We start from the raw sequence: 57,437 nt of genomic DNA, 5'->3' as shown, positions 1-57,437 counted from the left end.
AAGTACACCTCGGTCACCGCCGAGTTCTATGAACTGGGCATGGGCGACCCGTACGTGATCTCGGCCGCCCACGGCGACGGCACGCTCGATCTCGTCAACGAGGCGATCGACCAGGCGCTGCAGGCGCGTCCCGAGGAAGAGGAAGAGCTGGCGCCGGCCGACCACGGCGTCAAGATCGCGCTGGTGGGCCGCCCCAACGTGGGCAAGTCCACGCTGATCAACACGCTGGTCGGCGAGCAGCGCGTGATCGCCTTCGACATGCCGGGCACCACGCGCGATTCGATCGAAGTGCCGTTCGAGAAGGGCGGCCGCCACTACACGCTGATCGACACCGCCGGCATCCGCCGCCGCGGCAAGGTGTTCGAGGCGATCGAGAAGTTCTCGGTCGTCAAGACCCTGCAATCGGTCTCGGAAGCCAACGTGGTCGTGCTGATGCTCGACGCCCAGCAGGACATCTCGGAGCAGGACGCGCACATCGCCGGCTTCATCCTGGAAACCGGCCGCGCGCTGGTGATCGCGGTGAACAAGTGGGACGGCCTGACCAGCGACCAGCGCGACCAGGTCAAGAACGACATGGACCGCAAGCTCGACTTCCTGGGCTTCGCCGAGACCAAGTTCATCTCGGCGCTGAAGGGCACCGGCATCAACCACCTGATGAAGTCGATCGACACGGCCTACGCCGCGGCCACCGCCAAGCTGTCGACGCCGCGCCTGACGCGCGCGCTGCAGGAAGCGGTCGAGAAGCAGGAGCCCAAGCGCAAGGGCGGCACCCGTCCGAAAATGCGCTATGCCCACCAGGGCGGCCAGAATCCGCCGATCATCGTCATCCACGGCAATGCGCTCGACGGCGTCACCGAGCCGTACAAGCGCTACCTGGAAAAGCACTTCCGCGACACCTTCAACCTGGTCGGCACGCCGCTGCGGATCGAGCTGCGCAGCGGGAAGAATCCCTTCGCCAAGGACGAGTAGGGTGGACGGGTTCCCCGTCCACGCGTCCAGGCGGCGCACGCCGGTCGCGCAAGTGCCATCCACGCGCAGGCTGACCGCGCAATGGCCGCGCATGCGCCGCCTGGACGCGTGGACGGCAACGCCGTCCACCCTGCGTACCCGAAATCGCGGGTCGGTTTAAGCCAAACCTAACCATAGCAGTACGACAAAAAACACCAAAACAGGTTACAGTAGCCTGCGGCCGACATTCACAACGTGAGAATGTTGGCGCACCCACTTGAAAACCGGCATCCCGCCACAATTTTTATACGACAACAACATCACGGAGCTGTTATGAGCAACAAAGGGCAATTGTTACAAGACCCATTCCTGAACGCCTTGCGCAAGGAACACGTACCCGTCTCGATCTATCTGGTCAACGGGATCAAGCTCCAGGGACACATCGAGTCCTTCGACCAGTACGTAGTCCTGCTGCGTAACACGGTCACCCAGATGGTCTACAAGCACGCTATCTCCACCGTCGTCCCGGCACGCGCCGTCAACCTCAACCTTGAGCAAGACGCCGAGTGAGGTCGATGGCTGACGCCTCCGTCATGCGCGCGGCATTGGTCGGTATCGACTTCGGCACTGGCGACTTCAAGGCCAGCCTGGAAGAACTGGCGCTGCTGGCGCGCTCCGCGGGAGCGACGCCGGCCGCCACCATCACCGCCAAGCGCAACAGTCCCGATCCCGCCTATTTCGTCGGCAGCGGCAAGGCCGACGAGATCGCCCAGGCATGCCTGGCCGACAAGATCGACATCGTCATCTTCAACCACGCCCTGTCGCCCGCCCAGCAGCGCAACCTCGAGCGCCGCCTGGGCGTGCGCGTGGTCGACCGCACCAGCCTGATCCTCGACATCTTCGCCCAGCGCGCCCAGAGCCACGAGGGCAAGCTGCAGGTCGAACTGGCCCAGCTGCAGCACCTGGCCACCCGCCTGATCCGCGGCTGGACCCACCTGGAGCGCCAGAAGGGCGGTATCGGCCTGCGCGGTCCCGGCGAAACCCAGCTCGAGACCGACCGCCGCCTGATCGGCGAGCGCGTCAAGATGCTGCGCGCGCGCCTGTCCAAGCTGCGCAAGCAGCACGAGACCCAGCGCCGCTCGCGCGGCCGCAACAAGACTTTCTCCGTATCGCTGGTCGGCTACACCAACGCCGGCAAGTCGACGCTGTTCAATACGCTCACCAAGGCCGGCGTCTACGTGGCGAACCAGCTGTTCGCGACGCTCGACACCACCTCGCGCCGGGTCTACCTGGGCGAGGAGGTCGGCAACGTGGTCGTGTCCGATACCGTCGGTTTCGTGCGCGAACTGCCGCACCAGCTGGTGGCCGCGTTCCGCGCCACGCTCGAGGAAACCATCCACGCCGACCTGCTGCTGCACGTCGTCGACGGCGCCTCGCCGGTGCGCATGGAGCAGATCGAGCAGGTCAACGAGGTGCTGCGCGAGATCGGCGCCGACCACGTGCCGCAGATCCTGGTCTGGAACAAGATCGACGCGGCCGGCCTGGAGCCGGGCGTGGAACGTGATGAATATGGCAAGATCAGCCGCGTCTTCATCAGCGCCCATACCGGCGCCGGACTCGACCTGCTGCGCGACGCCATCGTCGAGGCGGCCAGCGCCGGCCCCGCGCCCGCGGACGAACCGGAGTTCGACCCGCGCGGCCTCGACATCGCGCTCGATGCGCCTCCCGGCCAGGCCGCCCATCCGGCGATCCAGCCGGGTGACGAGATGTCCGCACTATCCCGACCACACTAGCCTATGCTCGTATCCCTGATCAGACGTCTTGGCGCCGGGCTGTCGTCCGGCCGGCGCCGGGTTTCCCCGGGCACGCCCCCGCGTACCCGGCTTTCCGTGCTCGCGGCCGGCGTCAAGCTGTCGCTGAACGACCCGCGCTGGGGCCACAAGCCCGAGGGCGAGCGCAAGGCCCAGGAAGGCCGCCGCCCGAACAACCAGAACAACAACGACGGCCCGCCCGACCTCGACCAGCTGTGGCGCGACTTCAACCAGCGCCTGAACCGCCTGCTCGGCAACAAGCGCGGCAATGGCGGCGGCGACGGCTTCCGTCCCGATGCGCGCGGCGCCGGCCTGACCGTGACCGTGGTGGGCGCCATCGCCGCCCTGATCTGGCTCGCCAGCGGCGCCTTCATCGTGCAGGAAGGGCAGGTCGGCATCGTCACCACCTTCGGCAAGCTGTCGCACACGACGCAGCCCGGTTTCAACTGGCGCTGGCCGGCCCCGTTCCAGGCCCACGAGACCGTCAACGTCGCCCAGGTGCAGACCACCGAGATCGGCTACCGCGCCAACGTGCGCAACAAGCAGCCGAACGAGGCGCTGATGCTGACCGCCGACGAGAACCTCGTCGACGTCCAGTTCTCCGTGCAGTACAAGATCACCAACCCGGTCGCCTGGGTGTTCAACAACCGCGACCAGGTCGAGACCGTGCGCGACGCCGCCGAGACGGTGGTGCGCGAACTGGTCGGCAAGGCGAAGATGGACGCCGTGCTGGCCGAGGGCCGCGAACCGCTGGCCGCCGAGGCGCGCCGCGGCATCCAGCAGATCGCCAACAGCTACGGCCTGGGCGCCGAGATCGTCGGCGTGACCATGCAGTCGGTGCAGCCGCCCGACCAGGTGGCGCCGGCCTTCGACGAGATCGCCAAGGCGCAGGAAGAGCGCGCCCGCGTGCGCGCCGAGGCGCAGGCCTATGCCGACGACATCATCCCGAAGGCGAAGACCCGCGCCGCCGACATGCTCGAAGGCGCCGAGTCCTACCGCGCCGAGGTCGAGAACCGCGCCACCGGCGTGGCCGCGCGCTTCGACCGGATCCTGGCCGAGTACGCCAAGGCGCCGCAGGTCACGCGCGACCGCATGTACATGGACACGATGCAGCAGATCTATTCCAGCACCAGCAAGATCCTGATCGACGCCAAGACCGGCACCAACCAGCTCTACCTGCCGCTCGACAAGATGCTGTCGCAGTCGACCGCCAACGAGGCGGCGATCGGCAGCAAGTCCGGTCCGGTGATGGCGCAGCCGCAGGGCCAGCAGCAGGCGGCACAGCAGGCGCAACCGGCGCAGCAGGGGCAGCCGACCGCGGCGGCCCAGCCGGCGCCACAACAGCAGCCGCAGCCGCAGCAGGCGCAACCGCAGCAGGAGGCCGCGCCGGCCCAGCCGCAGCACCGCGACCTGCGCAGCCGCGAGCATTCGCGCGAACGGGAGAGCCGCTGATGAGCCGTGTGATAACGAGTCTGGTCGCGCTGGTCGTGGCCGTGGTGCTGGCGTCCTCGTCGATGTTCGTGGTCGACCAGCACCGCTACGCCGTCGTCTACGCGATGGGCGAACTGCGCGAGACGATCAAGGAGCCGGGCCTGTACTTCAAGCTGCCGGCGCCGCTGCAGAACGTGGTCTGGCTCGACAAGCGCCTGCAGACGCTGGACACCCCGGACGGCGAGCGCTACGCGACCGCCGAGAAGAAGGAATTGCTGGTCGACGCCTTCGTCAAGTGGAAGATCGTCGATCCGCGCCGCTACCTGGTCGAGACCAATGCCGGCGCCGAGCGTGCCGGCGCCGAGCGCGGCGGCGAGAAGATGACGCAGATCGTGCGCACCGCGCTGGCGGCGGAAACCGCCACCCGCAGCGTGGCCGACGTGGTGTCGGGCCAGCGCGGCGCGCTGGGCGCGGCGGTGCGCGAGCGCGTGGCCAAGGAAGCGCGCGTGCTGGGCGTGGAAGTCGTCGACGTGCGCCTCAAGCGCATCGACTTCCCGGACCAGGTGAGCGCGGCGGTGATCGAACGCATGAAGGCCGAGCGCATGCGCGTGGCCAATGAGGTGCGCGCGGGCGCCGCGGCCGAGGGCCAGCAGATCCGCGGCGATGCCGAACGCCAGCGCGCGACCATCCTGGCCGAGGCGCAGCGCGACGCCGAGACCATCCGCGGCGACGGCGACGCGAAGGCGTCGCAGATCTACGCGGCCTCGTTCGGCAAGAACCCCGAGTTCTACCGCTTCTATCGCTCGATGGAAGCGTACAAGGCCACCTTCAAGGGCAAGAGCGACATCCTGGTGCTGGATGCGAACTCCGAGTTCTTCAAGTATTTCAAGGGGCCGGGCGCCGGGAAATGACCGGTGTGGCGCGCGGGGGCGGAGTCCGGTGTCGCTTTTCAAGGACTCTGCCCCGGTTTTCGCCGCAAACCTGTCCTGTTCCCGTGCATCCGTTGTCGCTATTTCCCCAATTTCCCGTGGGACATCGACAACGTTATCATTCGCTCCAGACATCTTGACTGCCAACCGAGCCCGGTTTTCGGTTAAAATCGTCGATTCGGCGCAAGGAACGCGTGCAAAGCCGCGCTCGATGTTGCCCGACATTTAATAACTCCCTATCGCTTTGCCCATGCCTACCTGGCTTCTGCCCGAGAATATCGCCGACGTCTTGCCGTCCGAAGCGCGCAAGATCGAAGAGCTGCGCCGCCTCATGCTCGACACGTTCCGTACCTATGGCTACGAACTTGTGATGCCGCCCATGCTCGAATACGTCGACTCGCTGCTGGCCGGGGCGGGGCAGGATACCGACAGCAAGACCTTCAAGCTGGTCGACTCGATGAGCGGCCGCCTGCTCGGCCTGCGCGCCGACATGACCACCCAGGTCGCCCGCATCGACGCCCACCTGCTCAACCGCGACACGGTGACGCGCCTGTGCTATTGCGGCAGCGTGCTGCACACGCAGCCGTCCGGCCTGCACGCCACCCGCGAGCCGCTGCAGATCGGCGCCGAGATCTACGGCCATGCCGGCCTCGAGGCCGACGCCGAGATCCAGGAACTGGCGCTCGCCTCGCTGCGCCTGGCCGGCTTCGACGAGCCGCGCCTGGACCTGTCCCACGTCGGCGTGCTGCGCGCGCTGCTGGACGACGACCTGCTGGCCAAGCGCGACGAGCAGCTGCTGTACGGGCTGCTGCGCTCGAAGGACATCCCGGGCCTGGAGGAAGCCACGCGCGACTACGCGCCGGCCACCCGCGACGCCCTGCTGGCGCTGCCGAACCTGTACGGCGACATCGAGGTGCTGGCCTGGGCCAAGGAATTGCTGCCGGCAATGCCCGGCATCACGCGCGCGCTGGCCGAACTCGCCGCGCTGGCGGCGTCGGCCATCGGCCGCGCGAAGATCGCGATCGACCTGGCCGACCTGCGCGGCTACCAGTACGAGAGCGGCGCGATGTTCGCGCTGTACGTGCCGGGCCTGCCGAACGCGGTGGCGCGCGGCGGGCGCTACGACCACGTCGGCGAAGCCTTCGGCCGCGCGCGTCCGGCGACCGGCTTCTCGCTCGACCTGCGCGAACTGGCGCGGCTGCTGCCGGTCGCCGAGCGCAAGCACTCCATTCGTGCGCCGTGGGGCAACACGCCCGAACTGCGCGAGAAAATCGCCGAATTGCGCAAGGCCGGCGAAGTGGTGATCCAGTCCATGCCGGGTCACGACAATGTACAGGATGAGTTCGAGTGCGACCGCGTGCTCGTCCTCGAACAAGGAAATTGGATTCTCAAAAACTTAGGTTAAGTGATGTCAAATACTGCTAAGAACGTCGTTGTCATCGGCACCCAATGGGGCGATGAGGGCAAGGGTAAGATCGTCGACTGGCTGACCGACCACGCCGCCGGCGTGGTGCGTTTCCAGGGCGGCCACAACGCCGGCCACACGCTGGTCATCAAGGGCCAGAAAACCGCGCTGCAACTGATCCCGTCGGGCATCATGCGCGAAGGCGTGGCCTGCTACATCGGCAACGGCGTCGTCGTCTCGGTGCCGGACGTGATGCGCGAGATCGACAAGCTGCAGGCCGCCGGCGTCGAAGTCGCCTCGCGCCTGAAGATCTCCGAGGCCTGCCCGGTCATCCTGCCGTACCACGTCGCCATCGACAAGGCCCGCGAAGCCAAGCGCGGCGAGAACAAGATCGGCACGACCGGCAAGGGCATCGGCCCGGCCTACGAAGACAAGGTCGCGCGCCGCGCGATCCGCATCGCCGACATGCTCAACGAGACCCGCTTCGCCGAGAAGCTGCGCGAGAACCTGGACTACCACAACTTCGTGCTGACCGGCTACCTGGGCGCCGAAGCGATCGACTTCCAGCAGACCTTCGACGACGCGATGGCCCTGGTCCCGCGCCTGCGTCCGATGGTCGGCGACGTCTCCTCGAGCCTGTACGCCGCGCACAAGGCCGGCGGCAACCTGCTGTTCGAAGGCGCGCAGGGCTCGCTGCTCGACGTCGACCACGGCACCTACCCGTTCGTCACCTCGTCGAACTGCGTGGCCGGCAATGCCGCCGCCGGTTCGGGCGTCGGTCCGGGCATGCTGCACTACATCATGGGCATCACCAAGGCCTACACCACCCGCGTGGGTTCGGGCCCGTTCCCGTCGGAACTGCCGACCGACGCCGGCGTGGGCGAGCACCTGTCGCGCGTGGGCCACGAGTTCGGCACCGTGACGGGCCGCGCCCGCCGCTGCGGCTGGTTCGACGCCGCGCTGCTGCGCCGCTCGGTGCAGATCAACGGCGTGTCGGGCATGTGCCTGACCAAGCTGGACGTGCTGGACGGCATCGAGTCGCTCAAGCTCTGCACCGGCTACCAGATCGACGGCCGCGCCGTGGACATCTTCCCGGTCGGCGCCGAGGAAGCGGCGGCCTGCGTGCCGGTGTACGAGGAAATGCCGGGCTGGAAGGAAAGCACCGTCGGCGCCAAGTCGATGGACGAGCTGCCGGCCAACGCCCGCGCCTACATCAAGCGCATCGAAGAACTGGTCGGCATCCCGGTGGACATGGTGTCGACCGGCCCGGACCGCGAAGAAACCATCGTGCTGCGCCATCCGTTCGCGGCATAAGAGAACAAGAGGGATTACTGAACGATGAATACTCCTGCATCGACCGACAAGGACCTGTGGGTTTCCTGGGATGACTACAATCGCCTGGTCGAGCGCCTGGCGCTGAAGGTCTACGAATCGAACTGGAAGTTCGACATGGTGCTGTGCCTGGCGCGCGGCGGCGTGCGTCCGGGCGACGTCATCTCGCGCATCTTCGACGTGCCGCTGGCGATCCTGTCGACCAGCTCCTACCGCGAGGAAGCGGGCACCAAGCAGGGCAACCTGGACATCGCCAAGTACATGACGATGACCAAGGGTCCGCTGGCCGGCCGCATCCTGCTGGTCGACGACCTGGCCGATTCCGGCGTCACGCTGGCCAAGGTGCGCGAGCACCTGCAGGCGAACTACCCGGACGTCACCGAAGTGCGCTCGGCCGTCATCTGGGTCAAGGGCACCTCGTCGTTCGTGCCGGACTACCACATGGACGACCTGCCGCACAACCCGTGGATCCACCAGCCGTTCGAGGACTACGACGGCCTGCGTCCGCACCAGCTGTCGGCTTGGCTGAAGAAGTTCGAGCAGAAGTGAGCGCGCGGCCCGCGGGCCGCCCGATGAAAAATGGCGCCGCGAGGCGCCATTTTTTTTGCTTGCGGGCGCGGCGTCCCGCGCGGGACGACCGGCCCGGGTTACTTGGCTTGCGCCTGCAGGTAGCGCACCACCGCCTTGAGCGCCGCCTCGTCCTCGATCCCCGAGAACGGCATGCGGTTGCCCGGCACGGCCTGCTGGGGATCGCGCAGGAACGCGGTCAGGCTGGCCTCGTCCCAGACGATGTTGCTGCGCTTGAGCGGGCCGGAATAGCGGAAGCCCTCGACGGTGCCGGCCTTGCGGCCGACGATGGCGTGCAGCGACGGGCCGGTGCCGTTGTCGCCTTCCTTGAACGAATGGCAGGCGGCGCAGGTCTCGAAGGTCTTGCGGCCGACCTCGTCGGCGGGTTGCGCGTGGGCGGTACCGGCCGCGAGGGCCAGCGCGAGAACGAACTTATGCATCGATGAGTTTTCCAGGGTGCTTGACGTAGGTGGTCTTGATGGCGTCGGCCGCCATGTAGGCGATGGCGCCGACGGGACCGGTCGGGTTGTAGGCCGAGTTGTGCGGGAACAGCGAGGCGCCCATGATGAACAGGTTGTCGACGTCCCACACCTGGCCGTACTTGTTGGTCACCGAGTTGCCCGGGTTGGTGCCCATGATGGTGCCGCCGGTGTTGTGGGTGCTCTGGTAGACCGTGGCGTTCCACGATTCGCGCGCGCTGGCCTTGTTCAGCCGTGTCGGGCGCATGGCCTCGGCGATCCGGTTGATGACCTCGGCCGAATGCGCGGACAGCTTCTTCTCGTTGTCCTTGTAGTCGAAGGTCATGCGCATCAGCGGCGCGCCGAGGCGGTTGCGGTAGGTCGGGTCCAGGTCGAGGTAGTTGCCGCGGTTCGGCATCACGCTGCCGGCGGCCACGATGTTCATCGTGCGGTCGTACCACTTGGCCGTCTCTTCCTTCCACTTGCTGCCCCAGCCCGGCGTGCCGGCCGGCACCGGATGCCACTGGATCGGGCGGCCGCCGTACATCGCGGTGCCGATGATCGAGCCGCCGACGAAGCCGAACGGCGCGCGGTCGAACTGCCAGTTGGCGTGGAAGTCGTCGATCAGCATGCTGCTGCCGCCGGTCGCCATGTAGGGGTGGAACTGCTGGTCCTCGAAGAACAGCAGGGCGCCGGCGCCGGTCTGGTAACAGTAGTTCTTGCCGATCAGGCCCTTGCCGCTGGCCGGGTCGTAGGGCTGGCCGATGCCCGAGGTCAGCATCAGGTGCACGTTGTTCAGGCCGAACGCGCACAGCACCACGATGCGGCCCGGCTGGAACGCTTCCTCGCCGGTGATGGTATCGGTGTAGGTGACGCCGGTGGCTTTCCTGCCGGACGCGTCGCGCTCGATCTTCGTGACCCAGGCATTGGTGCGCAGCGTGAAGGTCGGCTGGCGCAGCGCGGCCGGGATCACCGTCATGTGGGCGCCGCCCTTGGCGTTGGCCTCGCAGCCGAAGCGCTCGCAATGGCCGCAGTACTGGCACTCGCCGAACTTGGCGCCGTCCGGGTTGGTGTAGGCGCGCGAGGCGCAGGCGGTCGGGCGCGGGAACGGGTGGTAGCCGAGACCCTTCGCCGTGGCCGCGAACAGGTCGCCGGCGTGGCCGTTGTCGATCGGCGGCAGCGGGTAGTCGCCGCTGCGCGGCGCCTCGAACGGATTGCCCCCCGCGACCCGCTTGCCCTTCAGGTTGCCGGCCTGGCCGGAAATGCCCGCGGTCTTCTCGAACTTGTCGTAGTACTTTTCCAGTTCCGCATAGGTGACGCCCCAGTCCTGGATCGTCATGTCGGCCGGGATGTAGCCCTTGCCGTAGCGCTGCTCGTAGCGCGAGCGGATCTGGAAATCGTCGTCGGTCCAGCGCCAGGTGTGGCCGTTCCAGTGGGTGCTGGCGCCGCCCACGCCGGTGCCGACCAGGTAGGAACCCAGGCGGCGGTAGGGCAGGGCGGTCTGCTTGCCGTCGTTGCGGATCGTCTCGGTATGGTCGACGGGATTGACCATCATCGAGAAACGCTGGCCCACCGCCAGTTCGTCGCGCATGCGCGGCACGGTGAAATCGTCGGCCGCGTTCTGCGGGCCGCCGCGCTCCAGGCACACCACGGTCATGCCGGCCTCGGCGAATTCCTTGGCCAGGATGCCGCCGGTCCAGCCGGCGCCGACCAGCACCACATCCACTTCCTTCATTGTCTTCATGGTTCGCTTTCGTCAGCTGAGGTCGGCAATGCCGAGGGGAGCAGGCCGGTACGGCTTGTTGCGGAATTTCACGATATTGAGCTTGTTGGTCGTGTTCACGCCCGGGTAGCCGATCAGCTTCCAGCCCATCTTGTCGCGGTTGCCGCCGTAGATCGGGTCGGCGAACATGCCTTCGTAGAACATCTGCAGCAACTGCGCGAAATACGTCTTCGCCGGCACGCCGTTCGGCAATGCGATCTTGCCGGCCTGCAGGTCCTTCAGCACCTGTTCGCGGGTGTCGGCCGGCAGGGCGTCGAAGCTTTTCTGGTAGGTCGCCTGCAGGTAGGCGGCCACGCCCTCGGTGCCGGCGCGAAACAGCGCGGCGGGCGTCATGCCGAGCTGGTAGCCCTGGTTGGCGCTGCCCTGGCGGAACGGGCCCTGCAGGTAGAGCCGGTCGCCCTGGCCCCAGTTGCCGCCGAGCGCACGGTCGAAATACGTGTTGAGGCCCAGGTCGACGCCGTTGGGGCCGAGGCCGTCGGCCGGGCACATGTGGTTGACGAGGGCTTCGACGAAGACCTGTTCGGCGGGACGCAGCCAGGTGTAGCCGGCGGGCGGGGCATCGGGCGCCGCCGCCGGCACGGCTGGCACCGGCGGCGTGGCGGGCGCGGGCTGGGCGCGAGCGGCGAGCGGTACGGCGGCGGCGGCCCCGGCCAGGGACTTCAGCAGGAAATCCCGCCGCGGGCCGGATTGGGTGGAATCGGTCATGTGCTTTCCATGTCGTGGATTGAAGGAATGTGCGGCCTCGGCGTGCGCCGTCCGTCTCGTTATTTAATTCCCTAATGAAACTTTCTTCCAGGAATTATATCTGCGATTTATGTGGGTGGCATGACGGTGTTGTATTAAGGACGCAATCGACAAAGTTAATTTGCCTACGGGAAACATCAAACTATACTGCTGCAATTACGCAAAATCAGAATTTCCATTCGGTACCCCGGAGTCATCATCGTGTTCATGAAGAATTTCAATATCGGCAAGAAAATCGGCCTGGTTTTTTTGCTCATCCTGCTGTTCGCCATCGTCATTACGGGCATCGGTTTGTTCCAGCTAAATAAAATGACCCATTCGACGCGGGAATTGATGAGCGTTCCGCTCGCCAAGGAACGGCTCGTCTCGGACTGGTATCGCACGATCTACGGCGGCTCGCGCCGCACGCTGGCGATCGCGAAAAGCAGCGACAACGGCCTGGTCCAGTTCTTCGCCGAGGACTCGGCCAAGGGCTCGAAGGAGGCGGGCGAACTGCTCAAGCAGGTCGGCACGCTGCTGACGTCGCCGCAGGAAGCGCAGCTGCTCAAGCAGATCTCGGATGCGCGCGACTACTACAACAAGCAGAAGGCGGCGCTCACCAAGGCCAAGGAAGCGGGCGACAACGAGACGGCCGGCCGCATCATGGACGAGAAGTTCGTCCCGGCCTCGAACCAGTACCAGGGCCTGCTGCGCGACCTGGTCGACATGCAGCGCAAGGCGATCGACAAGGAAGCCGGACGGATCGAGGAAGCGGCGGCGATGAGCCTGCGCCTGCAGGGCGTACTGACGGCGCTGCTGGTGCTGTTCGTCGCCGGCGCCGGCCTGCTGCTGAGCCGTAGCATCGTCGCCCCGCTGCGCGAGGCGATCGACATCGCGCGCCGCGTCTCGAAGGGCGACCTGACCGCCGACATCGTCGTCACCGGCCGCGACGAGGCCGGCCAGCTGCTCGAAGCGCTGCGCGACATGAACGACGAGTTGCGCGACCTGGTCACGCGCGTCATCCAGGGCGCCGGCCAGATCGCAGGCGCCGCCGACGAGATCGCCTCCGGCAATACCGAACTGTCGTCGCGCACCGAGCAGCAGGCCAGCTCGCTGGAAGAAACGGCGTCGTCGATGGAAGAACTGACCTCGACCGTCAAGCAGACCTCGGACAATGCGCGCCAGGCCAACCAGCTGGCCGGCTCGGCCAGCGACGTGGCGGCGCGCGGCGGCAACGTGGTCGGCAAGGTGATCGACACGATGGGCGCGATCGACGCGTCGTCGAAGAAGATCGTCGACATCATCAGCGTCATCGACGGCATCGCGTTCCAGACCAATATCCTGGCGCTGAACGCCGCCGTCGAGGCGGCGCGCGCCGGCGAGCAGGGCCGCGGCTTCGCGGTCGTCGCGGGCGAGGTGCGCAACCTGGCGCAGCGCTCGGCCGCCGCGGCCAAGGAAATCAAGGTCCTGATCGACGCCTCGGTGTCGAACGTCGAGGCGGGCAGCACGCTGGTCGGCCAGGCCGGCACGACGATGCAGGAAATCGTCGAGAGCATCCGCCGCGTGGCCGACATCATGGGCGAGATCAGCGCCGCCACCCGCGAGCAGACGCTGGGCATCGAACAGATCAACGAGGCGATCAGCCAGATGGACCAGACCACGCAGCAGAACGCCTCGCTGGTCGAGGAAGCCGCCGCCGCGTCGGAGACGATGCAGCGCCAGGCCGCGGACCTGAGCGGGGCCGTGCGCGTGTTCAAGCTGAAGGACGCGCCGCCGGCCGTGGCCGCGCGGACGGCGGCGCCGGCGCCGGCGCGCAAGGCGCTGCCGGCGGTGCGCGGCGCGCGTGCGCGCACGGAACCGGTGGCGGCGCAGGAGGCCTGGGAAACCTTCTGAGCGGCAGGCGGCGCCCGCCCGCCGCCGGACCTCGCCGCCGGGATGGTGGATCGGTTAAGATTGCTGGTTAGAACAGCCCAACCGCGATCCCACGGCGAGAATCCATGACCCAGAGCTTTTTTCAGACCTTCATCCTGCTGCTGCTCGTTACCGACCCGTTCGGCAACGTCCCCCTGTTCGTCGCCGCCCTGAAGGAAACCGCGCCGGCCCGGCGCCCGCGCATCGTGATCCGCGAGTGCGCGATCGCCTTCCTGCTGCTGCTGCTGTTCATGTTCTTCGGGCGCCACTTCCTGAACGCCCTGCAGCTCACCGACATCTCGCTGCGCATCGGCGGCAGCGTGATCCTGCTGCTGATCGCGATCCGCATGATCTTCCCGCACCCGGACGGCGTGCTGGGACGCAGCGAGCACGGCGAACCGTTCATCGTGCCGCTGGCGATCCCCGCGCTGGCCGGCCCGTCGGCGCTGGCGACGGTGCTGCTGTTCACCTCGCAGAACGTCGAGGAGGTGATGGTGCACGTGGCCGCGCTGGCCGCCGTGGGCATCGTCTGGCTGGCCGTGTTCCTCGGCGCCGAACGCCTGCTGAAGGTGCTCGGCCCGCAGGTCATGACCGCCTTCGAGCGGCTGATGGGCCTGATCCTGACCGCGATGTCGATCGAGATGCTGCTGGGCGGCGTGCGCGCGTTCGTCAAGACCCTGTAGCGTCCCGGGCCGGCGGCGGCGCCCCTCGCCGCCGCTTATCGCCGTGCGCGTCCCGAACTAATTGGCCGGCCGGCCGGGCGCGTCACATACTTCGTCGGTACCGACAACCATGAAGGATGTGATGAAAGCCCTGACGTTTTCCCGCAGATTGTGGATTCCCTCCGTGCTGGCCCTGCTGTGCATGGCCGCGCTGGCCGGCTACGGCGCCTGGGAGCAACGCGTCGTGCGCATCGACGAGCGCCGCGCCGACCTCACCAACATCGTCGACGCCGCGATGAGCATCGTGGAAGAGTATGCCGGCATGGCCGCGAAAGGCTTGCTGACGCCGGAGCAGGCGCGGGCGCAGGCGCTCGAGCGGCTGCGCCATTTCCGCTACGGCAAGGACGGCTACCTGACCGTCACCGACTCGCGCGCCAACGTGGTGATGCATCCCTTCCTGGCCAACATGACGGGCAAGAACCTCGCCGGCTACCGGGACGGCAACGGCGTCCACGTGTTCGAGGAAGTCGCGCGCATCGGGCGCGAAGGCAGCGCGGGCTTCGTGCGCTACGCCTACCCGCGTCCGGGCAGCACCGTCGAGGAGCCGAAGCTGATGCGCGTCGCGCACTTCGCGCCGTGGGACTGGAACCTCAGTTCCGGCGTCTACGTCGACGACATCGAGCACGCGTTCGAACGCGGCCTGGCGCGCGGCGCGGCGCTGCTGGCGGCGCTGTGCGCGGCGCTGGGCGCGCTGGTGGTCGTCATCCACCGCGGCCTGATGAAGGAGCTCGGCGGGGAACCGGCCTACGCGGCCGCGATCGCGAGCCGCATCGCCGCCGGCGACCTGGCCGTCGCGGTGGCCACGCGGCCCGGCGACGAGACGAGCGTGCTGGGCGCGATGGCGCGCATGCAGGCGATGCTGGCGACGACGGTCGGCACGATCCGCGCCGGCGCCGACACCATCGCCGGCGCCTCGTGCGAGATCGCCAGCGGCAACCTCGACCTGTCGGCGCGCACCGAGGAGCAGGCCGCGTCGCTGGAAGAGACTGCCGCGTCGATGGAACAGCTGACGGCGGCGGTGCGCCAGGCCAGCGAGAACGCCCACGCGGCCAGCCGCCAGGCGGAAGCGGCGGCGGATGGCGCGCGCCGCGGCGGCGCCGTCGTGCGGCGCGTGATCGACACGATGGACGCCATCGACGCCTCGGCCGCGCGCATCGCCGAGATCATCGGCGTCATCGACGGCATCGCCTTCCAGACCAACATCCTGGCGCTGAACGCGGCGGTCGAGGCGGCCCGCGCGGGGGACCAGGGACGCGGTTTCGCCGTCGTCGCCGGCGAGGTGCGCAACCTGGCGCACCGCAGCGCCGCCGCGGCGCGGCAGGTGAAGGACCTGATCGGCGCCTCCGGCGCGCAGGTGGCGGCCGGCGCGGCGCTGGTGCGCGAGGCGGGCGGCACGATGGAGCGCATCGTCGCCGGCATCGACGGCGTGCAGCAGCGCATGCGCGAGATCGCCGGGGCCAGCCGGGAGCAGAGCGACGGCATCGGCCAGGTCAACCAGACGGTCGCGCAGATGGACCAGGCGACCCAGCAGAACGCGGCGCTCGTCGAGGAAGCGGCGGCGGCCTCCGCGTCGCTGCGCGAACAGGCGGCGCGGCTGTCCGCGGCCGTGGCCGTGTTCCGCCTGGCGGCGCCCGCCGCGCCGGCCGCCGCCGCGCCGCGCGACGCACGGCGCCGGGAGCAGGACGCCAACCCTATCTTAAGGATGAGCATGGCGTCCGCAAATTGATTTCGCCTGCGGAATGTGCAACGATCGCGTCGAGCCGCCGTCACTCCGACGGCGCCCCGGACGAGGACGCGATGCGAGGTATCGAACTGCGCCAGCTGCGCTATTTTGCCATCCTGGCGCAGGAGCTTCATTTCCGCAAGGCGGCCGACCTGGCCTTCATCACGCAGCCGGCGCTGAGCCAGCAGATCAGCAAGCTCGAGGAGTTCGTCGGCGTGGCGCTGTTCGTGCGCGACGGCCGCCGGGTGGCGCTGACGCCGGCCGGCGCGGTGCTGCAGGAGGAACTCGACAAGATGTTCGAGCAGTTGCAGCGGGCGCTGCGGCTGACCCGCGAGACCGCCGACGAACGCGAGTTCGTGCTGTCGCTCGGCATGGTCGAATACACCAATCTTCCCTTCATCCCGCCGGCGCTGGTGCGCCTGCGCGCCGCCTATCCGGGCCTGAAGGTGCTGCGCCACGAGATGCACGCGGGCCTGCAGTTCGATGCGCTGGCCAGGAACATCATCGACGTCGGCGTCGGCGTGCCCGCGTTCATGCCCACGGCCGGCAGCGGCATCGCGGCGCGCCCGGTCCTGAGCGGGCCGTGGGTCGCTGTCATGCGCGCCGACCACCCGCTGGCGGCGCGCACGTCGCTGTCGGTGGCGGACCTGGCGGGCGAGCGCCTCGTGTTCTTCGAGCGCCAGGTGGTGCCGCATCTTCACGACATGCTGGTGGGCGCCTGCCGGCGCGCCGGTTTCACGCCGCAGTTCGTGTACGAGACCCAGCAGGTCCAGATGGGCATCTCGATGGCGAGCGAAGGCGCGGGCCTGATGATCGGCGCGGCCTACATCTTCACGGCGCTGCCGCCCGGCGTCACGATGCGCCCCATCGCGGACCTGGGCCAGTTGACCGTGCACCTGTTCATGCGCGCCGCCGAACCGGACGCGCTGGTGCACGAGTTCGCGGAGGCCGTGATGGAAGAGGCGTTCCGCACGCAGGTGCTGCTCAACGCGAAATACTGACGCGGCGGCGCGGCGCCGTCAGGCCGCCAGCGCCGCGTCGCCCAGTGCGGGAACGGGACGGCCGAACAGGTAGCCCTGGAAGACGGTGCAGCCGCTGGCGACCAGGAAGTCGCGCTGCGCGGCCGTCTCGACGCCCTCGGCGACCACTTCCAGGCCCAGGCTGCCCGCCAGCGCGATGATGGCGCGCGCGATGGCGGCGTCGCTGGCGTTGCACCAGGCGTCCTGCACGAACGTGCGGTCGATCTTCAGCTGGCACAGCGGCAGCCGCTTCAGGTAGCTCAGCGACGAGTAGCCGGTGCCGAAATCGTCGAGCGAGAAGCGGATGCCGTGCGCGCGCAGCGACTGCATCTTGGCGGCCACGTCGTCGATGTCCTCGAGCAGGGCGCTTTCCGTCAGTTCCAGCTTCAGCAGGGCCGGATCGGCGCCGCTGCGCGCCAGCGTCTGCAGGGTGCGCTCCACGAAGCCGGGCTGGCGGAACTGGCGCGCGCTGACGTTGACGGACAGCGTCCAGGCGGCCGTCCGCGCCTGCCGCGCCCAGCGCGCCAGCTGGGCGCACGCCTGTTCCATCACGTGCTGGCCCAGCGGCACGATCAGGCCGGTACGCTCGGCCAGCGCGATGAAGGCGTCGGGGCGGACCATCCCGCGCCGTGGGTGCTGCCAGCGCACCAGCGCCTCGGCGCCCAGGATGCGCAGCCCGGCGTCGACGATGGGCTGGTAGTGCAGCAGGAACTGGCCGGTGCCCAGGGCCGCGCGCAGGTCCGCTTCCAGCAGCGCCGACTCGGCGACGCGCTGCTGCATGGCGGGATCGAAGAAGCGCAGCGCATGCCGCCCCGCCGCCTTGGCCGCGCACATCGCCAGGTCGGCCTGCTTCAGGAGGTCGCCCGCGCGGCCGCCGCCGGCCCCGAACAGGGCGGCGCCGATGCTGGGCGTGGCGTAGACCTCGCGCTTGCCGACGCGGTGCGGGCGGCCCAGCTTGCGCAGCAGTTCCTCGCCCGTGGCGGCGGCCTGCGCCAGCGCCGCGGCGGGATCGGCGTCGAGCGCGTCCAGCAGCACGGCGAACTCGTCGCCGCCCAGGCGCGCGACGCTGCCGCCGTCGCGCACGGCCGCGCGCAGGCGCGCCGCGACGGCGCGGATCACCCGGTCCCCGGCATCGTGGCCGAGACCGTCGTTGATCGCCTTGAAGTGGTCGAGGTCGACCAGCAGGACCGCCCCGTGCCGGTGCTCGCGCGCCGCCCGCGCCGCCGCCGCGTCCAGGCGCTCCAGCAGCAGGCGGCGGTTGGGCAGCGTCGACAGCGGGTCGTAGCAGGCGAGGTGGTGGATCTCGCGCTCGGCCTGCTTGCGCGCGCTGATGTCCATGCGCGTGCCGAGCAGGCGCAGCGGCCGTCCCGCGGCGTCGCGCTCGATCACCTTGCCGCGGCAATGGACCCAGACCCAGCCCCGGGTGCGGTGGCGCAGGCGGAATTCCGCCTCGTAGCGCCGGGCCTCGCCGCGCAGGTGGCGCTCGAGCGCCGCGCGCACCGGCGCCACGTCCTCGGGATGCACGTCGCGGTAGAACGCGTCGACCGTGTCGATCTCGTCCGGCGCATAGCCGAGCATGCTGGCGCCGCGCCCGTTGACTTCGCGCCGGCCCGACGCGAGGTTCCAGTCCCACAGCCCGAGGTCGGCGCCGGCCAGCGCCAGTTCGATGCGTTCGGCCTGCTCGCGCTGCGCCGCGTCGCGGCGCCGCGCGGCGGCGGCGCGGGCGCGGCGGCGGCGCTGCAGGTCGGCCAGCGTCCACCCGCCCAGCACGAACAGCAGCACCCAGGCCGACAGGAACATCACGGCCAGCCGCGTCCACGGCCCGAGCTCGTCGGGACGCACCAGCAGGCGGTCCTGGCGGAAGAACAGCAGGCTGGCGGCCAGGCTGGCGGCGCCGGCCAGCGCGAACGCCAGCCATTCGGCGCTCGCGCGCCCGCAGCGTACCGGCATCCGGCGTCGGGAATTCGTCATGGTCGCTCCTTGGTCCACGACAGTATCGCGACGATCGGCGGTCCGGCGCCAATTGGTTTCAGGCGCGGGCGGCGATAAGCGAAACTAATGAAAGGGCGGCGTCAGCGCCGCGCCACCAGCCTTTGCGACTGCCGTCCCAGTCCGTCGATCCCGAGCGTCATGACGTCGCCGGTCTGCAGGTAGCGCGGCGGTGTCTTGCCCATGCCGACGCCGGGCGGCGTGCCGGTGATGATCAGGTCGCCCGGCTCCAGCGTCATCATGCGGCTGCAGTAGCTGACCAGCTGCGCGCAGCCGAAGATCATCGTCGCCGTGTTCCCCGTCTGCATCCGCTCGCCGTTCACGTCGAGCCACAGCGACAGCGCCTGCGGGTCCGGGACCTCGTCGGCCGTCACCAGCCAGGGGCCGACGGGGCCGAAGGTGTCGAAGCCCTTGCCCTTGCTCCACTGGCCGCCGCTGCGCTCCATCTGGAACGCGCGGTCGGTGACGTCGTTGGCTACGCAGTAGCCGGCCACGTGCTCCAGCGCGGCGCTTTCCGGCACGTCCGCCGCGCGCGTGCCGATCACGATGCCGAGTTCCACCTCCCAGTCCAGCCGGCTGGCCTCGATGGGTTCGACCACGTCGTCGTCCGGGCCGTTCAGGCAGCTCGTCCATTTCGTGAACATCACGGGTTCGGCGGGGATCGGCAGGCCCGCCTCGGCCGCGTGGTCGCGGTAGTTCAGGCCGATCGCGACGATCTTGCCGATGCCGCTCCACGGAATGCCCAGCCGCTGCCCGGCGTCGACGGCGCGCAGGCGCGCCGGGTCGAGCGCGCGCAGCACGCGCAGCGCCTCCGGATCCAGCGTGCGCGGGCCGATGTCGTCGATCAGGCCGGACAGGTCGCGGATCGTGCCGTGCGCATCGAGCAGGCCCGGCTTTTCACGGCCGCGCGGGCCGTAGCGAAGCAGTTTCATGACGTGTTCCCGAGAGTGAAAAGGTCGATGGGAGGGCGGGCGCTCAGGCGCCGCCCTGCGTGAACCAGGTGATCAGGACCGAGATGGTCAGGATCGACAGCACGGTGGAGGCGAGGATGCTGCCGGCGATGTTGCCGGCGTCGCGCCCGTACATGTTCGCCAGCATGAACGGGCCGGTGCCGGTCGGCAGCGCGGCCAGCACGACGGCGATGGCGGTCTGCGTCGGCGGCAGGTGGAACACCCAGTGCGCCAGGAGCCACGTCAGCAGCGGCTGGCCGACCAGCTTGAGCGTCACCTGGACCGACAGCGCCGGCAGCCGCGGCCGCGCGCGCGCGTCGGCGATGAACAGGCCCAGCGACACCAGCGCGCACGGGCTGGCCGCGGCCGCCAGCAGCGACAGGAAGCGGTCGACCCCGGCCGGCAGCGGCGGGCCGAGGTCGGCGTAGCACGCGCCCAGCACGGGCGCGAGCAGCATCGGGTTCTTCAGCAGCGACAGGCCGACCTTGGCGAGGATCCTGTCCTTGGCGACGCCGTCGTTCAGGCCCAGTTCCACCACCGTCACGGCGATGCCGAACAGGATGCAGACGGTGATGATGGCCGTGATCGTCACCGGCGTCATGCTCTGCGGCCCGAACGCCGCCAGGCACAGCGGAAAGCCGATGAAGCCGACGTTGGCGTAGCCCGCGTTCAGGCCGTCCAGGCTGGCGTCGGGCAGGGCGCTGCCGCGCCAGCGGCACACGGCGACGGTCAGCGCGTAGATCGCCGCGCAGGCCAGGCCGAACGCGGCGATGAAGCCGGGCATGTCCAGTTCCCGCCAGCTCGCCTTGGCCATCACCTGGAACAGCAGCGCCGGGATGCCGAGGTAGACCACGAAGCGGTTCATCTCGAACGCCCCCGCCGCCCCCATCCAGCCGGCGCGGCGCGCCAGCCAGCCGGCCCCGATCAGCGCGAAGATCGGCAGGACGATGGAGAACAGGACGCTCATGGTCAGCCTTTCCAGCCCTGCAGGAAGTCCAGCAGTTGCGCGTTCACCAGCGCCGGCTGTTCCTCCTGCGGCAGGTGGCCCGACTGCGGCACCGCGTAGGTGCGCAGGTCGCTCGCCATCTCCGCCCAGATCGCGGCCATGTCGAACATCTTGCCGACGGCGTGGAAGTCGGCGCCCCACAGCGACAGCGTCGGGCAGGCGATCTTGACGTCGGCGTCGACCTTGTCCTGTTCGACGTCCTCGGCGATCGCGCGGTAGTCGGCCATCGCCCCGCGCACGGCGCCCGGGCGGCGGTAGGCCTCGACGTAGGTCCGGAACGCCTCGCCGTCGATGGCCAGCGGGTTGTAGCACCAGTCCGAGAACAGGTGGCGCAGCCACAGGTCCTCGCGCCCGGCGATCAGCGCTTCCGGCAGGTCGGGTACCTGGTTGAAAATGAAGAACCAGTACGACTTCGCGACCGCCGGGCTGAATTCGCGCGCCACGATGCGGGTCGGGACGTTGTCCATCACGACCAGGCGGTCGACGACGTCCGGGTGGTCCTTGGTGAAGCGCGTGGCCACGCGCGCGCCGCGGTCGTGGCCGACCAGCGCGATGCGCCCGATGCCCAGCGCGCGCAGCAGCTCGAGCAGGTCGCGCGCCATGTTGCGCTTGTCGTAGCCGCCGGCCGGCTTGTCGGTCTCGCCGTAGCCGCGCAGGTCCGGCGCGATCACGCGGTAGTGCTTCGCCAGTGCCGGGATCTGGAAGCGCCACGCGAAATGCGTTTCGGGAAAGCCGTGCAGCAGCACGACGGGCGGTCCGTCGCCGGCCTCGACGTAGTGCTGGCGGATGCCGTTGGCGGTAACGGTGTGATGGCGGATGTCGATGCTCATGGGGTCCTCGTCCGTGGTCGATCGCGCCATTGGAACAGGGCCCGCGGGACCCCGTACCTGCCAAAGGATCGGGTATGGCGACAAATCCCGACAATCCGACTTTCGTAGGAGCGGCGCCGATTTTTCCCGGTCTACACTCGTTGCGATCTCCCCCCGCCACGAGGAACGACACCATGGACGACCACGCCCCCGACCCCGACGACCGCGCGCCGCGGCAGCATGTCGTACCGCTGCGCCGGCGCGATTTCCTGCGCGGCGCCGCCGGCATGGCCGTGTCTTCCGCGCTCGCCGCGTCGCAGGCGCCGGCGACGGCGGCCCCCGCCGCGGACGCCGCGCCGGGCTACTTCACGCCGGCGGAATGGGCGTTCGTGCGCGCCGCCGTGGACCGCCTGATCCCGGCCGACGGCAACGGCCCGGGCGGCGTGGAGGCCGGCGTGCCGGTGTTCCTCGACCGCCAGATGCAGCTGCCGTACGGGCACGGCGCCTACTGGTACATGCAGGGGCCGTTCCATCCGGAGGCGCCGCCCACGCTCGGCTACCAGATGCGCATGACGCCGCGCGAGCTGTACCGCGCCGGCATCGCCGCCATCGACCGCGGCGCGCGCCAGGCGCACGGCGAGGCGTTCGCCGACCTCGACGCGGCGCGCCGCGACGCCGTCCTGGCGCTGGCCGACGGCGGCACGCTGGCGCCGGACGCCGCGCTCGCCGGCGCCTTCTTCGCCCTCCTGCTGCGCAATACCCGCGAAGGCTATTTCGCCGACCCGATGTACGGCGGCAACCGCGACATGGCGGCCTGGAAGATGGTCGGCTTTCCCGGCGCGCGCGCCGACTTCACCGACTGGATCGACCAGCAGGGCAAGCCGTATCCGTACGGCCCGGTGTCCATCGGCGGATCGCGGGGGCGCGCATGAAGGCGGTGGACGCGGTCATCATCGGCTTCGGCTGGACCGGCGCGATCATGGCGAAGGAACTGACCGACGCCGGCCTGTCGGTGGTCGTGCTCGAACGCGGGCCGGCGCGCGACACCGGCACCGATTTCGTCTACCCGCGCATCGCCGACGAACTGAAATACGCGGTGCGCGGCGACCTGTGGCAGCCGCTGGCCGGCGAGACCGTGACGGTGCGCCACCGTCCCGGCGAGACGGCCGTGCCGTACCGCCAGTACGGCTCCTTCATCCTCGGCAACGGCACCGGCGGCGCCGGCGCGCACTGGAACGGCCAGCAGTGGCGCGCCTCGCCGAACGACCTGCGCATCCGCAGCGTCTACGAGGAACGCTACGGCAAGAAGTTCATCCCCCCCGACATGACGATCCAGGACTACGGCATCGACTTCGCCGAGCTCGAACCGTACTTCGACCACTTCGAGAAGGTCAACGGCGTGGCCGGCGTCGCCGGCAACATCATGGGCCGGCTGCAGGAAGGCGGCAACCACCACGAGGGCGCGCGCAGCAATCCGTTCCCGGCGCGGCCGATGCCGCCGATCCTCAGTTCGCAGCTGTTTGCCGGCGCGGCGCGCGCGCTGGGCTACAAGCCGTTCCCCGTGCCCGCCGCGAACAGCACGACGGCGTACACGAATCCGTACGGCGTGCGCATGGGACCGTGCAACCTGTGCGGCTTCTGCGAAGGCTTCGGCTGCTTCCTGTACTCGAAGGCGGCGCCGCAGACCACCATCATCCCCGTGCTGAAGGGCCGCCCGAACCTCGAGGTGCGGCACAACGCCTACGCCACGCGCATCCTGCTCGACAAGGAGGGCCGGCGCGCCACCGGCGTGCGCTACATCGACGCCAGCGGCAGGCAGGTGGAGCAGGGCGCCGCGATGGTGGTGCTGGCCAGCTTCCAGCTGAACAACGTGCGCATGCTGCTGTTGTCCGGCATCGGCGAACCCTACGACCCGGCCACCGGCAAGGGCGTGGTCGGCAAGAACTACGCCTACCAGATGGTCAGCAGCACCACCGCGTACTTCGGCGAGGACGTGCACATGAACCCGTTCGTCGGCGCCGGCGCGGCGGGCCAGATGGCCATCGACGACTTCAACGCCGACCATTTCGACCATGCCGGCAAGGGCTTCGTCGGCGGCGCGCTGATCTTCGCCGGCGCCACCGGCGGGCGCCCGATCGTGCAGATGCCGCTGCCGCCGGACGCGCCGCGCTGGGGCAGCGGCTGGAAGCGCGCCGTGCGCACGCACTATGCGCACACCAGCTCGGTCGCGACGATGGGTTCCGTGATGTCCTACCGCGACCGCTACCTGGACCTCGACCCCACCTACCGCGATGCCCACGGACTGCCGCTGCTGCGCATGACCTTCGACTGGCATCCGAACGAACTGGCGATGACGGCGTTCACGTCGGCGCGCGCGGCCGAGATCGTGCGCGCGATGAAGCCGCAGCGCACCAGCCAGCACGTCATCCAGCCCGGCGAGTCCTACGACGTGCGCGTCTACCAGTCCACGCACAACACGGGCGGCGCCATCATCGGCACGAACCGCACGAACAGCGTGCTGAACCGCTATTCGCAGGTATGGGACGTGCCCAACGTGTTCGTGTTCGGCGCCTCGTCGTTCCCGCAGAACATCGGCTACAACCCGACCGGGCTGGTGGGCGCGCTCACCTATTTCGCCGCGGCGAAGATCCGTTCGACCTACCTGAAGACCGGCGGCCCGCTGGTGCACGCATGAAGACGACGACACGCAACGTACTGCTGGGCGCGGGCGCCGCGGCCCTCGCCGGCGTGCTGGCCCTGTTCGGGGCCACGCGCTGGTCGGACACGCATGCCGGCGCCCAGCCGCAGGCCGGCCGCGGCGACGCGGCGGCGATCGCGCGCGGCGCCTACCTCGCGCGCCTGGGCGACTGCGCCGCCTGCCACAGCGTGGCGGGCCAGCCGGCCTTCGCCGGCGGCCTGCGCATGGAAACGCCGATCGGCGCCATCTACACCAGCAACATCACGCCGGACCGCCGTTACGGCATCGGCAACTACACGCTGGCCGACTTCGACCGCGCGCTGCGCTACGGCGTGGCGGGCGGCCATACGCTGTACCCGGCCATGCCGTACAGCGCCTACTCGCGCACCACGCCCGAGGACGTGGCCGCGCTGTACGCGTATTTCATGCGCGGCGTGCAGCCGGCCGCGGTGCCGGAGCGCGACAACGAGATCCCGTTCCCGCTGTCGATGCGCTGGCCGCTGACGGTCTGGCGCTGGGTGTTCGCCCCGACGCCGCAACCGTTCGCCCTGGACACCGGCGACGCCGTGCTGCGCCGCGGCGCCTACATCGTCGAAGGGCTGGGGCATTGCGGCGACTGCCACACGCCGCGCGGTCCCGGCCTGCAGGTGCGCGCGCTGGCGGCGGCCGACGGCCCCGCCTTCCTGTCCGGTGCCCTCATCGACGGCTGGCATGCGCCCAGCCTGCGCAACGGCGACCGCACGACGATCGGCGCGTGGAGCGAGCAGCAGATCGCCGAATTCCTGCGCACCGGCAGCAACGTGCACGGCATGGCGTTCGCCTCGATGAACGAGGTGGTGGCCAACAGCACGCAGTACGTGACGGCGGACGATGCGCTCGCGGTGGCGCGCTACCTGAAGTCGCTGAAGGACGACGGCCCCGGCGCCGGGGCGTTCGCCTACGACCCCGCCACCAGCACGGCGCTGCGCAAGGGCGACGCCGGGGCGCGCGGCGCGCTGCTGTACCTGGACAACTGCGCCGCCTGCCACCGTCCCGATGGCAAGGGCTACGCGGGCGTGTTCCCGGCGCTGGCCGGCAACCCGGCCGTCGTGGCCGCGCAGCCGGACTCGGTCGTGCGCATCGTCCTGGCCGGTATGCAGACGGCGCGCACGGCCGCCACGCCGGCGCAGTTCACGATGCCGTCGTTCGCCGAACGCCTGAGCGACGAGGAAGTCGCCGACATCGCGAGCTTCGTGCGCGCCAGCTGGGGCAACCGGGCGGCGCCGGTGGCGGCGCGCGACGTCGCCCGGCTGCGCCGCTGAGGCGCGCGCGGCGGGAAGGATGCACGCCAGGCGCCCTTGTGCAATGGCGCGCAGTCGGGAATACTGCTGGACTTGTCCACCATCCCGAAGAAATCCATGAAATCGATGCTTACCGCAGGCGCGCTGGGCCTGGCGCTGGTCCTGTCCCTGTCCGCCTGCGACCGCCAGAAGACGGCGGCCCCGGCCACGCCGGCCACCCCGGCCGTGGCCGCCGACACCTCCGTCCAGGAATTCAGGAAGATCGACACCGTCGAAGGCACGGGCAAGGTCGCCGGCCCGGGCATGAAGGTCACCGTGAACTACACCGGCTGGCTGTTCGCGCCCAACGAACCGGGGCAGAAGGGCGCCAAGTTCGACAGCTCGGTCGGCCGCGAACCCTTCACCTTCCTGCTCGGCGGCGGCCAGGTCATCAAGGGCTGGGACCAGGGCGTGGACGGCATGAAGGTCGGCGGCAAGCGCACGCTGGTCATCCCGGCCGCGCTGGGCTACGGCGACGACGGCATCGGCCCGATCCCGCCGAAGGCCAACCTGATCTTCGACGTCGAACTGCTCGACGTGAACTGAGCATGAAGTCCGCGATCAGCGCCTGTATCGTGGGTGTTGCGCTCGTGGGCGCGCTGGCCGGCTGCGAGCGCCGCAAGGAAGCGCCGCCGCCGCCGCCGCTCGTCGCCGACACCTCGGCCATCGTCTTCCGGAAGATCGATACCGTGGTCGGCACCGGCAAGCAGGCCGGCGTCGGCGACCGCGTCACCGTGCACTTCACGGGCTGGATGTACGACCCGAAGGCGCCCGGGATGCGCGGCCAGCAGTTCGACAGTTCCCACCAACGCATGCCGTATCCGTTTCGCATCGGCGGCGGCAAGGTCTACCAGGCCTGGGACGAGGGCGTGGCGGGCATGCGCGTGGGCGGCAAGCGCACGCTGGTCGTGCCGGCGGCCATGGGCTACGGCAAGGAAGGGGCGGGGCCGATTCCGCCGGGGGCCAACCTGGTGTTCGAGATCGAGCTGCTCGAGGTCGAGTGAGCAGCGCCGCCGCCCGGCGCGGCCTCACATCGTGGGCGTGGACTCGCTGCGCCACTGGTGTCCCGGCTGCTTCCGGCCGCACGGCGTCAGCTTGATGCCGGCCTGCTGCGCCTCCAGGCAGCGGGTGGAACCGGCCGCGCGGTTGGTCAGGTGCATGCGGCGCGGCACGTAGCCCTGGCGCGCGACGTACCACTGCTGGGCGTCGGCCTTGCCGCAGGCGACCATGTGCAGCACGTTCTTGCCATCGGCCGGCTGGGCTTCCAGGCACGTGCCGGCGCCGTCGGCCACCGTGTGGAACGTCACGTAGCCGGGCAGCGCGCCCGGCGTCAGGACCCATTGCTGGGCCGGCGACTGGTCGCACGCCGCCATCGCGACGGCGCCGTGGGCGCTGGCCAGGCAGCGGCCGCGGCCGTCCAGGGCGTTCTGCAGATAGGTGATCTCGTCGGCGGCGAAGGCCGGCGCGGCGAGCAGGTTCAGGGCCGCGAGCGCGGCGCAGGCGAGGCGAGGGGGCATCGTGGTCTCCTTCGGTGGTGGTTGGCTCGACACTAGCACGACTGCTGCGCGCCTGCACGGGGCCGCGCGTACGCACCACGCCGGCTGCGCTGGCGCAGAATCGCCGCCCCGGCAAGCCCGTATGGTGGGAGGTGAGGCATCTTGATCACTTCGAGGAGAACACCGTGCTTGAGCTCAATATTGAGATCAGTAAGTTCATTCATCCAAGGAAATTGCTGCCAGTGCTCCTGGCACCGGTCCTGCTTCCTGCCGCCGTGGCCACCGCCCGGGCCGATCCCCTCGTCGCGCCGCCGCGCTATGCGGTGACGGTCGTCGGCGGCATCGGCAGCGTCGCCTACGACGTCAACCTCCACGGCGTCGTCGTCGGCCAGCTCGCGGCGGGCGACACCTCCCATGCCTTCGTGTACGCGGACGGCACGCTGCGCGACCTCGATACCGGGGAGGGCGCGGCGTCGGCCGCGCGCCACGTGAACGACCACGGGCAGGTGGTCGGCTCGATCTGGAGCGCGGACAGCGGCCGCGGCAACGGTTTCCTCTACGAGGGCGGCAGCCTGAACCGGCTGGACGGCAGCTTCAGCGCCTACGGCATCAACAACAGCGGCACCATCACCGGGTCGTTCGGCGTGGCGGGGGCCGACGGCTTCGCCTATTCCCACGCGTACAGCTACGCGGGGGGCGTCTACACGGATGCCGGCACGCTGATCGAGGAGGCCGGCAGCTACGGCTATGCGATCAACGACACCGGCGCCATCACCGGCGCCGCCGAGTGGGCGCGCGGCGGCAACTGGCCGACCAACGTGATCCTCTACCAGGACGGGGTGCTGAGCGACCTGGGCGGGTTCGCCGGTCCATGGGCCTACGGCTATTCGATCAACGACGCCGGCCACGTCGTCGGTTCCGGCACCATCGAGAACATCGGCGGCAACCTGTATCCGCGCCGGGCCCTGCTGTACGCCGACGGGGTCCTGCAGAACCTCGGCTCGCTGGCGGCCGACGCCGACAGCATGGCCTACGACATCAACAACCTGGGCCAGATCGTCGGCAGCGCCGTCACGGACGGGGGCCTGCACGGCTTTCTCTACGAGGATGGCGCGATGGTCGACCTGAACGCGCTGATCGACCCCGCCGCCGGCTGGACGATCCGCGACGCGCAGGCGATCAACGACGTCGCGCAGATCGCCGGCACGGCGTGCAAGGGGGAGTTGTGCTACGCGGTGCGGCTCGACCTGGTGTCGCAGGTGCCGGAGCCGGGCAGCTGGGCCATGGCGGGGATCGGCCTGGGCGTCGTGGCGCTGGCGCGCAGGCGCGGGAGGGCTGCCGCATCGTCGGCATAGGAACGTCGTCCCCGCCCGCGCGGGGACGCCGGTCTGTCGAAGACGGTTCCTTGCCCGGGCATCACTTGCCCAGTATCGACACCACGTTGTCCGCCCCCGGCGCGCCGAAGGCCTGTTGCTTGAGCACGTGCAACTGGTCGCGCACCTGCGCCGCCTTCTCGAACTCGAGGTTCTTGGCGTGGTCGACCATGAGCTTCTCGAGGCGCTTGATCTCCTTCGAGATCTGCTTCTCGGACATGCCCTCGACCTTGGCGGCGGCCTGGGCCGATTCGTGCGCGCCTTCCAGCATGGTCTTCGCGGCGGCCGCGCTGTAGACGCCGTCGATCATGTCCTTGATCTTCTTGTTCACGCCCTTCGGCACGATGCCGTTCGCCTCGTTGAAGGCGATCTGCTTGGCGCGTCGGCGTTCGGTCTCGTCGATCGCGCGCTTCATCGAATCGGTGACCTGGTCGGCGTACAGGATCGCCACGCCGTTCAGGTTGCGGGCGGCGCGGCCGATGGTCTGGATCAGCGAGCGCTCCGAACGCAGGAAGCCTTCCTTGTCGGCGTCCAGCACGGCCACCAGCGACACCTCGGGCAAGTCCAGGCCCTCGCGCAGCAGGTTGATGCCGACCAGCACGTCGAACGTGCCCAGGCGCAGGTCGCGCAGGATCTCGACGCGTTCCACCGTGTCGATGTCGCTGTGCAGGTAGCGCACCTTGATGCCGTGGTCGCCCAGGTATTCCGTCAACTGCTCGGCCATGCGCTTGGTCAGCGTCGTCACCAGCACGCGTTCGTCCTTGGCGATGCGGTCGTTGATCTCGCCCATCAGGTCGTCGACCTGCGAGCGCGCCGGCTTGACGAGGATCTTCGGGTCGACCAGGCCGGTCGGGCGCACCACCTGCTCGACCACGTTGTCGGCATGCGCCTTCTCGTACTCGGCCGGCGTCGCCGACACGAAGATGCACTGCCGCATCTTGTGCTCGAACTCCTCGAACTTCAGCGGGCGGTTGTCCAGCGCAGACGGCAGGCGGAAGCCGTAGTCGACCAGGTTCACCTTGCGCGAGCGGTCGCCGTTGTACATGGCGTTGAGCTGGCCGATCATCACGTGCGACTCGTCCATGAACATCAGCGCGTCCTTGGGCAGGTAGTCGATCAGCGTCGGCGGCGGCTCGCCCGGCATGGCGCCGGACAGGTGGCGCGAATAGTTCTCGATGCCCTTGGTAAAGCCCACCTCGGCCAGCATTTCCAGGTCGAAGCGCGTGCGCTGCTCGAGGCGTTGCTCTTCCAGCAGCTTGCCCTGCTGGCGGAACTGTTCCAGGCGGTCGCTCAGCTCGGCCTTGATCGAATCGACGGCGCGCAGCACGGTCGAGCGCGGGGTAACGTAGTGCGAACCCGGATAGACGGTGAAGCGCGGGATCTTCTGGCGCACCTTGCCGGTCAGCGGGTCGAACAACTGCAGCGAATCGATCTCGTCGTCGAACATCTCGACGCGGATCGCGAGTTCCGCGTGTTCCGCCGGGAAGATGTCGATGGTGTCGCCGCGCACGCGGAACGAACCGCGCGAGAAATCCATCTCGTTGCGGGTGTACTGCATCTGGATCAGGCGCGCGATGATGTCGCGCTGCGCCACCTTGTCCTTGTGGCGCAGCGTCAGGATCATCTTGTGGTACTCGTTCGGATTACCGATACCGTAGATGGCCGACACGGTGGCGACGATGACGACGTCGCGCCGCTCCATCAGCGACTTGGTGCACGACAGGCGCATCTGCTCGATGTGCTCGTTGATCGACGAGTCCTTCTCGATGAACAGGTCGCGCTGCGGCACGTAGGCTTCCGGCTGGTAGTAGTCGTAGTAGGAGACGAAGTACTCGACCGCGTTCTGCGGGAAGAACTCGCGGAACTCCGCGTACAGCTGGGCCGCCAGCGTCTTGTTGGGGGCGAACACGATCGCCGGACGGCCCGCGCGGGCGATCACGTTGGCCATCGTATAGGTCTTGCCGGAGCCCGTCACGCCGAGCAGCGTCTGGTACATCAGGCCGTCGTCGATGCCTTCCACCAGGCCCTGGATCGCCGTCGGCTGGTCGCCGGCGGGCGGGAAGGGCTGGTGCAGCTTGAACGGGGAGTCGGGGAACGTGATGACGGTTGGCTCGGGGGAATTTACGACCGATAAATCTGCCATGGGATCAGACCTTTGCTAGAATGAGAATCCGCCTGCGGCCTGCCAGAACGCCTGGCCGCTGTCTATACAACCGCTGCGAACCCAGCCGACAAACCAAGTTTATCACGATGAATTCCACAGCTCCTGCCAGCATCTTCGGCGCCATCGCCATGGCCCCGCGCGACCCCATCCTGGGCATCACCGAAGCTTTCAATGCAGACACCAATCCCGCCAAGATCAACCTGGGCGTGGGCGTGTACTACGATGACAACGGGAAAGTGCCGCTGCTGGATTGCGTACGCAAAGCGGAAGCGATGTTGATGGAGCAACCGGCCCCGCGCACCTACCTGCCGATCGAGGGCCTGGGTGCGTACGACAAGGCTGTGCAGGAACTGGTATTTGGTGCCGACAGCGCCGTAATTCAAGAGAAACGTGCGGTCACCGTGCAGGCCCTGGGCGGCACCGGCGCGCTGAAGATCGGCGCCGACTTCCTCAAGCGTTTCTCGCCGGACTCGAGCGTCTACATCAGCGACCCGAGCTGGGAAAACCACCGCGCGCTGTTCGAAAGCGCCGGCTTCACCGTGAACAACTACGCCTACTACGATCCGGCGACCCACGGCGTGAACTTCGACGGCATGCTGGCCGCGCTGCAGGCGATGCCGGCCGGCGCCATCGTCGTGCTGCACGCCTGCTGCCACAACCCGACCGGCGCCGACCTGACGCCCGCGCAGTGGGGCCAGGTGATCGAGGCGGTGAAGGCCGGCGGCCTGATCCCGTTCCTGGACATGGCCTACCAGGGCTTCGGTTCGGGCATCGCGGAAGACGGCGCCGTCGTGCGCCGCTTCGTCGATGCGGGGGGTCCGCTGCTGGTGTCGAACTCGTTCTCGAAGTCGTTCTCGCTGTACGGCGAACGCGTCGGCGCGCTGTCGGTGGTGGCCGCGTCGGCCGAGGAAGCGGCGCGCCTGCTGTCGCAGCTCAAGCGCATCGTGCGCACCAACTACTCGAACCCGCCGACCCACGGCGGCAAGGTCGTCGCCACCGTGCTGTCGACCCCGGCACTGCGCCAGACCTGGGAAGACGAACTAGCCGGCATGCGCGTGCGCATCAAGCAGATGCGCGACGAACTGGTGAAAAAGCTGGCCGAAAAGGCGCCGGGCAAGGATTTCGAGTTCGTGCGCGAGCAGGTCGGCATGTTCTCGTACTCGGGCCTGACCAAGGAACAGGTCGAGGCGCTGCGCGCCGAATCGATCTACGCCGTGGACACCGGCCGCATCTGCGTTGCCGCGCTGAACTCGAAGAACATCGATCGCGTCGTTGACGCCATCGCAAAAGTTCTCTAAAATCCTGGCTCTTCCGATTCGGCGCGCAAGCGCTGGATCGAGAGCAATTCCCTGATAGCTCAGTCGGTAGAGCGACGGACTGTTAATCCGCAGGTCCCTGGTTCGAGTCCAGGTCGGGGAGCCAAGTATTCGGCCTTGGCGCGGCATGCACGATTGGCAAGATCGCCTGTGCAAGCCGCGACGGGGCGGTTATAATAGCAACACGCAGCACAATTCCCTGATAGCTCAGTCGGTAGAGCGACGGACTGTTAATCCGCAGGTCCCTGGTTCGAGTCCAGGTCGGGGAGCCAGAATTCGAGAAAGGGCATCGGTAATCGATGCCCTTTTTTATTTGGTGCGCCCATCCATGCCTCCATTCCCCTGGAAAACCCCGATACCGTTGCCGCAACGCAGCCGGATTCGGTAAGCTGTCGCCACCACAACAGGGATGATCCATGCACATGATCCGGCGCCACCGGGCGGCGCGCCTGCGCGCATTCGCCACTGCCTGCGTTCTCGTCGTCTTCGCATGCGCCGGCGCGACCGGCGCCGAGCTGGCATGGCCGGCGCAGACCCGGCTGGCCGGCTACCAGCACAGCCAGTGGACGGCCGAGAACGGGCTGCCGGCCGACATCCTCGGCATGGCGCAGACGCCGGACGGCTGGCTGTGGCTGTCGACCAGCCATGGGCTGTACCGGTTCGACGGCATCCGCTTCGTGCGCGCGCCCGGTGCGCTGGGCCGCGTGCGCACCTACGACATGACGGCGGCGCCGGGCGGCGAACTGATCGTCGCCATCTTCGGCGGCGGCGTCTCGGTACTGCACCCCGACGGCCGCGTCGAGGAACTGTCCGGCTCCGACGGTCCGGCCATCGGCACCGTGAATGCGCTGGCGGTGGATGGCGACGGCGTGCTGTGGGCGGTCGGCAACGCGATCTACCGCCGCACGGGGCAGGCATGGGAAGCGGTGGACCGCGACCCGTCCTGGGACGGGCCGGGCCTGAGCAGCCTCGCGGTCGACGCGCAGGGGCGCCTGTGGGCGGCGTCCGATGCCGGCGTCAAGCGCTACGATCCGCTGCGCAAGCGCTTCGACATCGTCACGCGCCGCACCGGCAGCCTGGTGCTGGCGCCCGACGGCAGCATGTGGGCGCTGGCCAAGAACGGCACCGGCGCCGTGCGGCTGTCGGCGCCGCAGGGGCCGAACGCGCGGCCGGCGCGCGCCAATCCGTCCGGTTCGCGTTTCGCGGGACTGTTCGATGGCGCCGGCACGCTGTGGAAGCTGCGCTGCCCGGGACAATCCCTGTGCCTGGGCAGGGCCGTGGCCGGCGCGGCGGGGCCGGATGCGCCGGCGGCCTTCGAGGCTGCCCCGGGCGGCGCGCCGGCGCTGTCCGGCGCCGAGGCGCGCCACATCCTCGAAGACCGCGAAGGCAATGTCTGGATCGCCACCGACCGCGGCCTGGACCGCTTCCGCCCCGGGCGCCTGGTGCACGCCGGCCTGCCCGGCGGCGTCAACGTCAGCATGGCCGCCGACGGCCTGGGGCGCCTGTGGGCCGCCGACAACGATGGCGGGCTGTGGCAGTTGCAGCCGGGCCGCCTGCCGCGCGCCGTGCCCGGGCCGGTCGCGCGCATCGTCGCCCGGGCGCGCGACGGCGGCATCCTGGTCGCGGGCAGCCGCGCCATCTGGCGCCAGGAGGCGGACGGCAGCCGCACCGTCATCGCGATGCCGCCGGGGGCGGACGGCAAGCCGCGCGACCGCAAGCCCTTCGTGCTGCTCGACGACGGCAAGATGATCTGGACCGCGACCGCGGACACCAGCCTGATCGGCTGGGACGGGATGCGGTGGCGGTCCTGGACCGAATTCAACCTCACCGACAAGGTCTACCTCCTGGTGCCCGGCGCGCCCGGCCAGATGTGGCAGGCGCGCGCCGGCGGCGAACTCGTGTTCTGGGACAACGGCAAGCGCGCGCATCTCGACGCGCGGGCGGTGGGCTGGATCACCGGCATCTTCCCCGGCGCCGACGTGGTGGTGGGCGGCGACGATGGCCTGGGGGTGCTGCGCGACGGCCACGTGCGCCTGTTGCGCACGGCCGATCCGGATGCCTTGCGCGGCATCTCGGGCCTGGTCGCCACGCCCGACGGCGACCGTTGGCTGAACGGCGCCGCCGGCGTCCTGCACGTGCGCGCCGACGACTGGCGCCGCGCGCTCGCGCAGCCGGATGCGCCGTTGCGCTACGAACGGTTCGGCGCGGGCGACGGCTACCCGGGCCGTGCGCTGGTCGAGAGCGGCCAGCCCACGGCGACCAGCGGCGACGGCCGCCTGCTGTGGTTCATCGGCACCGAGGGCGTGGCCACGCTCGACAGCGCCGCGCCCCGCCGCAACGGCGTCGCGCCGACGCCGCAGGTGGAAGGGGTGCAGACGCCGGCCGGCATGCTGGCGCCGGCCGGCACGGTCGCCATCGCGCCCGGCACCGCGCGTTTCGGCATCGCCTTCACGGCGCCGGCGCTGCGCATGCCGGAAAAGGTGCGCTTCGAATACCGCCTGGACGGCTTCGACAGCGACTGGCAGGACGCCGGGGCGCGCCGCGCGGCCGAGTACACGCAGGTGCCGCCGGGCGACTACCGCTTCCGCGTGCGCGCCTACAACGAGGACGGCGTGGCCGGCACCGGCGAGGCGACGCTGGCGCTGCGGGTCGCGCCCACCATGCTGCAGTCGCCATGGTTCCACGCGCTGCTGGCCGTTGTGCTGGCGGGCCTGGCGGCGGCGCTGTACCGCTACCGCGTGCGTTACCTGACCGCGCGCCTGGCCGAGCGCCTGCGCGTCAAGACCGCCGAGCGCGAACGCATCGCGCGGGCCCTGCACGACTCCTTCCTGCAGTCGCTGCAGGCGGTGCTGATGCGCCTCGACGCCGTCGCCGCGCGCTTGACCGACACCGGCGCGCGCAGCGAGATCGAGACCATCCGCGCGCATGCCAGCGACGCGCTGGTGGAGGGGCGCAGCCATCTGGCCGAACTGCGCGGGGACGACGCCGTCGAACTCGGCGAGGCGCTGGCGCGCTGCCTGCAGCAGCAGCGCGAGACCGCGCCCGGCACCGAGTTCGTGCTGCGCGTGATCGGGGAGCAGCGGCCGCTGCACGATGCCGTCGAGGACGAGGTCGCGCACATCGCGCGCGAGGCGCTGCGCAATGCCGCCACCCATGCCGGCGCGCGCACGGTCCGGGTGGCGCTGGGCTACGGCAAGCGCGCCCTGACGGTCTCGGTCGCCGACGACGGCTGCGGCCTGCCCGCCGAGGTGGCGCGCGGCGGCGCCCGCCCGGGGCACTGGGGACTGGCCGGCATGCGCGAGCGCGCCGAGCGCGTGAACGGGCTGCTGGTCATCGACAGCCAGCCGGGGCGCGGCACGACGGTGCGGCTGGCGGTACCGGCGCGCCAGGCCTACATCGAGCGCTGAGCGGCGCGGGCCCGGGCGGGCGCCCGGATCGGCCCTTAGTTGCCCGGCACCGGCCTGACTTTCGAGGCCGCCTCCAGCGCCCGCGCGCGCGCCGTGTCGACGTCGGCGGCGGTGGCCAGCGCCACGCCCATGCGCCGGCGCGCGAACGATTCCGGCTTGCCGAACAGGCGGATGTCGCTGCCCGGCACGCGCAGCGCCTCGGCCACGCCCTCGAAGGCGATGCCGGCCTGTTCCAGCTGGCCGTAGATGACGGCGGAGGCGCCCGGCGCGCGCAGCGCCACGTCCACCGGCAGGCCGAGGATGGCTTTCGCGTGCAGCTCGAATTCGCTCTGGTGCTGCGTGGCCATCGTCACCATGCCGGTGTCGTGCGGGCGCGGGCTGACTTCCGAGAACCACACCATGTCGCCCTTGACGAACAGTTCGACCCCGAACACGCCCAGGCCGCCCAGGTTGGCCGTGACCCGCTCGGCGATGTGGCGCGCGTTGGCCAGCGCGCCCGGCGTCATGGGCTGCGGCTGCCACGACTCGACGTAGTCGCCGTGCACCTGCTTGTGGCCGATCGGTTCGCAGAAGCGCGTCTCGACGGCGCCGTCCGCGCCCACGGCGCGCACGGTCAGCAGCGTGATCTCGTAGTCGAAGTCGACGAAGCCCTCGACGATCACGCGGCCGGCGTCGACGCGCCCGCCCGCGGCCGCGTAGTCCCAGGCCGCCTCGACGTCGGCGGCGCCGTCGAGCCTGGACTGGCCCTTGCCCGACGAGGACATCACCGGCTTGACCACGCACGGAAAGCCGATCTCGGCGCAGGCCGCCTTCAGCTCCTCGAGGCTGGAGGCGAAGCGGTAGGGCGAGGTGGCGAGACCCAGTTCCTCGGCGGCCAGGCGGCGGATGCCTTCGCGGTTCATGGTCAAGAGCGCCGCGCGCGCGGTCGGGATGCAGGTGATCCTGCCGGCCGCTTCCAGCTCGGCCAGCTTGGGCGTGGCGATCGCCTCGATCTCCGGCACGATCAGGTCCGGCCGTTCGCGCGCGATCAGCGCTTCCAGCGCCGCGCCGTCGGTCATGTCGATCACGTGGGCGCGGTGCGCGATCTGGTGGCCCGGCGCATTCGGATAGCGGTCGACGGCGATCACCTCGACGCCCAGGCGCTGCAGCGAGATGATGACTTCCTTGCCGAGCTCGCCGGAGCCGAGCAGCATGACCTTGGTGGCGGAAGGGGAGAGGGGCGTGCCCAGGGTGCGTGGCGTGGTCATTGGAGACGGAATGGTGGTTGGAAAATAGGGGCGACTATAGCAAACCGCACCGCCCCGCGCACCATGGCAGGATGCTATTGGCATCCCCAAATTTCCTGCTATAATATTGCCTCGATTCCCTGATAGCTCAGTCGGTAGAGCGACGGACTGTTAATCCGCAGGTCCCTGGTTCGAGTCCAGGTCGGGGAGCCAGAATGCATGAAAGGCCGCGTGAGAACGCGGCCTTTTTCATATCCGGGTATCCGGACCTTGCCCATGCCGCCATTCTCCCGCCGCGACGCCGAACGCATCGCCCGCCACGCCCCCGCCGCCGACGCCGCGCGCTGGCTGCACCCGGTCCAGCAGGCCCTGATCCACCGGCGCGGCTGGCTGCGCATGCTGGCGCCGCGCGCGCTCGGCGGCGACGAACTGCCGCTGCCGCAGGTCGTGCGCCTGGAAGAGGCGATCGCGCGCGTGGACGGCAGCATGGCCTGGACCGTCACCTTGTGCGCCGGCGCCGGCTGGTTCACCGGCTTCCTCGACCCCTCGCTGGCGCGCGAGATCCTCGCGACGCCGCGCGCCTGCCTGGCCGGCAGCGGCGCCCCGACCGGCGTGGCCGAGCGCGACGGCGACGGCTGGCGCATCGACGGCCAGTGGGACTACGCCAGCGGCGCGCCGATGGCCACGCATTTCACGTTCAACGCGCTGCTGCGCGCCGACGGCAAGCCGCTGCTGGATGCGCTCGGCCAGCCGCGCATCCAGGCCTTCGTGGTGCCGGCCGCGCTGGTCGAGATCGTGCCGAACTGGCGCACGCTGGGCCTGCGCGCCACCGCCTCGCATGCCTATCAAGTCGCTGGCCGCCGGGTGCACGCGCGCCACGGTTTCACCATCGATCCGGACGCCGCCCGCGCGCAGGGGCCGCTGTACCGCTTCCCGTTCATGGCCTTCGCCTTCGTCACGCTGGCCGCCAACGTCGCCGGCATGGGCGCGCACTTCGTGGAACTGGCGCGCGCCGCGATCGGGCAGCGCCGCCACCGCTTCGGCAATGGCGAGGCGCTGATCGACGTGCCGGCCGTGCGCGCGGCGCTGGACGGGGCCGAGGCCGCGCTGGAAGCCGCGCGCGGCCGGGTCTACGCGCTGCTCGATGCGACCTGGGAACGGGTGGACGCCGGCGCGCGCGTGGACGAGGCGCAGGCTGCCGAACTGCAGGCGCTGGCCATGGCCTGGGTGGGGGCGGCGCGCCATGCGGTGGACACGCTGTATCCGTACTGCGGCCTGCAGGCGGCGCGCGAGGACAGCGATATCAACCGCGTCTGGCGCGATTTCCATACCGGGGCGCAGCACGCGCTCCTGACGCCGCTGGACCCGCTCTCCTGACACTGCCCGCCGGCACCCATGCCGTCACCCCGGCGCAGGCCGGGATCCAATGTCGTCGTGCGCGACCACGCCGGAAAATTCGGCCCCGGCCTGCGCCGGGGCGACGGTGGGGGGGCGCCGGGGCGACGGTGGGGTGTGCCGGGGCGACGTGCCGGGCAGGTCTAGGCAAACCGGCAAGCTGCCGCTATAATGCGGCCTCTTTTCCCTGATAGCTCAGTCGGTAGAGCGACGGACTGTTAATCCGCAGGTCCCTGGTTCGAGTCCAGGTCGGGGAGCCAGAATTCGCTGCACCGGATTTGCAGCACCGAAAAGCCCGCTTCGCAAGAAGCGGGCTTTTTTCGTTGTGCAATCGACACACGCACCCGCCCGCCCGTACCCGCCGCAGCCGCTTTTTGCGCTGCAGCGCCATGCCCGGTCTGGCATGGGTCGCCACGGTGCTTTCCGCATCCCCTTGGTGCACGCGCCATGCGCGCAACGGTCCGGCTTGCCCCCCGTCCCACTGGTGGCAGGCCGCCTCCAGCGCCACAGCCATGCCACCGGCATGCACCACGCCTGTGCCAGCGCCCCCGACCGCAATGCAGCAATTTCCAAACGCCAATCCATGCATTGAAATTTTCTGCCAAAAATTTTCAAAAAAAGAAAATAAAGAGATTATTTTTCTGTTTGATTAATTTTGGTGAAACAACGTAGTATTTGGAAAACGTTCTGGTCCGCCGTCCCCTTCAGGAGTGTATCCATGTCACGAAGCGTCAAGCAGCTGTCGAATACCCAGGCCAACGACCCCGCGTCCCTCGGGGATGGCGCGCACCGGATGCCGCGTCCCCGCGCCATCGCCCTGGCCGTCGCCGCGATCGTGGCGCTGGCCGGCGCCCAGGCGGCGCAGGCGGGCGAAGCGCACCAGCCGGACCAGCCCGACGAGGTGGCGCAGGCGCAGGCGCAGGCCGCCGGCGCCGTGCCGGCGGGCACCCGCACCGAAGTGGTCACGGTGACCGCCACCCGCCGCCGCGAACCGCTGCGCGACGTGCCGCTGCGCGTCGAGACGCTGGGCGCCGACAAGCTGGAAAGCAGCGGCGCCGCCTCGCTCGACGACTACGTCGGCACGCTGCCGGGCGTGAGCGTGTCGTCGGGCGGCGGTCCGGGCCGCGGCCAGGTGAACATCCGCGGCGTCTCGGTGGGCACCGCGACGGCGCCGACCGTCGGCACCTATATCGACGACGTGGCCTTCGGCTCCAGCACCGGCTTCGTCGGCGAGGCCGTGGCGGCGCTCGACATGGCGCTGCTCGACCTGCACCATGTCGAACTGCTGCGCGGCCCGCAGGGCACGCTGTACGGCGCCGGCGCGATGGGCGGCCTGCTCAAGTACGTGACCAACGATCCCGATTCCTCCGGCTTCTCGGGCAAGGCCGGGGTGGCGCTGCGCGGCACCCGCAACGGCACCCTGGGCCACGTCGAGAACGCCGTGGTCAACGTGCCGCTCAGCGAAGGCACGGCGGCGCTGCGCGTGGCGGCGTTCAACGAGCACGACGGCGGCTACATGAAGGCCGTCGGCCGCGTGCCGGGCGAGCACGTCAACGAAGGCGATACGCGCGGCGCGCGGGTCTCGGTGCTGTTCGATCCGAGCAAGCAGCTGCGCGTGCGCCTGACCGCCACCCAGCAGCAGATCGAGCGCGACGGCACCAACCAGCTGCAGTACGACACGGTCACCGGCCGTCCGATGTACGGCGACCTGACGCACAACCTGTACACCCCGGAACCCTACAAGATCACGACCGGCGTCGTCTCGGCCGACGTCGAGTACGACCTGGGGTGGGCGCGCCTGAACGTGATCGGCTCGGCCCAGCGCTTCAAGGCCAATACGGTGCTCGATGCGATGGACATCGTCGGCTCGCCGGACTTCAGCTTCGCGAGCCTCGACAACGACACCAAGTTGAACAAGAAGACCGGCGAAGTGCGCCTGACGTCCTCGCGCGGCGTCGTCGAATGGCTCCTAGGCTACTTCCACAACAAGGAAACCGGCAGCCGCCACCAGCGCCTGTGGGGCCAGGTGGCGGCCGACGGTTCCGAGCTGACGCTGGTGACCAGCGACCAGCCCTCGCGCTATACCGAGAACGCCGTGTACGGCGACGTCACCTGGAATCCGGCGCCGGCCTGGTCGTTCACGGTCGGCGCGCGCCTGGCGCGCAACAAGCAGGTGTACGGCACCGCGACCAACGGCGTGGCCGACTTCGAGGCGCCGGCCAAGGACGATGCGAAGACGTACCTGGTGACCGGGCGCTACTCGATCGACAAGACCAGCAGCGTGTACTTCCGCGCCGCCAGCGGCTACCGCCCGGGCGGGCCGAATCCGCCGGCGATCGACCAGAACGGCCAGGTGGTGCCGGGCGCGCCGCTGTCGTTCCAGTCGGACAAGCTGTGGAGCTACGAGGTGGGCTACAAGGCCGACCTGCTGGACCGCCGCCTGTTCCTCGAGGCCGCGCTGTTCGACATCCGCTGGGACAAGCTGCAGCAACCCATCGCCATCGGCGCCACCACGCTGACCGGCAATGCCGGCAAGGCCGAATCGAAGGGCCTGGAACTGGCGCTGCGCTACCGGCTGGACGACCACTGGAGCCTGGACGGCAGCCTGGCCTGGACCGATGCCAAGCTGACCGAGGACGCACCGGCGCTGGGCCCGTCGGGCGCGCGCCTGCCGAACACGGCGAAGCTGTCCTCGACGGTGGGCGGCCGCTACGACGCCGAGCTGGCCGGCCGGCCCGTCTATGCCGGCGTGACCGTGCGCCACGTCGGCCAGCGCAACGCCGGCTTCGATTCGCCCGCCACCTCGGTGCCGAATTTCAGCATGGGCGGCTATACGCTGCTCGACCTGCAGGCCGGCATCGACGTCGACGCCTGGCAGCTCGGCGCCTTCGTGCGCAACATCGGCGACAAGCGCGCGCTGACCGGCGCCGACACGGCGCTGACGGCCTTCGGCGGCCCGCTGCGGGCGACGCCGGTGCAGCCCCGTACCGTCGGCGTCAGCGTGGCGAGGTCGTTCTGATGCGCGCCGTTCTCATTCGCGCATGGGCGGCGGCGCTGCTCCTGTGCGCCGCCGTCGCGCAGCCGGGCAGGGCGCAGGAGCCCGGGCCGGTCGCCACGCCCGCCCCCGCGGTCCCGGTCGCGCCGGCCCCGGCGTCGGCGTCGGCGCCCGTCACCCCCGCGCGCGGCGCGGTGGCGCTCACCGAGGCCGACGCCGCGGCGTGGCTCGACGGCCTGATGCCAAGCGCCCTGCGCAGCGCGCGCGTGCCGGGCGCCGTCGTGGTCCTCGTCAAGGACGGCAAGCCGCTGCTGCAGAAGGGCTACGGCCTGGCCGACTGGGACAAGTCGATCCCGGTCGACCCGGCCGCCACGCTGTTCCGTCCGGGCTCGATCTCCAAGCTGTTCACCTGGACGGCGGTGATGCAGCTGGTCGAGCAGGGCAGGCTGGACCTGGACGCCGACGTCAACCGCTACCTCGACTTCCAGGTCCCGGCGCGCAACGGCAAGGCGCTGACGCTGCGCCACGTGATGACGCACACCAGCGGCCTGGAGGAGACGGCGCGCGACCTGATCACCTTCGGCACGCCCACGCCCGACAACGGCCGCGTGCTCAAGCGCTACATCCCGCCCTACCTGTACGACCCCGGCGCGATGCAGGGCTATTCGAACTGGGCGACGGCGCTGGCCGGCTACATCGTCGAGCGCGTCGCGCGCCAGCCCTTCGACGACTACGTCGAGCAGCACGTCTTCGCGCCGCTGGGCATGAAGCACTCGAGTTTCCGCCAGCCGCTGCCGGCCGCCATGCAGGGCAATATGTCGCAGGGCTATACCAGCGTGGAGGAGCCGCCCAAGGGCTTCGAGATCGTCAGCCTGGCGCCCGCCGGCAGCCTGTCCTCGACCGGCGCCGACATGGCCCGCTTCATGCTGGCCTACCTGGGCCAGGGGGAGCTGGACGGCGCGCGCATCCTCAAGCCGGAAACGGTGCGCATGATGCACACGACGATCACGCGCGGCCTGCCGGGCCTGAACGGCATCGGCCTGGGCTTCTACCAGCAGGACATCAACGGCCACCGCGCCGTCGGCCACGCCGGCGACACGATCCTGTTCCATTCCGACCTGATGCTGCTGCCGGACGACGGCATCGGCCTGTTCGTGTCGGTCAATTCGCCAGGCCGCGACGACCAGGGCAAGTGGCTGCGCGAACGCCTGTTCCACGCCTTCGCCGACCGCTACCTGCCCGATGCGCGCGCGCCGCTGCCGGCGCTCGACGACGCCACCGCCAGCGCGCACGCGCAACTGGTGGCCGGCGCCTACCGCACCTCGCGGCGCGAGGATTCCACGTTCTTCTCGGTGCTGCAGCTGCTGAGCCCCTTGCGCGTGCACGCCGTCGACCATGGCCGCGTGGCGATCGACCTGGGCGGCGAGCGCAGCGTGTTCCGCGAGGTGCAACCGTTCCTGTGGCAGGAAGAGCATGGGAAGCGGCGCATGCAGGCCATCGTCCAGGACGGCAAGGTGGTGCGCCTGGGCATCGAGCCCTATGTCTTCGCCTTCGTGTTCGAGCCGGTGCCGTTCATGGCCGGCACCACCGTCACGGTGCTGCTGGCGCTGGCCTTCGGCGTCGCCCTGCTGACCGCGTTGCTGTGGCCCGTGGCCGCCGTGCTGCGCCGGCGCCACGGCGTGGCGGCCCCCGCCCGCGCCCTGACCTGGGTGCGCAGCGCCAGCTGCCTGGCGATCGGCGCCGTCGTCCTGTGGACGGCCACCATCGCCGTGATGGGCAACGACGGCGACGTCAGCCAGCTGCTGCCGCTGGCGCAGTCGGTGAGCCTGGTCGCCTTCGTCGGCGGCCTGCTGGCGGCGCTGTGGCATGCGCGCACGGCGCTGCGCACGGGCGGGCGCGCCGGCAAGGGGATGGCGCTCGCGTGGGTCGCCTCGTTCGCGGTGCTCGTGGCGGTGGGCCTGGCCCATCACCTGCTGAGCTTCAACCAGTACTATTGAAAGCCATCCGATGAAAGCACGTCTCCCTACCAAGTTCCTGTCCGGCGCCGCGCTGCTGTGCGCGGCGCTGGCCCTGCCGTCGTTCGCGGCCGATCCGAAGCAGGCCCCGACTGAGCCGGCGCCCGTGCCCGCGCTGGCCAGGACCCCGCAGGACAAGGCCGGCGCGGCGCTGAAGGAGCGCCTGCCCGAGAACCCGCTGCCGGCCGCGCCGCGCGCGCCGGTGTCCGACGGCGCCACGGACGGCGCCACGGACGGCACTACCCATGCCCTCGACGCCGCCGACCTGGGCGCCTGGCTCGACGGCCGCGTGCCGTACGCGCTCAAGAGCGGCGACATCGGCGGCATGGTCATCAGCGTCGTCAAGGACGGCAAGGTGCTGCTGCAGAAGGGCTACGGCCTGGCCGACGTGGCCGCGCGCGTGTCGATGGACCCGGCGGATACGCTGGTGCGCATCGGCTCGACCTCGAAGCTGTTCACCTGGACGGCGGTGATGCAACTGGTCCAGCAGGGCAAGATCGACCTCGACCGCAACGTCAACGACTACCTCGACTTCAAGATCGCCGAGCCCTACGGCAAGCCGGTCACCATGCGCCACCTGATGAACCACCGCGCCGGCTTCGAGGAAGGCTTGAAGGACCTGCTGTCCTACGATCCGCAGCGCACCCCCAGCACCGAGCGCTACCTGAAGGACCACCCGCGCCCGATGCTGTTCGCGCCGGGCGCGGTGCCGGCCTACTCGAACTACGGCGTTGCGCTGGCCGGCTACATCGTGCAGCGCCTCTCGGGCGAGCCGTTCGAGGCCTACGTCGAGCGCCACATCTTCCGGCCGCTGGGCATGACGCACACCACCTTCGTGCAGCCGCTGCCGGCCAACTTCCCGGGCACGCTGTCGAAGGGCTACCGCAGCGCCAGCGAGCCGCCGTCCGAATTCGAGATGGTGGTCACGGCGCCGGCCGGCAGCGTCACCACGACGGCCGCCGACATGGCCCGCTTCATGCTGGCCCACCTGCAGCAGGGCAGCCTGGACGGCTACGCCATGCTCGACCCGGCGACCACCGCGCGCATGCACGGCGCCACCGAATCGGCGCCGGAAGGCTTCGCCCGCATGGCGCACGGCTTCTTCCTCGCCACCCAGAACGGCCGCACCGTGCTCGGCCACGGCGGCGACACGGTGGTGTTCCACACCGAGCTGGGCCTGCTGCCGCAGGAAGGCGTCGGCATCTTCTTCACCTTCAACAGCCGCGGCAAGGATGCCGCCACGTACGGCGCGCGCAAGGAACTGTTCGACGGCTTCATGGACCGCTACTTCCCTGGCGCCGCCAGCGCGGCCGACACCGCGCCGGCGCTGGCCACCGCCAAGGAAGACGCGCACAGGATCGCCGGCCGCTACGAAGGCTCGCGCCGCGTCGAGCACGGCTTCCTCAGCGTGCTGTACCTGCTGGACCAGACGGTGATCGCCGCCACGCCGGATGGCACGATCAAGGTGCCGGACCCGGTGGTCGGCGGCCTGGTCGAGTACCGCGAGGTCGCGCCCCAGCGCTGGCGCAAGATCGGCGGCGCGCAGACGCTGATGCTGACCGAGGTGGACGGCGTGAAGACCGTGGTCGACAGCGAAAACCCGGTGTCGGTGCTGCAGGAAGCGTCGTTCCTGCGTTCGACGTCGCTGAACCTGACCGTGCTGTCGCTGTCGGTGCTGGTGCTGCTGGCCACGCTCGTCATGTGGCCGCTGGGCGCGCTGCTGCGCCGCGCGGACCGCGCCGTCAGCGGCGCCTCGCCCGAACTGCGCCGCCTGCGCCGGGTGCAGCGCGTGGCCGTCGCCGTGGCCATGGCCTGGCTGTTCGTCTGGTTCCTGCTGATCCAGCCGGTGCTGGTGACCGACCTGCGCCTGTACAGCTATGCCAACGACTGGCTGGTGGGCCTCGTCGAGGCCAGCGGCCTGCTGGCCGTGGCCGCCGCCGTGGCCGGCGTCTGGGCGGCCTGGCGCATGCGCCGCGCCGACGCCTCGGCGCTGGCCCGGACCTGGAGCGTGCTGGTGGCGCTGGCCCTGCTCGGCCTGCTGTGGGTGGGCGCGGTCGGCCAGCTGCTGGCCTGGAACCTGAACTACTGAGATGGCGACCGCGATGAACGACACCGCGCTGGACGCCGCCGCCGTCGCCCGCGCCGCGCCGCGCGGCCCGGTGCGCAACGCCGCGATCGGCCTGGTCATGCTGGCGCTGTTCACCGGCACGGCCGCGCGTTACGTACTGAGCCCGATACAGGAACTGGTGAAGGCCGACCTCGGCCTGGGCGACAACCAGGTCGCCCTGCTGCAGGGCCTGGCGCTGGCGCTGCCCACGGCCCTGATCTCGCTGCCGATGGGGCGCCTGGTCGACCGCACCAGGCGCAACCGCCTGCTGGCATGGCTGGCGCTGCTGTGCGCCGCCGGCAGCGTGCTCGGCGCCCTGGCGCAGGACTTCGCCGGCGCCTTCGTCGCGCGCATGATGATCGGCGCGGCGGTGGCGGCGGGCCAGCCGGCCGCGCTGTCGCTGGTGGCCGACCTGACCGAACCCGCGGTGCGCGGCCGCATGGTCACCCTGATCTCGCTCGGGCAGGTGGCTGGCAGCACGGTGGCGTACGCGCTGGCCGGCGTGCTGCTGGCCTGGCTGCCGGCCGCACTGCCGGCCGGCGGCGCGCTGGCGGCGCTGGCGCCGTGGCGCCTGGTGCTGCTGGCGTTCGCGGCCGCCGTGCTGGCCTCCAGCGTCGCGCTGCTGTTCCTGCGCGAACCCGCGCGCCGCGAGGCGGGCGCGCAGGACGGGACGGCGCTGCGCGCGGCCCTGCGCGCGCTGTGGGGCTACCGGCACTTCCTGCTGCCGCTGGCCGGCGGCATGGTCACCATCGGCATGGCCGATGCCGCCGCCGCGATCTGGGCGGTGCCCATCCTGACCCGCAACTTCCACCAGGCGCCGGCCGACTTCGGCGCCTGGATGGGCATGCTCAACCTGGTGTCGGGCATCGTCGGCGCCGTGCTCGGCGGCGTGACGGCCGACCTGGGACAGCGCCGCCGCGGCCACGGCGGCGCCCTGGCCGGCGCGGTGGCCGGCGCCGCGCTGTCGATTCCCGCCGCCCTGTTCGCCGTCGCGCCGGGCGTCGGCGGGTTCGCCATCCTGCTGGCGCTGCTGCTGACCGCCGGCGCCTGCGCCAACATCGCCGCCACCTCGGCCGTGATGGTGGTGCTGCCGAACCGCCTGCGCGGCACCTGCCTCAGCCTCCTGGTCGCCGGCATCGCGCTGGTCGCCTTCGGCATCGCGCCGCTGCTCGTCAGCCTGGGCGCTCGCGCGCTGGCGCGCGACGCCGACCTCACCGTGCCGCTCGCCTGCGTGGGCGTCGTCACCAGCATCCTCGCCACCGTCGCCTTCGCGCGCGCCATGCGCGCCGCCGGCCACGCCATTCCATCGGAGCCAACGCCATGAAACCAGCCAATCCCCCGAAAGAGACCGTCGCCGCCGTGGACACCGCGGCGCTCGATGCGCTGTTCGAACCGGTCAACCGCGGCGACGCGCCCGGCCTGGTCGTCGGCATCGCCCTGGACGGCGCCACCGTGTACCGGCGCGGCTTCGGCCTGGCCAGCCTCGAGCACGGCGTCGCCAACACGCCCTGGACGCGCATGCGCATCGGGTCCACCAGCAAGCACTTCGCCAGCCTGGCGGCGCTGCTGCTGGCCGAGGAGGGCAAGCTCGACGTCGACGCCGGGGCGCGCCGCTGGCTGCCCGAGCTGCGCGCGCCCGCCGACCCGGCCCACGAGCCGACGCTGCGCCAGTTCATGGCCCACACCAGCGGCCTGCGCGACAGCCTCGACGTCGGCTTCCTGGCCTCCGGCATGACCATCAAGCCCAAGGGCGATTCGCTGGCCGTGCAGGCGCGCCAGCGCGACGTCAATTTCGCGCCGGGCGACCGGCAGATCTACAACAATGGCGGCTACCACCTGCTGGCGCTGGCGATCGAGCGCGCCGCCGGCATGCCGTTCGAGCAGTTCCTCGCGGAGCGCCTGTTCGACCCGCTGGGCATGCGCGACACGCGCTCGGTCCCCAGCGACTTCGAGATCCATCCGGGCATGGCCACGATGCACGTGGCGCAGCCGGACGGCGGCTGGCGCCGCGGCATCTTCCCCAGCGAGGAAGTGCGCGCCGAAGGGGCCATCGTCTCGACCGTGGACGACATGCTGCGCTGGCTCGCCCACCTGCGCGGCCCCCACGTGGTCGGCAGCGCCGCCAGCTGGGCCCAGCTGAAGACGCCGGCGCGCCTGAACAACGGCACGGCGCACGGCTATGCGCTGGGCCTGCAGGTGGAAGACTACCGCGGCGTCGAGGTGATCCACCACGGCGGCACCGTGATCGGCGGCACCTGCCAGATGCTGACCGTGCCGGCGCACGCGCTCGACGTCATCATCATCGCCAACGGCGCCCCGGTCAGCGTGAGCGAGCTGGCCAACCGCGTCGTCGACATCGTGCTGGGCGACGCGGCGCTGCCGCGGCCGGCGCCCGCCATGGCCGAGTGCGAGCGCTTCCGGCCGCTGGTCGGCGCCCGCTACGCCTCGCCGTCGGCCGACATGGTGTTCGGCTTCGGCGACGCCGGCGGCAAGCTCGGTTTCGTGATCCACAATTCGCCGCCGATCCCGGCGCGCGCCGAGGCGGGCGCGCTGTTCCTGGAATTCGCGCGCATCGTGACGGGCCCGTACCGCGTGATCGCCGAGCCGCTCGCCGCGGACGCGGCGGCGCCGGACACGCTGCAGCTGGAAGACGCCGGCACGATGCAGACGCTCGCGCGCCTGCCCGCCGCGCCGCCGTCCGCGGCGCAGGCGGGCCGCGCGCTAGTGGGCCGCTACCGCGCGCCCGACCTCGACGCCGACGCCGAGATCGCGCTCGACGGCGACGCCTTGAGGATGCGCGTGGCCGGCGTCCACGGTCCCAACACGATGACGCTGACGCCGTATTCGGACGACGTGTTCGGCTGGAACTTCACCGGCCAGCTCGCCGCGCTGGGCGGCACCCTGGCCGTCGAGCGTCGTGCCGGCAAGGTCGCCGGGCTGCGCATGAACACGCTGCGCACGCGCCACATGCATTTCGTGCGCGTCGAGGAGCAATGACCATGAAACTGTTTGTCGCCTGCCTCGTCACCGAGACCAACACCTTCGCCGCCGCCCCCACGGGCCTGGGCGGCTTCGAGGAATTCGGCATCTACCACGGCGACGCCAGCCGCCGCGACCCGCACGGCACGGGGGCGCTGACGCGCTTCGTGCGCGAGCTGGCCGAAGCCGACGGCAACGCCGTCGTGGAAAGCCTGAGCACCTTCGCCCAGCCAGCCGGGCGCACCGTGCGCCACGTGTACGAAGCCTTCCGCGACGAGATCCTGGCCGACCTGCGCGCCGCCATGCCGGTCGACGCGGTGCAGTTGCTGCTGCACGGCGCCATGGCCGCCGACGGCTACGATGATTGCGAGGGCGACCTGGCCCGCCACATCCGCGCCGTCGTCGGCCCCGACGTGCCGGTCGGGATGGAGCTCGACCTGCACTGCCATTTCACCGACCTGATGCAGGCGTCGGCCGACGTCATCGTCGCCTTCAAGGAGTATCCGCACACCGATGCGCAAGACCGGGCGCGCGAGCTGTACCGGATCCTGGTCGATGCCGTCGCCGGCCGCGTGCGGCCCGTGACCGAAGTCTTCGACTGCAAGATGGTGGGCCTGTGGCACACCACGCGCGAACCGATGCGCAGTTTCGTCGCGCGCATGCAGGACGCCGAGCGCCGGCCCGGCGTGCTGTCGGTGTCGCTGGGCCACGGCTTCCCCTGGGGCGACGTGCCGGAAGCGGGGGCCAAGCTGTGGGTCGTCACCGACGGCGACCGCGCGCTGGCGCGTGCGCTGGCCGACGAACTGGGCGCCGCGTTCTGGCGCCTGCGCCACGCCACCCGGGCGACGGCGATGGACGTCGACGCGGCGCTGGCCGGCGCGCCGGATGCGGCGGGCAGCGGACCGATCGTGCTGGCCGACATCGCAGACAATCCCGGCGGCGGCGCGTCCGGCGACAGCACCTTCATCCTGCGCCGCATGCTCGAGCGCGGCGTGGGCAATGCGGTGGTCGGCATGCTGTGGGACCTGGGCGCCGTCCACGTCTGCCGCAGCGCCGGCGCCGGCGCCGCGCTGCGCCTGCGCGTGGGCGGCAAGTGCGGTCCCGAGTCCGGCATGCCGGTGGACGTGCGCGTGCTGGTGCGCGCCGTGGTCGACGAGCACACGCAGAGCGCGCTGGGCGCGCGCGAGCGCCTCGGCCCCTGCGTATGGGTGGAGGCGGACAATGGCCTGCACATCGTGCTGTCCTCGGTGCGCACCCAGACCTACGGCACCGACGCCTTCACGGGCCTGGGGATCACGCTGGAGGACAAGGACTTCGTCGTGGTGAAGTCGACGCAGCATTTCCACGCCGAGTTCGCGCCGCTGGCCAGGGAGGTGCGCTACGTCACCACGCCGGGCACGATGAACCTCGACTTCGCCGCCATCCCGTACCGCCTGCGTTCGCCGGACTTCTGGCCGCGCGTGGACGACCCGCACGGCGCGGCTTTCCAGAATGGCTAGCGCCCCGGCAAGGTATCGTGACGAGTTTTCAATCTTCGCTATTGGGAACTATAATGAATGTTCTCCATGAGGATGCATATGGCCACGCGAAGAGCGAACGACAAGGGACCGGACAGCGAACCGGCGCGCGGACAGGAGAGGGACGGCAGCCTCGGCGAATCGCTGCGGCGGATCCGCAAGGAACGCGGGATGACGCTGATCGAGGCGGGCGAGCGCAGCGGCATGCCGATGTCCACCATCTCCAAGATCGAGAACAACAAGATGTCGCTCAGCTACGACAAGCTGCAGCGCATCTGCAAGGCCCTCGAGGTGGACATCTCCGAACTGTTCAGCGGCAATCCGGCGCCCGCCAAGACGCCGGCGCCGGCGTCCAGCGGCCGCCGCAGCATCAACCGGCGCGGCACCGGCTATGCGATCGATACGCCCAATTATTCGCACCTGTATCCGGCCGCGGACCTGCTGAACAAGCGTTCCGTGCCGATCATCGCCGAGATCCACACGCGCTCGCTGGCCGACTTCGGCGAGCTGATCCGCCATCCGGGCGAGGAGTTCGCCATCGTGCTGGAAGGGACCGTCGACCTGTACACCGACCTGTACGCGCCGGTGCGGCTGGAGGAAGGCGATTCGATCTACTTCGACAGCGGCATGGCGCATGCGTACATCGCGGTGGGCGAGGGCACCTGCCGGGTGCTGTCGGTGTGCACGTCCGATGCGCCGAATTCCGAAGAGATGTATGCGTCGCTGATCGACGCGCCCGCGCCGGCGCTGGCGCTGGCCCATCCCGCGGCGCCCGGGAAGGCGGCGCCCGCCGCATCGCCCGCTGCATCTCCCGCTGCATCGCCCGCTCCATCGCCCGCCCAGGCGCCGACCGTCACGCGCAGGCACGCCAGGAAATAAGCCCGTCCAGGGCAGGCGGGACGCCGCGGCGTCCCGCGTTCCCCGCTACCGGGTCAGCGCGGCCGGTACGCCGTCACCTCGATCTCGACGTCCACGTCGAACGCCAGCTGCGCGCGCACGGTCGACCTGGCCGGCAGGTGCGGCGCCTTGAACACCTCCCCGTAGACCGCGTTGAATTCGCCGAACAGCGCCAGGTCCGACAGCCACACGGTCACCCGCACCACGTCCTCCAGCGTCGCGCCGGCCTGCGCCAGCGTCGCCGCGATGCGCTCGAGCACATTGCGGGCCTGGTCCGCGATGGGGCCGCGCAGCGGCTTGCCGTCCGGGTCGAGCGGGATCTGGCCCGACAGGAACAGGAAGCCGCCGGCCTCGACGGCCTTGGAAAACGGGAAGGGCAGGTCGCTCGGGATGCGCTGGATGGTGGACATGGCTGGCTCGCTTTCGGAAAATTTTCCGATATAGAAATAAATTATTATCCCGGTCACCCGCGGCCCTGTCAAACGGTGTTCTGCCGTCGTCGCGCCGCGCGCGACATGCCGCGTTTCCTTGCGTATTTCTTCCAGAAAATGCTTGCGCGGCGCGTTGCGCTGGCATATCTTTCAATATCGGAAGAATTTTCTTTTTTTGAAAAGCAGCCCGTTCCGGGCGGAAGGCGAGCAGGGATCGTATGAGTCATCAAACGGCGGATTTCATCGTCATCGGCGCGGGCATCGGCGGGGCGTCGACCGCGTACTGGCTGTCGCGCCAGGCCCGCGTCCTCGTGCTGGAGCGCGAGGCGCAGCCGGGTTACCACAGCACCGGCCGCTCGGCGGCGCTGTTCATGGAGAGCTACGGCCCGGCCCAGGTGCGGGCGCTGAGCCGTGCCAGCATCGATTTCTTCAACGCCCCGCCGGCGGGATTCTGCGAGCATCCGCTGCTCGCGCCGCGCGGCGCCTTCATGTTCGCCGGTCCCGGCCAGGAAGACGAACTGGCCGCGCACGAGGCCGCGGTACGCGGCACCTCGTCGCGCGTCGAGCGCCTGGACGCGCGCCAGGCGCTGGCGTTCCTGCCGGTGCTGCGCCCCGAGCACGTGATCGGCGGGGTGCTGGAAAAGGACGCGGCCGACATCGACGTCGACGCGCTGCTGCAGGGCTTCCTGCGCGGCGTGCGCAGGAACGGCAGCGGCGTCGTCTGCGACGCCGCCGTCACCGGCATGCGGCACGCCGACGGCGTCTGGACGGTGAGCACGCCGAACGGCAGCTACCGGGCGCCGGTCGTCGTGAACGCCGCCGGGGCCTGGGCCGACGCCGTGGGCGGCCTGGCCGGCGCCGCGCCGGTGGGGCTGGTGCCCAAGCGCCGCTCGGCCTTCATCTTCGCGCCGCCGGAAGGGATGGCGGTCGCGCACTGGCCGCTGTTCCTGGACGTGCGCCAGTCCTTCTACATCAAGCCCGACGCCGGCATGCTGCTGGGCTCCCCCTGCAACGCCGACCCGGCGCCGCCGCACGACGTGCAGGCCGAGGAGCTGGACATCGCGATCGCCATCGACAACATCGAGCGCTTCACCACGCTGCGCATCCGCCGCCCGAGCCACGTGTGGGCGGGCCTGCGCAGCTTCGTCGCCGACGGCGAGCTGGTGGGCGGCCACGACCCCGCGCTGCCCGGCTTCTTCTGGGCCGCCGCCCAGGGCGGCTACGGCATCCAGTCGGCGCCGGCCGCCGGCCGCTACTTCGCCTCGGCCCTGCTGGGCGAGGCGCCCGACCCGCAGCTGGCCGCGGCCGGCTTCGACCCCGCGCAGATCAGCCCCGCACGTTTCCAGCCCTGAGGAGCGCCGCCATGCACATCTTCCTGGCCGCCCTGGCCCACGAGACCAACAGCTTCTCGCCGATCCCGACCACGATGCGCGCGTTCGAGGAAGGCATCCTGTACCGTCCCGGCGGCGGTGACGGCGCCCTGGCCCAGGCGCGCGACTTTCCCGGCTACGGCTTCCTGCTCGATGTCGCGCGCGCGCACGGCGACGACGTCACCTTCGGGCTGTGCGCCTGGGCCCAGCCCGGCGGACCGGTCGCGCGCGCGACCTGGGAGGCGCTGCGCGACGAACTGCTCGAGCAACTGCGCGCGGCCGGCCCGGTGGACGCCGTCGTGCTGGTGCTGCACGGCGCGATGATCGCGCACGGCTACCCGGATTGCGAAGGCGATCTGTTGAATCGCGTGCGCGCGCTGGTCGGTCCCGCCGTGCCGGTGGGCGCGCTGCTGGACCTGCACGGCAACCTGACGCCGGCGATGACGGCCAGCGGCGCCGTGCTGGTCGCCTGCAAGGAATACCCGCACACCGACTACCTGGCGCGCACGCGCGAGCTGCACGCGATCCTGGCGCGCATGGCGCGCGGCGAGTGCCGCCCGGCCGTGCTGGTGCGCACGCTGCCGATGCTGGGACTGTTCGGCACCGGCGACGCGCCGATGCGCGCGCTGCTGGACCTGGTGCGGGCCTGCGAGGCGCAGGCCGGCATCCTGTCGATCTCGCTGATGCACGGTTTCCCGTGGTCCGACACCGCCGCCACCGGCGCCGCCGTGATGGTGGTGCACGACACCGGCGCGGCGCACGCGGCGCGCGCCGGACGCATCGCCGCGCAGCTGGCGCAGTCGTTCTTCGCGCTGCGCTCGCTGGGCGCGCGCGCCATGCTGTCGGTGGACGACGCCGTCGCCGCGGGCCTGGCCGACGCCACCGGCCTGTGCGTGCTGGCGGACGGCGCCGACAACCCCGGCGGCGGCGCGGCCTGCGACAGCACCTTCGTCCTGCGCGTCCTGATCGAGCGCGATGCGCGCGACGTGGCGCTGGGGATGATCTGGGATCCGCTGGCCGTGCAGCTGGCCATGGACGCCGGCGTCGGCGCCGAGCTGGCGCTGCGCATCGGCGGCAAGGTCGGCGTCGCGTCCGGCCAGCCGGTCGACGTGCGCGCCACCGTCACCGCGGTGCGCCGCGACGCGCGCCAGCACGGCCTGGCCGGCCGGTACACCGAGGCGCTGGGCGACGCGGTGGCGGTGCGCGCCGGCGGCATCGACATCGTCCTGAACACCCGGCGCCAGCAGGTGTTCTCGCCCGAGTGCTTCACCCAGCTCGGCATCGACCTGGCTGCGAAGCGCCTGGTGGTGGTGAAGTCGACGCGGCACTTCCGCGCCTGGTTCGACGCCATCGCCGGCACGACCCTGTTCTGCGACGCCCCCGGCGCCCTGAACAGCGACCTGGCGAGCCTGCCCTACGCGCACCTGCGCCGGCCCATGTGGCCGCTCGATGCGATCGGCGAGGCCGAGGCGCTCGGCCTGGCGGAGCACGGCCATGCGTGACCAGGGCACGTGGTTCGGCCAGCCCAGGGGGCTCACCATCCTGTTCCTGACGGAGACGTGGGAAAAATTCTCCTTCTTCGGCATGCGCGCCCTGCAGATCTACTACATGACCAAGGGGCTGAACCTGACGCAGGCGACCGCGTCCTACATCTTCGGCGCCTACGCGGCCGGCGTGTACCTGACGCCGATCTTCGGCGGCCTGCTTGCCGACCGCTGGCTGGGCCGCAAGCGCGCCGTCGTCATCGGCGGCCTCTTGATGGCCGTCGGCCACTTCATGATGGCGTTCGAGCCGCTGTTCTTCGTCGCGATGGCCGTCATCGCCGTCGGCAACGGGCTGTTCCTGCCGAACCTGCCCAGCCAGGTGCCGCTGCTGTACCCGAAAGGCGACCGGCGCATCGATTCGGCCTTCAACGTCTACTACGTGGGCGTCAACCTGGGCGGTTTCCTGGCGCCGCTGGTGTGCGGCACGCTCGGCGAGCTGTATGGCTGGCACTACGGCTTCGGCGCGGCCGGCATCGGCATGTGCCTGGGCCTGGCGATCTACGTCTGGGGCGGCAGGTACCTGCCGGCCGACGCGCCGGCGCGCCCGGCCCGCGCCGCGGCGGGTCCGGCGCAGGCGGGCGACGGCGCCGGCCATGTCGCCCTGCTGCTGGGCGTGGCGTTCGCGGTGGTGCTGTTCCGCACCGCCTACGAACAGACCGGCAATACGCTGGCGCTGTGGATGGACACGCGCGTCGACCGCCTGGCGTTCGGGATGGCGATCCCCGCGACCTGGTTCCAGGCCCTGAATCCGATGTTCGTGTTCCTGATCAGCCCCGTGCTGGTGCATGCGTGGAACGTGCGCGCGCGGCGCGCCGGCACCGTGGCGGGCGAGGGCGCCGGCATCGCGTCCTCGCTGCGGCGCATGGCGGCAGGCGCGGCGGGGATGGGCGCCTGCTACGGCGCGCTGGCGCTGCTGATCGCCCTGGGCGCGGGCGGCGCCGTGCCGGTCCACTGGCTCTGGCTGGTGGGCTTCTTCGCCGTGTTCACGCTGGCCGAGCTGCACATCCTGCCGGTCGGCCTGGGCCTGTTCGCCCGGCTGGCGCCGGCGCGCTTCGGCGCCACCACGATCGCCGCGTGGTTCCTGTGCTCCTTCGCCGGCAACCTGCTGGCGGGGATCGTGGGCGCCGCCTGGGAACGCACGACGCCGCAGGCCTTCTTCCTGGCCATGGCGGCGGTCGGCGGCGTCGCCGGCCTGCTGCTGCTGGGCATCGAGGTGCTGTACCGGACGCGCCGCGCCGCCGCCCTGCGCCACGCCGCGGCCGTCGCGCACGACGGCGCGCTGCGCGAATCGACGGATCCCTGAGGCGGCCATGCTGGTGGTACGCAACGCCTCCGCGCACGATCTCGACGCCATCCTCGCGCTGGCGGCGGGGATCGGCGCCGGCATGACCACGCTCAAGCCCGACCGCGCCGCGCTGGCGCGCCGGCTCGACGTCGTCGCCGCGTCGTTCGCCGGGACCATCGCGCCGCATGCCGCCGACTACCTGTTCGTGCTGGAAGACGCGGCCGCGGGAAGGATCTGCGGCGTGTCGGCCATCAAGGCCGCGGTGGGCCTGGACGAGCCGTTCTACAACTACCGCCTGAGCACCTCGGTGCACGCCAGCCCCGAGTCCGGGCTCGTCAACCGCGTGCAGTCGCTGCACCTGGTGCACGACCTCGCGGGGGCGTCGGAACTGTGCTCGCTGTACCTGCACCCGGACTACCGCCAGGGCTGGAACGGCCGCCTGCTGTCGAAGGCGCGGCTACTGTTCGTCGCCCAGTTCCCGGCGCTGTTCGCGGCGCGCATCTTCGCCGAGATGCGCGGCTACCAGGACGCGCAGGGCCGCTCGCCGTTCTGGGACAGCGTGGGGCGGCCGTTCTTCCGCATGGATTTCCACGAGGCCGACGACTTGTGCGGCAGCGGCGACCGGCGCTTCATCGAGCAGCTGGTGCCGCGCCTGCCGCTGTACACGCACCTGCTGGGCGAGGCGGCGCGCGCGGCGATCGGGCGCACCCACGACGACACGGTGCCGGCGCGCCGCATGCTGGAAGGGGAGGGCCTGCATTTCGACGGCTACGTCGACATCTTCGACGGCGGGCCGGTACTGCAGGCGAACGTGCGCGACCTGCGCGCGGTGCGCGCGAGCCGGGTGCTGCCCGCCGTCGCCGCCACGGACGGGACGGCGGATGCGCCGGCCGATGCGCCGGCCGATGCGCCGGCCGTGCTGGTGGCGACGACGCGCCGGGACGCGTTCCGCGCGGTCGCCGTGGCGGCCGATCCGCGCGCGCCCGTGCTGGCGCCCGCCTGCCTCGACGCGCTCGGCTGCGCGCCGGGGGCGCCGCTGCGCGTGCTGGCGCTGTCGGCCGGGGGTCGGCCATGAGCGCGCCGGGCATGGCCGTCGCCTGGAAGCGGGTGCAGGGGCGCTTGCGGCGCATGGCGGAGACGGAACTGGGCGAGGAGCAGGTGTGCGCGTGCTGCGGCGAACTGTGGCCGCTGGACGGCGAGTTCTTCGTCGTCGCGCGCGAGCGCGCCGGGTACGAGTGCCGGGCGTGCCTCCAGGAGCGGCGCGGCAGGACATAGCAAGTCGCACGTCGCCCCGGCGCAGGCCGGGGCCCAATTCTTTGGGCGCTGCCGGGATGCTCGCAAGATTGGGGCCCGGCCTGCGCCGGGCCGACGGAGGCTAGAGCGGCGTATCGACCTTCTTCAGCGTGCGCAGCACGAAGCTGGACTTGCTGTGGCGGATGCCGGGGATCTTGTACAGCCGTTCGCGCAGCAGCCGTTCGTAGTCGCGCGTGTCCTTGACGGCGATGCGGATGAAGTAATCGTAGTCGCCGGAGATCAGCAGGGCTTCGAGCACTTCGGGGATCCGTTCCAGCTGGCGCCCGAATTCGTACAGCGTTTCCTCGCTGTGGTTGTCGAGCGTGACCTGGACCACCACGACGTCTTCCCAGCCCAGGCTGGGCAGGTCGACCCGCACCGTGTAGCCCTGCAGGACGCCGGCCTCGGTCATGCGCTTGATGCGGTTCCAGCACGAGGTCGTGGACAGCCCGACGGCCTCGCCGATCTCCTGCAGCGGCGTGCGCGAATCGCGGATCAGGATGTCCAGGATGCGGAGGTCCGCGGCGTCGAAAGATTTTCTGGAAGTGTCCATGAAAGCGAAATATTTTCAGTATGGATGCCCATATTACCTGAAAAATTGAAGCACTTTCCGGCATGCGATCGATAGAATTTCAGTCCATGGATACCTCTTCCGGCACCCTCCCCACCGGCGCCGCGCTGCTGCTGCGCACCCTGCTCGACTGCGGCGTCGACACCGTCTTCGGCTACCCCGGCGGCGCCGTGCTGCCGCTGTACGACGCCCTCGCCGGCGAACCCCGGCTGCGCCACGTGCTGGTGCGCCACGAACAGGCGGCCGTCCATGCCGCGCAGGGCTATGCGCGTTCCACGGGACGCCCGGGCGTCGTGTTCGTCACGTCCGGCCCCGGCATCGCCAACACCACGTCGGGCCTGCTCGACGCGCTGAGCGACTCGATTCCCGTACTGTGCGTCAGCGGGCAGGTGGCGACGGCGTCGATCGGCACCGGCGCCTTCCAGGAATGCGATGCGCTGGGCATCTCGCGCACGGTGACGAAATGGAACGCGCAGGTGCGCGCCACGGCCGACATCGCGCCGACGATCCGCCGCGCCGTGCG

At 70.2% G+C, this 57,437-nt stretch carries 46 protein-coding genes and 4 tRNA genes (1 of these 50 running past the window's edge); 38 read left to right on the top strand and 12 right to left on the bottom strand.

Features of this window, described 5'->3' with window-relative positions; all coding sequences use genetic code 11:
* From der to QZ749_RS07285, 8 genes are all read left to right on the top strand, one after another.
* Window positions 1-969: the 3' portion of a ribosome biogenesis GTPase Der gene (gene der / locus QZ749_RS07320; protein ID WP_296945143.1), read on the top strand. The gene continues 372 nt to the left of window position 1, outside the view; the window shows 969 of its 1,341 coding nt (coding positions 373-1,341); the start codon falls outside the window, past its left edge; it ends in the stop codon at window positions 967-969.
* Window positions 970-1,281: 312 nt separating this feature from the next.
* Window positions 1,282-1,518: an RNA chaperone Hfq gene (gene hfq, locus QZ749_RS07315; protein WP_036168820.1), complete on the top strand. Its 237-nt coding sequence runs from the start codon at window positions 1,282-1,284 to the stop codon at window positions 1,516-1,518.
* A 23-nt stretch (window positions 1,519-1,541) separates the two neighbouring features.
* The gene (gene hflX / locus QZ749_RS07310) at window positions 1,542-2,741 is read left to right on the top strand and encodes a GTPase HflX (protein ID WP_296945271.1); all 1,200 of its coding nucleotides are present in this window, start codon (window positions 1,542-1,544) and stop codon (window positions 2,739-2,741) included.
* A gap of 96 nt (window positions 2,742-2,837) precedes the next feature.
* Window positions 2,838-4,211: an FtsH protease activity modulator HflK gene (hflK, locus tag QZ749_RS07305; RefSeq protein WP_296945133.1), complete on the top strand. Its 1,374-nt coding sequence runs from the start codon at window positions 2,838-2,840 to the stop codon at window positions 4,209-4,211.
* Window positions 4,211-5,101, top strand: a complete 891-nt coding sequence (hflC, locus tag QZ749_RS07300; protein ID WP_296945131.1) for a protease modulator HflC — start codon at window positions 4,211-4,213, stop codon at window positions 5,099-5,101. The genes hflK and hflC overlap by 1 nt, the downstream gene beginning before the upstream one ends.
* A 268-nt stretch (window positions 5,102-5,369) precedes the next feature.
* Entirely contained in the window at window positions 5,370-6,524 is a 1,155-nt protein-coding gene (locus QZ749_RS07295; RefSeq protein ID WP_296945128.1) for an ATP phosphoribosyltransferase regulatory subunit, read from the top strand.
* 3 nt (window positions 6,525-6,527) lie between these two features.
* On the top strand, window positions 6,528-7,838 hold the full coding sequence (locus QZ749_RS07290) for an adenylosuccinate synthase (RefSeq protein ID WP_296945125.1): 1,311 nt from the start codon (window positions 6,528-6,530) through the stop codon (window positions 7,836-7,838).
* Between the two features lie 24 nt (window positions 7,839-7,862).
* Entirely contained in the window at window positions 7,863-8,405 is a 543-nt protein-coding gene (locus QZ749_RS07285) for a phosphoribosyltransferase (RefSeq protein WP_296945122.1), read from the top strand.
* Window positions 8,406-8,503: 98 nt separating this feature from the next.
* Here QZ749_RS07285 and QZ749_RS07280 read toward each other — a convergent pair whose 3' ends face one another.
* Genes QZ749_RS07280 through QZ749_RS07270 form a run of 3 tightly spaced genes read right to left on the bottom strand, consistent with a single transcriptional unit; the run spans window position 8,504 to window position 11,369 of the window.
* Complete coding sequence (locus tag QZ749_RS07280) at window positions 8,504-8,863, bottom strand: cytochrome c family protein (protein ID WP_296945120.1); 360 nt, start codon at window positions 8,861-8,863, stop codon at window positions 8,504-8,506.
* Window positions 8,856-10,625, bottom strand: a complete 1,770-nt coding sequence (locus QZ749_RS07275; RefSeq protein ID WP_296945118.1) for a GMC family oxidoreductase — start codon at window positions 10,623-10,625, stop codon at window positions 8,856-8,858. The genes QZ749_RS07280 and QZ749_RS07275 overlap by 8 nt, the downstream gene beginning before the upstream one ends.
* Window positions 10,626-10,637: 12 nt before the next feature.
* Entirely contained in the window at window positions 10,638-11,369 is a 732-nt protein-coding gene (locus QZ749_RS07270) for a gluconate 2-dehydrogenase subunit 3 family protein (RefSeq protein ID WP_296945116.1), read from the bottom strand.
* A 246-nt stretch (window positions 11,370-11,615) separates the two neighbouring features.
* Here QZ749_RS07270 and QZ749_RS07265 point away from each other — a divergent pair, with 246 nt between their 5' ends.
* The 4 genes from QZ749_RS07265 (at window position 11,616) to QZ749_RS07250 (ending at window position 16,744) form a co-directional block, all read left to right on the top strand.
* Window positions 11,616-13,280, top strand: coding sequence for a methyl-accepting chemotaxis protein (locus QZ749_RS07265; protein WP_296945113.1), 1,665 nt, complete (start codon window positions 11,616-11,618; stop codon window positions 13,278-13,280).
* 104 nt (window positions 13,281-13,384) lie between these two features.
* Complete coding sequence (locus tag QZ749_RS07260; RefSeq protein ID WP_296945111.1) at window positions 13,385-13,981, top strand: MarC family protein; 597 nt, start codon at window positions 13,385-13,387, stop codon at window positions 13,979-13,981.
* 121 nt (window positions 13,982-14,102) lie between these two features.
* Entirely contained in the window at window positions 14,103-15,746 is a 1,644-nt protein-coding gene (locus QZ749_RS07255; RefSeq protein ID WP_296945108.1) for a methyl-accepting chemotaxis protein, read from the top strand.
* Between the two features lie 71 nt (window positions 15,747-15,817).
* Window positions 15,818-16,744 carry a LysR family transcriptional regulator gene (locus QZ749_RS07250; protein ID WP_296945105.1) on the top strand — a complete coding sequence of 309 codons (927 nt, stop codon included), beginning with the start codon at window positions 15,818-15,820 and terminating at the stop codon, window positions 16,742-16,744.
* Window positions 16,745-16,762: 18 nt separating this feature from the next.
* Here QZ749_RS07250 and QZ749_RS07245 read toward each other — a convergent pair whose 3' ends face one another.
* The 4 genes from QZ749_RS07245 to QZ749_RS07230 form a co-directional block, all read right to left on the bottom strand.
* Complete coding sequence (locus QZ749_RS07245; RefSeq protein ID WP_296945102.1) at window positions 16,763-18,733, bottom strand: bifunctional diguanylate cyclase/phosphodiesterase; 1,971 nt, start codon at window positions 18,731-18,733, stop codon at window positions 16,763-16,765.
* 101 nt (window positions 18,734-18,834) lie between these two features.
* Window positions 18,835-19,683: a fumarylacetoacetate hydrolase family protein gene (locus tag QZ749_RS07240; RefSeq protein ID WP_296945057.1), complete on the bottom strand. Its 849-nt coding sequence runs from the start codon at window positions 19,681-19,683 to the stop codon at window positions 18,835-18,837.
* Between the two features lie 43 nt (window positions 19,684-19,726).
* A complete protein-coding gene (locus QZ749_RS07235) occupies window positions 19,727-20,668 on the bottom strand; it encodes an AEC family transporter (RefSeq protein ID WP_296945054.1) in 942 nt (313 codons plus the stop codon).
* Between the two features lie 2 nt (window positions 20,669-20,670).
* Complete coding sequence (locus QZ749_RS07230) at window positions 20,671-21,537, bottom strand: alpha/beta fold hydrolase (protein ID WP_296945051.1); 867 nt, start codon at window positions 21,535-21,537, stop codon at window positions 20,671-20,673.
* Window positions 21,538-21,710: 173 nt separating this feature from the next.
* Between QZ749_RS07230 and QZ749_RS07225 the strand changes: the two genes are divergently transcribed.
* From QZ749_RS07225 to QZ749_RS07205, 5 genes are all read left to right on the top strand, one after another.
* On the top strand, window positions 21,711-22,448 hold the full coding sequence (locus tag QZ749_RS07225; protein ID WP_296945048.1) for a gluconate 2-dehydrogenase subunit 3 family protein: 738 nt from the start codon (window positions 21,711-21,713) through the stop codon (window positions 22,446-22,448).
* Window positions 22,445-24,211 (top strand): GMC family oxidoreductase, encoded by a 1,767-nt coding sequence (locus QZ749_RS07220; RefSeq protein WP_296945046.1) that lies wholly within the window; start codon window positions 22,445-22,447, stop codon window positions 24,209-24,211. Before QZ749_RS07225 ends, QZ749_RS07220 begins: the two co-directional genes overlap by 4 nt.
* Window positions 24,208-25,515, top strand: a complete 1,308-nt coding sequence (locus QZ749_RS07215; protein ID WP_296945044.1) for a cytochrome c — start codon at window positions 24,208-24,210, stop codon at window positions 25,513-25,515. The genes QZ749_RS07220 and QZ749_RS07215 overlap by 4 nt, the downstream gene beginning before the upstream one ends.
* A 96-nt stretch (window positions 25,516-25,611) precedes the next feature.
* Entirely contained in the window at window positions 25,612-26,079 is a 468-nt protein-coding gene (locus tag QZ749_RS07210; RefSeq protein ID WP_296945041.1) for an FKBP-type peptidyl-prolyl cis-trans isomerase, read from the top strand.
* A gap of 2 nt (window positions 26,080-26,081) precedes the next feature.
* Complete coding sequence (locus QZ749_RS07205; RefSeq protein ID WP_296945039.1) at window positions 26,082-26,537, top strand: FKBP-type peptidyl-prolyl cis-trans isomerase; 456 nt, start codon at window positions 26,082-26,084, stop codon at window positions 26,535-26,537.
* 24 nt (window positions 26,538-26,561) lie between these two features.
* Here QZ749_RS07205 and QZ749_RS07200 read toward each other — a convergent pair whose 3' ends face one another.
* Window positions 26,562-27,050, bottom strand: coding sequence for an RICIN domain-containing protein (locus QZ749_RS07200; RefSeq protein WP_296945036.1), 489 nt, complete (start codon window positions 27,048-27,050; stop codon window positions 26,562-26,564).
* A 221-nt stretch (window positions 27,051-27,271) separates the two neighbouring features.
* Here QZ749_RS07200 and QZ749_RS07195 point away from each other — a divergent pair, with 221 nt between their 5' ends.
* Window positions 27,272-28,384 carry a PEP-CTERM sorting domain-containing protein gene (locus tag QZ749_RS07195; protein WP_296945035.1) on the top strand — a complete coding sequence of 371 codons (1,113 nt, stop codon included), beginning with the start codon at window positions 27,272-27,274 and terminating at the stop codon, window positions 28,382-28,384.
* 61 nt (window positions 28,385-28,445) lie between these two features.
* Here QZ749_RS07195 and uvrB read toward each other — a convergent pair whose 3' ends face one another.
* The gene (uvrB, locus tag QZ749_RS07190; RefSeq protein ID WP_296945033.1) at window positions 28,446-30,545 is read right to left on the bottom strand and encodes an excinuclease ABC subunit UvrB; all 2,100 of its coding nucleotides are present in this window, start codon (window positions 30,543-30,545) and stop codon (window positions 28,446-28,448) included.
* Between the two features lie 107 nt (window positions 30,546-30,652).
* On the opposite strand from uvrB, the gene QZ749_RS07185 reads away from it, so the two are divergent.
* From QZ749_RS07185 to QZ749_RS07170, 4 genes are all read left to right on the top strand, one after another.
* Complete coding sequence (locus QZ749_RS07185; RefSeq protein ID WP_296945029.1) at window positions 30,653-31,864, top strand: amino acid aminotransferase; 1,212 nt, start codon at window positions 30,653-30,655, stop codon at window positions 31,862-31,864.
* 48 nt (window positions 31,865-31,912) lie between these two features.
* Window positions 31,913-31,988 (top strand) — tRNA-Asn (locus tag QZ749_RS07180).
* 90 nt (window positions 31,989-32,078) lie between these two features.
* Window positions 32,079-32,154, top strand: a tRNA-Asn gene (locus QZ749_RS07175).
* Between the two features lie 144 nt (window positions 32,155-32,298).
* Window positions 32,299-35,289 carry a sensor histidine kinase gene (locus tag QZ749_RS07170; RefSeq protein WP_296945026.1) on the top strand — a complete coding sequence of 997 codons (2,991 nt, stop codon included), beginning with the start codon at window positions 32,299-32,301 and terminating at the stop codon, window positions 35,287-35,289.
* 35 nt (window positions 35,290-35,324) lie between these two features.
* On the opposite strand, the gene purT is transcribed toward QZ749_RS07170, so the two are convergent.
* Complete coding sequence (gene purT, locus QZ749_RS07165) at window positions 35,325-36,536, bottom strand: formate-dependent phosphoribosylglycinamide formyltransferase (RefSeq protein WP_296945023.1); 1,212 nt, start codon at window positions 36,534-36,536, stop codon at window positions 35,325-35,327.
* Window positions 36,537-36,652: 116 nt separating this feature from the next.
* On the opposite strand from purT, the gene QZ749_RS07160 reads away from it, so the two are divergent.
* The 10 genes from QZ749_RS07160 (at window position 36,653) to QZ749_RS07115 (ending at window position 50,402) form a co-directional block, all read left to right on the top strand.
* Window positions 36,653-36,728 (top strand) — tRNA-Asn (locus QZ749_RS07160).
* A 63-nt stretch (window positions 36,729-36,791) separates the two neighbouring features.
* Window positions 36,792-37,892 carry an acyl-CoA dehydrogenase gene (locus QZ749_RS07155; RefSeq protein WP_296945022.1) on the top strand — a complete coding sequence of 367 codons (1,101 nt, stop codon included), beginning with the start codon at window positions 36,792-36,794 and terminating at the stop codon, window positions 37,890-37,892.
* Between the two features lie 202 nt (window positions 37,893-38,094).
* Window positions 38,095-38,170, top strand: a tRNA-Asn gene (locus QZ749_RS07150).
* Window positions 38,171-38,628: 458 nt separating this feature from the next.
* The gene (locus tag QZ749_RS07145) at window positions 38,629-40,929 is read left to right on the top strand and encodes a TonB-dependent receptor (protein WP_296945020.1); all 2,301 of its coding nucleotides are present in this window, start codon (window positions 38,629-38,631) and stop codon (window positions 40,927-40,929) included.
* The gene (locus QZ749_RS07140) at window positions 40,929-42,902 is read left to right on the top strand and encodes a serine hydrolase domain-containing protein (RefSeq protein WP_296945017.1); all 1,974 of its coding nucleotides are present in this window, start codon (window positions 40,929-40,931) and stop codon (window positions 42,900-42,902) included. Before QZ749_RS07145 ends, QZ749_RS07140 begins: the two co-directional genes overlap by 1 nt.
* A gap of 10 nt (window positions 42,903-42,912) precedes the next feature.
* Complete coding sequence (locus tag QZ749_RS07135) at window positions 42,913-45,009, top strand: serine hydrolase (protein WP_296945014.1); 2,097 nt, start codon at window positions 42,913-42,915, stop codon at window positions 45,007-45,009.
* A gap of 13 nt (window positions 45,010-45,022) precedes the next feature.
* A complete protein-coding gene (locus QZ749_RS07130) occupies window positions 45,023-46,351 on the top strand; it encodes an MFS transporter (RefSeq protein WP_296945011.1) in 1,329 nt (442 codons plus the stop codon).
* On the top strand, window positions 46,348-48,024 hold the full coding sequence (locus QZ749_RS07125) for a serine hydrolase (protein ID WP_296945009.1): 1,677 nt from the start codon (window positions 46,348-46,350) through the stop codon (window positions 48,022-48,024). Before QZ749_RS07130 ends, QZ749_RS07125 begins: the two co-directional genes overlap by 4 nt.
* A gap of 2 nt (window positions 48,025-48,026) precedes the next feature.
* A complete protein-coding gene (locus QZ749_RS07120; protein WP_296945007.1) occupies window positions 48,027-49,505 on the top strand; it encodes a M81 family metallopeptidase in 1,479 nt (492 codons plus the stop codon).
* 78 nt (window positions 49,506-49,583) lie between these two features.
* Window positions 49,584-50,402, top strand: coding sequence for a helix-turn-helix domain-containing protein (locus QZ749_RS07115; RefSeq protein ID WP_296945006.1), 819 nt, complete (start codon window positions 49,584-49,586; stop codon window positions 50,400-50,402).
* Window positions 50,403-50,455: 53 nt separating this feature from the next.
* Here the strand turns inward: QZ749_RS07115 and QZ749_RS07110 are convergent, their stop codons facing one another.
* Window positions 50,456-50,830 carry a RidA family protein gene (locus QZ749_RS07110; protein ID WP_296945003.1) on the bottom strand — a complete coding sequence of 125 codons (375 nt, stop codon included), beginning with the start codon at window positions 50,828-50,830 and terminating at the stop codon, window positions 50,456-50,458.
* Window positions 50,831-51,069: 239 nt separating this feature from the next.
* On the opposite strand from QZ749_RS07110, the gene QZ749_RS07105 reads away from it, so the two are divergent.
* From QZ749_RS07105 to QZ749_RS07085, 5 genes are read left to right on the top strand one after another with little or no spacing between them, the layout of a single operon-like run.
* Entirely contained in the window at window positions 51,070-52,203 is a 1,134-nt protein-coding gene (locus tag QZ749_RS07105) for an FAD-binding oxidoreductase (protein WP_296945002.1), read from the top strand.
* Between the two features lie 11 nt (window positions 52,204-52,214).
* Entirely contained in the window at window positions 52,215-53,723 is a 1,509-nt protein-coding gene (locus QZ749_RS07100; RefSeq protein ID WP_296945000.1) for a M81 family metallopeptidase, read from the top strand.
* Window positions 53,716-55,068 (top strand): peptide MFS transporter, encoded by a 1,353-nt coding sequence (locus QZ749_RS07095; protein WP_296944998.1) that lies wholly within the window; start codon window positions 53,716-53,718, stop codon window positions 55,066-55,068. The genes QZ749_RS07100 and QZ749_RS07095 overlap by 8 nt, the downstream gene beginning before the upstream one ends.
* 7 nt (window positions 55,069-55,075) lie before the next feature.
* Entirely contained in the window at window positions 55,076-56,125 is a 1,050-nt protein-coding gene (locus QZ749_RS07090) for an arginine N-succinyltransferase (RefSeq protein WP_296944996.1), read from the top strand.
* Between the two features lie 53 nt (window positions 56,126-56,178).
* Window positions 56,179-56,325, top strand: a complete 147-nt coding sequence (locus QZ749_RS07085) for a hypothetical protein (protein WP_296944994.1) — start codon at window positions 56,179-56,181, stop codon at window positions 56,323-56,325.
* 100 nt (window positions 56,326-56,425) lie between these two features.
* Here QZ749_RS07085 and QZ749_RS07080 read toward each other — a convergent pair whose 3' ends face one another.
* Window positions 56,426-56,896, bottom strand: coding sequence for an Lrp/AsnC family transcriptional regulator (locus QZ749_RS07080; protein WP_296944993.1), 471 nt, complete (start codon window positions 56,894-56,896; stop codon window positions 56,426-56,428).
* Window positions 56,897-56,982: 86 nt separating this feature from the next.
* On the opposite strand from QZ749_RS07080, the gene QZ749_RS07075 reads away from it, so the two are divergent.
* A partial coding sequence (locus QZ749_RS07075; RefSeq protein WP_296944992.1) for a thiamine pyrophosphate-binding protein occupies window positions 56,983-57,437 on the top strand: 455 nt, incomplete at its 3' end.

This window comes from uncultured Massilia sp. (assembly GCF_913773735.1).
Classification (GTDB): domain Bacteria; phylum Pseudomonadota; class Gammaproteobacteria; order Burkholderiales; family Burkholderiaceae_D; genus Telluria.
This window is presented reverse-complemented; position numbering and strand designations above follow the sequence as displayed.

Bases quoted from the DNA above. Each gene is read 5' to 3' on its own strand.
- hfq (WP_036168820.1), top strand. From the start codon at position 1,282: ATGAGCAACAAAGGGCAATTGTTACAAGACCCATTCCTGAACGCCTTG.
- hflX (WP_296945271.1), top strand. From the start codon at position 1,542: ATGCGCGCGGCATTGGTCGGTATCGACTTCGGCACTGGCGACTTCAAG.
- hflC (WP_296945131.1), top strand. From the start codon at position 4,211: ATGAGCCGTGTGATAACGAGTCTGGTCGCGCTGGTCGTGGCCGTGGTG.
- QZ749_RS07295 (WP_296945128.1), top strand. From the start codon at position 5,370: ATGCCTACCTGGCTTCTGCCCGAGAATATCGCCGACGTCTTGCCGTCC.
- QZ749_RS07290 (WP_296945125.1), top strand. From the start codon at position 6,528: ATGTCAAATACTGCTAAGAACGTCGTTGTCATCGGCACCCAATGGGGC.
- QZ749_RS07285 (WP_296945122.1), top strand. From the start codon at position 7,863: ATGAATACTCCTGCATCGACCGACAAGGACCTGTGGGTTTCCTGGGAT.
- QZ749_RS07280 (WP_296945120.1), bottom strand. From the start codon at position 8,863: ATGCATAAGTTCGTTCTCGCGCTGGCCCTCGCGGCCGGTACCGCCCAC.
- QZ749_RS07275 (WP_296945118.1), bottom strand. From the start codon at position 10,625: ATGAAGACAATGAAGGAAGTGGATGTGGTGCTGGTCGGCGCCGGCTGG.
- QZ749_RS07270 (WP_296945116.1), bottom strand. From the start codon at position 11,369: ATGACCGATTCCACCCAATCCGGCCCGCGGCGGGATTTCCTGCTGAAG.
- QZ749_RS07265 (WP_296945113.1), top strand. From the start codon at position 11,616: ATGAAGAATTTCAATATCGGCAAGAAAATCGGCCTGGTTTTTTTGCTC.
- QZ749_RS07260 (WP_296945111.1), top strand. From the start codon at position 13,385: ATGACCCAGAGCTTTTTTCAGACCTTCATCCTGCTGCTGCTCGTTACC.
- QZ749_RS07255 (WP_296945108.1), top strand. From the start codon at position 14,103: ATGAAAGCCCTGACGTTTTCCCGCAGATTGTGGATTCCCTCCGTGCTG.
- QZ749_RS07250 (WP_296945105.1), top strand. From the start codon at position 15,818: ATGCGAGGTATCGAACTGCGCCAGCTGCGCTATTTTGCCATCCTGGCG.
- QZ749_RS07245 (WP_296945102.1), bottom strand. From the start codon at position 18,733: ATGACGAATTCCCGACGCCGGATGCCGGTACGCTGCGGGCGCGCGAGC.
- QZ749_RS07240 (WP_296945057.1), bottom strand. From the start codon at position 19,683: ATGAAACTGCTTCGCTACGGCCCGCGCGGCCGTGAAAAGCCGGGCCTG.
- QZ749_RS07235 (WP_296945054.1), bottom strand. From the start codon at position 20,668: ATGAGCGTCCTGTTCTCCATCGTCCTGCCGATCTTCGCGCTGATCGGG.
- QZ749_RS07230 (WP_296945051.1), bottom strand. From the start codon at position 21,537: ATGAGCATCGACATCCGCCATCACACCGTTACCGCCAACGGCATCCGC.
- QZ749_RS07225 (WP_296945048.1), top strand. From the start codon at position 21,711: ATGGACGACCACGCCCCCGACCCCGACGACCGCGCGCCGCGGCAGCAT.
- QZ749_RS07220 (WP_296945046.1), top strand. From the start codon at position 22,445: ATGAAGGCGGTGGACGCGGTCATCATCGGCTTCGGCTGGACCGGCGCG.
- QZ749_RS07215 (WP_296945044.1), top strand. From the start codon at position 24,208: ATGAAGACGACGACACGCAACGTACTGCTGGGCGCGGGCGCCGCGGCC.
- QZ749_RS07210 (WP_296945041.1), top strand. From the start codon at position 25,612: ATGAAATCGATGCTTACCGCAGGCGCGCTGGGCCTGGCGCTGGTCCTG.
- QZ749_RS07205 (WP_296945039.1), top strand. From the start codon at position 26,082: ATGAAGTCCGCGATCAGCGCCTGTATCGTGGGTGTTGCGCTCGTGGGC.
- QZ749_RS07200 (WP_296945036.1), bottom strand. From the start codon at position 27,050: ATGCCCCCTCGCCTCGCCTGCGCCGCGCTCGCGGCCCTGAACCTGCTC.
- uvrB (WP_296945033.1), bottom strand. From the start codon at position 30,545: ATGGCAGATTTATCGGTCGTAAATTCCCCCGAGCCAACCGTCATCACG.
- QZ749_RS07185 (WP_296945029.1), top strand. From the start codon at position 30,653: ATGAATTCCACAGCTCCTGCCAGCATCTTCGGCGCCATCGCCATGGCC.
- QZ749_RS07170 (WP_296945026.1), top strand. From the start codon at position 32,299: ATGCACATGATCCGGCGCCACCGGGCGGCGCGCCTGCGCGCATTCGCC.
- purT (WP_296945023.1), bottom strand. From the start codon at position 36,536: ATGACCACGCCACGCACCCTGGGCACGCCCCTCTCCCCTTCCGCCACC.
- QZ749_RS07155 (WP_296945022.1), top strand. From the start codon at position 36,792: ATGCCGCCATTCTCCCGCCGCGACGCCGAACGCATCGCCCGCCACGCC.
- QZ749_RS07145 (WP_296945020.1), top strand. From the start codon at position 38,629: ATGTCACGAAGCGTCAAGCAGCTGTCGAATACCCAGGCCAACGACCCC.
- QZ749_RS07140 (WP_296945017.1), top strand. From the start codon at position 40,929: ATGCGCGCCGTTCTCATTCGCGCATGGGCGGCGGCGCTGCTCCTGTGC.
- QZ749_RS07135 (WP_296945014.1), top strand. From the start codon at position 42,913: ATGAAAGCACGTCTCCCTACCAAGTTCCTGTCCGGCGCCGCGCTGCTG.
- QZ749_RS07130 (WP_296945011.1), top strand. From the start codon at position 45,023: ATGAACGACACCGCGCTGGACGCCGCCGCCGTCGCCCGCGCCGCGCCG.
- QZ749_RS07125 (WP_296945009.1), top strand. From the start codon at position 46,348: ATGAAACCAGCCAATCCCCCGAAAGAGACCGTCGCCGCCGTGGACACC.
- QZ749_RS07120 (WP_296945007.1), top strand. From the start codon at position 48,027: ATGAAACTGTTTGTCGCCTGCCTCGTCACCGAGACCAACACCTTCGCC.
- QZ749_RS07115 (WP_296945006.1), top strand. From the start codon at position 49,584: ATGGCCACGCGAAGAGCGAACGACAAGGGACCGGACAGCGAACCGGCG.
- QZ749_RS07110 (WP_296945003.1), bottom strand. From the start codon at position 50,830: ATGTCCACCATCCAGCGCATCCCGAGCGACCTGCCCTTCCCGTTTTCC.
- QZ749_RS07105 (WP_296945002.1), top strand. From the start codon at position 51,070: ATGAGTCATCAAACGGCGGATTTCATCGTCATCGGCGCGGGCATCGGC.
- QZ749_RS07100 (WP_296945000.1), top strand. From the start codon at position 52,215: ATGCACATCTTCCTGGCCGCCCTGGCCCACGAGACCAACAGCTTCTCG.
- QZ749_RS07095 (WP_296944998.1), top strand. From the start codon at position 53,716: ATGCGTGACCAGGGCACGTGGTTCGGCCAGCCCAGGGGGCTCACCATC.
- QZ749_RS07090 (WP_296944996.1), top strand. From the start codon at position 55,076: ATGCTGGTGGTACGCAACGCCTCCGCGCACGATCTCGACGCCATCCTC.
- QZ749_RS07085 (WP_296944994.1), top strand. From the start codon at position 56,179: ATGGCGGAGACGGAACTGGGCGAGGAGCAGGTGTGCGCGTGCTGCGGC.
- QZ749_RS07080 (WP_296944993.1), bottom strand. From the start codon at position 56,896: ATGGACACTTCCAGAAAATCTTTCGACGCCGCGGACCTCCGCATCCTG.